This is a genomic window from Arcobacter sp. F2176 (assembly GCF_004116465.1).
Classification (GTDB): domain Bacteria; phylum Campylobacterota; class Campylobacteria; order Campylobacterales; family Arcobacteraceae; genus Arcobacter; species Arcobacter siniprincipis.
In genome coordinates this window covers 1-50,142 of sequence record NZ_PDJV01000017.1, presented here as the reverse complement: position 1 = coordinate 50,142, position 50,142 = coordinate 1, and the positions used below count along the sequence as shown (strand labels likewise).

Annotated in this window: 54 protein-coding genes; 42 read left to right on the top strand and 12 right to left on the bottom strand. The window is 27.8% G+C overall.

Annotated elements, in window-relative coordinates; all coding sequences use genetic code 11:
• From CRU95_RS13270 to CRU95_RS13255, 4 genes are all read left to right on the top strand, one after another.
• The coding region (locus tag CRU95_RS13270) for a PAS domain-containing sensor histidine kinase (protein WP_129101596.1) at positions 1 to 1,557 on the top strand (1,557 nt) is incomplete at its 5' end.
• A gap of 14 nt (positions 1,558 to 1,571) precedes the next feature.
• Positions 1,572 to 3,008 (top strand): sensor domain-containing diguanylate cyclase, encoded by a 1,437-nt coding sequence (locus CRU95_RS13265; protein ID WP_129101595.1) that lies wholly within the window; start codon positions 1,572 to 1,574, stop codon positions 3,006 to 3,008.
• Between the two features lie 8 nt (positions 3,009 to 3,016).
• Entirely contained in the window at positions 3,017 to 3,331 is a 315-nt protein-coding gene (locus tag CRU95_RS13260; protein ID WP_129101594.1) for a thiamine-binding protein, read from the top strand.
• Positions 3,328 to 3,573, top strand: a complete 246-nt coding sequence (locus CRU95_RS13255; protein ID WP_129101593.1) for a hypothetical protein — start codon at positions 3,328 to 3,330, stop codon at positions 3,571 to 3,573. The genes CRU95_RS13260 and CRU95_RS13255 overlap by 4 nt, the downstream gene beginning before the upstream one ends.
• On the opposite strand, the gene CRU95_RS13250 is transcribed toward CRU95_RS13255, so the two are convergent.
• Both CRU95_RS13250 and CRU95_RS13245 read right to left on the bottom strand, forming a co-directional pair.
• A complete protein-coding gene (locus CRU95_RS13250) occupies positions 3,570 to 4,322 on the bottom strand; it encodes a 2OG-Fe(II) oxygenase (RefSeq protein ID WP_129101592.1) in 753 nt (250 codons plus the stop codon). The two genes, CRU95_RS13255 and CRU95_RS13250, sit on opposite strands and share 4 nt — an antisense overlap.
• Positions 4,323 to 4,361: 39 nt before the next feature.
• The gene (locus tag CRU95_RS13245; RefSeq protein ID WP_129101591.1) at positions 4,362 to 4,898 is read right to left on the bottom strand and encodes a ribonuclease HII; all 537 of its coding nucleotides are present in this window, start codon (positions 4,896 to 4,898) and stop codon (positions 4,362 to 4,364) included.
• Positions 4,899 to 5,023: 125 nt separating this feature from the next.
• On the opposite strand from CRU95_RS13245, the gene CRU95_RS13240 reads away from it, so the two are divergent.
• From CRU95_RS13240 to CRU95_RS13200, 9 genes are all read left to right on the top strand, one after another.
• On the top strand, positions 5,024 to 7,597 hold the full coding sequence (locus CRU95_RS13240; RefSeq protein ID WP_129101590.1) for an ATP-dependent Clp protease ATP-binding subunit: 2,574 nt from the start codon (positions 5,024 to 5,026) through the stop codon (positions 7,595 to 7,597).
• Between the two features lie 94 nt (positions 7,598 to 7,691).
• Positions 7,692 to 7,826, top strand: a complete 135-nt coding sequence (gene rpmH / locus CRU95_RS13235) for a 50S ribosomal protein L34 (RefSeq protein WP_013136169.1) — start codon at positions 7,692 to 7,694, stop codon at positions 7,824 to 7,826.
• On the top strand, positions 7,814 to 8,149 hold the full coding sequence (gene rnpA / locus CRU95_RS16990) for a ribonuclease P protein component (RefSeq protein WP_129101598.1): 336 nt from the start codon (positions 7,814 to 7,816) through the stop codon (positions 8,147 to 8,149). The genes rpmH and rnpA overlap by 13 nt, the downstream gene beginning before the upstream one ends.
• Positions 8,146 to 8,478: a membrane protein insertion efficiency factor YidD gene (yidD, locus tag CRU95_RS13225; protein ID WP_129101589.1), complete on the top strand. Its 333-nt coding sequence runs from the start codon at positions 8,146 to 8,148 to the stop codon at positions 8,476 to 8,478. The genes rnpA and yidD overlap by 4 nt, the downstream gene beginning before the upstream one ends.
• Positions 8,471 to 10,117: a membrane protein insertase YidC gene (gene yidC, locus CRU95_RS13220; protein ID WP_129101588.1), complete on the top strand. Its 1,647-nt coding sequence runs from the start codon at positions 8,471 to 8,473 to the stop codon at positions 10,115 to 10,117. The genes yidD and yidC overlap by 8 nt, the downstream gene beginning before the upstream one ends.
• A gap of 9 nt (positions 10,118 to 10,126) precedes the next feature.
• The gene (locus CRU95_RS13215; protein WP_129101587.1) at positions 10,127 to 10,987 is read left to right on the top strand and encodes a Jag N-terminal domain-containing protein; all 861 of its coding nucleotides are present in this window, start codon (positions 10,127 to 10,129) and stop codon (positions 10,985 to 10,987) included.
• A 3-nt stretch (positions 10,988 to 10,990) separates the two neighbouring features.
• A complete protein-coding gene (mnmE, locus tag CRU95_RS13210) occupies positions 10,991 to 12,334 on the top strand; it encodes a tRNA uridine-5-carboxymethylaminomethyl(34) synthesis GTPase MnmE (protein WP_129101586.1) in 1,344 nt (447 codons plus the stop codon).
• A 193-nt stretch (positions 12,335 to 12,527) separates the two neighbouring features.
• Entirely contained in the window at positions 12,528 to 14,360 is a 1,833-nt protein-coding gene (locus CRU95_RS13205) for an AIPR family protein (RefSeq protein WP_129101585.1), read from the top strand.
• A gap of 98 nt (positions 14,361 to 14,458) precedes the next feature.
• Positions 14,459 to 15,697, top strand: coding sequence for an NAD(P)/FAD-dependent oxidoreductase (locus CRU95_RS13200; protein ID WP_129101584.1), 1,239 nt, complete (start codon positions 14,459 to 14,461; stop codon positions 15,695 to 15,697).
• A 4-nt stretch (positions 15,698 to 15,701) separates the two neighbouring features.
• Here CRU95_RS13200 and CRU95_RS13195 read toward each other — a convergent pair whose 3' ends face one another.
• Positions 15,702 to 16,178 (bottom strand): histidine phosphatase family protein, encoded by a 477-nt coding sequence (locus CRU95_RS13195; RefSeq protein ID WP_129101583.1) that lies wholly within the window; start codon positions 16,176 to 16,178, stop codon positions 15,702 to 15,704.
• Between the two features lie 139 nt (positions 16,179 to 16,317).
• On the opposite strand from CRU95_RS13195, the gene htpX reads away from it, so the two are divergent.
• Complete coding sequence (gene htpX, locus CRU95_RS13190) at positions 16,318 to 17,172, top strand: zinc metalloprotease HtpX (RefSeq protein ID WP_129101582.1); 855 nt, start codon at positions 16,318 to 16,320, stop codon at positions 17,170 to 17,172.
• Between the two features lie 2 nt (positions 17,173 to 17,174).
• Here the strand turns inward: htpX and CRU95_RS13185 are convergent, their stop codons facing one another.
• From CRU95_RS13185 to CRU95_RS13170, 4 genes are all read right to left on the bottom strand, one after another.
• Positions 17,175 to 17,765, bottom strand: coding sequence for a DUF134 domain-containing protein (locus CRU95_RS13185; protein WP_129101581.1), 591 nt, complete (start codon positions 17,763 to 17,765; stop codon positions 17,175 to 17,177).
• A 438-nt stretch (positions 17,766 to 18,203) separates the two neighbouring features.
• Positions 18,204 to 19,382, bottom strand: a complete 1,179-nt coding sequence (locus CRU95_RS13180) for an MFS transporter (protein ID WP_129101580.1) — start codon at positions 19,380 to 19,382, stop codon at positions 18,204 to 18,206.
• Positions 19,383 to 19,385: 3 nt separating this feature from the next.
• A complete protein-coding gene (locus CRU95_RS13175) occupies positions 19,386 to 20,381 on the bottom strand; it encodes a methyltransferase (RefSeq protein ID WP_129101579.1) in 996 nt (331 codons plus the stop codon).
• 9 nt (positions 20,382 to 20,390) lie between these two features.
• The gene (locus CRU95_RS13170; RefSeq protein WP_129101578.1) at positions 20,391 to 22,388 is read right to left on the bottom strand and encodes a TonB-dependent receptor; all 1,998 of its coding nucleotides are present in this window, start codon (positions 22,386 to 22,388) and stop codon (positions 20,391 to 20,393) included.
• Positions 22,389 to 22,501: 113 nt separating this feature from the next.
• Between CRU95_RS13170 and CRU95_RS13165 the strand changes: the two genes are divergently transcribed.
• The gene (locus CRU95_RS13165; RefSeq protein WP_129101577.1) at positions 22,502 to 23,440 is read left to right on the top strand and encodes an AraC family transcriptional regulator; all 939 of its coding nucleotides are present in this window, start codon (positions 22,502 to 22,504) and stop codon (positions 23,438 to 23,440) included.
• A gap of 13 nt (positions 23,441 to 23,453) precedes the next feature.
• On the opposite strand, the gene aroC is transcribed toward CRU95_RS13165, so the two are convergent.
• The 4 genes from aroC to CRU95_RS13145 are packed head-to-tail and all read right to left on the bottom strand — an operon-like array spanning position 23,454 to position 26,666.
• On the bottom strand, positions 23,454 to 24,527 hold the full coding sequence (gene aroC, locus CRU95_RS13160; RefSeq protein ID WP_129101576.1) for a chorismate synthase: 1,074 nt from the start codon (positions 24,525 to 24,527) through the stop codon (positions 23,454 to 23,456).
• Positions 24,528 to 24,534: 7 nt separating this feature from the next.
• On the bottom strand, positions 24,535 to 25,206 hold the full coding sequence (rnc, locus tag CRU95_RS13155) for a ribonuclease III (protein ID WP_129101575.1): 672 nt from the start codon (positions 25,204 to 25,206) through the stop codon (positions 24,535 to 24,537).
• The gene (gene rnhA, locus CRU95_RS13150; RefSeq protein ID WP_129101574.1) at positions 25,199 to 25,645 is read right to left on the bottom strand and encodes a ribonuclease HI; all 447 of its coding nucleotides are present in this window, start codon (positions 25,643 to 25,645) and stop codon (positions 25,199 to 25,201) included. Before rnhA ends, rnc begins: the two co-directional genes overlap by 8 nt.
• Positions 25,620 to 26,666 (bottom strand): lipopolysaccharide assembly protein LapB, encoded by a 1,047-nt coding sequence (locus CRU95_RS13145; protein ID WP_129101573.1) that lies wholly within the window; start codon positions 26,664 to 26,666, stop codon positions 25,620 to 25,622. Before CRU95_RS13145 ends, rnhA begins: the two co-directional genes overlap by 26 nt.
• Before the next feature lie 101 nt (positions 26,667 to 26,767).
• On the opposite strand from CRU95_RS13145, the gene dnaG reads away from it, so the two are divergent.
• The 8 genes from dnaG (at position 26,768) to CRU95_RS13105 (ending at position 33,914) form a co-directional block, all read left to right on the top strand.
• The gene (gene dnaG / locus CRU95_RS13140; RefSeq protein ID WP_129101572.1) at positions 26,768 to 28,405 is read left to right on the top strand and encodes a DNA primase; all 1,638 of its coding nucleotides are present in this window, start codon (positions 26,768 to 26,770) and stop codon (positions 28,403 to 28,405) included.
• 57 nt (positions 28,406 to 28,462) lie between these two features.
• Complete coding sequence (locus CRU95_RS13135) at positions 28,463 to 28,852, top strand: RidA family protein (protein ID WP_309109224.1); 390 nt, start codon at positions 28,463 to 28,465, stop codon at positions 28,850 to 28,852.
• Positions 28,853 to 28,951: 99 nt separating this feature from the next.
• On the top strand, positions 28,952 to 29,269 hold the full coding sequence (gene rplU / locus CRU95_RS13130; protein WP_013136153.1) for a 50S ribosomal protein L21: 318 nt from the start codon (positions 28,952 to 28,954) through the stop codon (positions 29,267 to 29,269).
• An 11-nt stretch (positions 29,270 to 29,280) separates the two neighbouring features.
• Positions 29,281 to 29,535, top strand: a complete 255-nt coding sequence (gene rpmA, locus CRU95_RS13125) for a 50S ribosomal protein L27 (protein WP_129101570.1) — start codon at positions 29,281 to 29,283, stop codon at positions 29,533 to 29,535.
• Positions 29,536 to 29,672: 137 nt separating this feature from the next.
• Complete coding sequence (obgE, locus tag CRU95_RS13120) at positions 29,673 to 30,764, top strand: GTPase ObgE (protein ID WP_129101569.1); 1,092 nt, start codon at positions 29,673 to 29,675, stop codon at positions 30,762 to 30,764.
• Positions 30,765 to 31,535, top strand: a complete 771-nt coding sequence (gene proB, locus CRU95_RS13115) for a glutamate 5-kinase (RefSeq protein WP_129101568.1) — start codon at positions 30,765 to 30,767, stop codon at positions 31,533 to 31,535.
• A gap of 30 nt (positions 31,536 to 31,565) precedes the next feature.
• On the top strand, positions 31,566 to 32,486 hold the full coding sequence (fmt, locus tag CRU95_RS13110) for a methionyl-tRNA formyltransferase (protein WP_129101567.1): 921 nt from the start codon (positions 31,566 to 31,568) through the stop codon (positions 32,484 to 32,486).
• A 42-nt stretch (positions 32,487 to 32,528) separates the two neighbouring features.
• Entirely contained in the window at positions 32,529 to 33,914 is a 1,386-nt protein-coding gene (locus CRU95_RS13105; RefSeq protein ID WP_129101566.1) for a GAF domain-containing sensor histidine kinase, read from the top strand.
• Here the strand turns inward: CRU95_RS13105 and CRU95_RS13100 are convergent.
• A complete protein-coding gene (locus tag CRU95_RS13100; RefSeq protein ID WP_129101565.1) occupies positions 33,899 to 34,792 on the bottom strand; it encodes an AEC family transporter in 894 nt (297 codons plus the stop codon). The genes CRU95_RS13105 and CRU95_RS13100 overlap by 16 nt on opposite strands.
• Positions 34,793 to 34,874: 82 nt before the next feature.
• Here CRU95_RS13100 and CRU95_RS13095 point away from each other — a divergent pair, with 82 nt between their 5' ends.
• The 19 genes from CRU95_RS13095 (at position 34,875) to CRU95_RS13005 (ending at position 49,926) form a co-directional block, all read left to right on the top strand.
• Positions 34,875 to 35,510: a biotin--[acetyl-CoA-carboxylase] ligase gene (locus CRU95_RS13095; protein ID WP_129101564.1), complete on the top strand. Its 636-nt coding sequence runs from the start codon at positions 34,875 to 34,877 to the stop codon at positions 35,508 to 35,510.
• The gene (locus CRU95_RS13090; protein WP_129101597.1) at positions 35,510 to 36,286 is read left to right on the top strand and encodes a ParA family protein; all 777 of its coding nucleotides are present in this window, start codon (positions 35,510 to 35,512) and stop codon (positions 36,284 to 36,286) included. The genes CRU95_RS13095 and CRU95_RS13090 overlap by 1 nt, the downstream gene beginning before the upstream one ends.
• A 3-nt stretch (positions 36,287 to 36,289) precedes the next feature.
• Positions 36,290 to 37,171 (top strand): ParB/RepB/Spo0J family partition protein, encoded by an 882-nt coding sequence (locus CRU95_RS13085; RefSeq protein ID WP_129101563.1) that lies wholly within the window; start codon positions 36,290 to 36,292, stop codon positions 37,169 to 37,171.
• Positions 37,172 to 37,274: 103 nt separating this feature from the next.
• Positions 37,275 to 37,697: a F0F1 ATP synthase subunit B' gene (locus CRU95_RS13080; protein ID WP_129101562.1), complete on the top strand. Its 423-nt coding sequence runs from the start codon at positions 37,275 to 37,277 to the stop codon at positions 37,695 to 37,697.
• Between the two features lie 10 nt (positions 37,698 to 37,707).
• Positions 37,708 to 38,220: a F0F1 ATP synthase subunit B gene (locus CRU95_RS13075; protein WP_129101561.1), complete on the top strand. Its 513-nt coding sequence runs from the start codon at positions 37,708 to 37,710 to the stop codon at positions 38,218 to 38,220.
• Entirely contained in the window at positions 38,220 to 38,750 is a 531-nt protein-coding gene (locus CRU95_RS13070; protein ID WP_129101560.1) for a F0F1 ATP synthase subunit delta, read from the top strand. The genes CRU95_RS13075 and CRU95_RS13070 overlap by 1 nt, the downstream gene beginning before the upstream one ends.
• Before the next feature lie 21 nt (positions 38,751 to 38,771).
• A complete protein-coding gene (gene atpA / locus CRU95_RS13065) occupies positions 38,772 to 40,289 on the top strand; it encodes a F0F1 ATP synthase subunit alpha (protein ID WP_129101559.1) in 1,518 nt (505 codons plus the stop codon).
• A 10-nt stretch (positions 40,290 to 40,299) separates the two neighbouring features.
• The gene (atpG, locus tag CRU95_RS13060; RefSeq protein ID WP_129101558.1) at positions 40,300 to 41,184 is read left to right on the top strand and encodes an ATP synthase F1 subunit gamma; all 885 of its coding nucleotides are present in this window, start codon (positions 40,300 to 40,302) and stop codon (positions 41,182 to 41,184) included.
• A gap of 18 nt (positions 41,185 to 41,202) precedes the next feature.
• Positions 41,203 to 42,597 carry a F0F1 ATP synthase subunit beta gene (gene atpD / locus CRU95_RS13055; RefSeq protein WP_129101557.1) on the top strand — a complete coding sequence of 465 codons (1,395 nt, stop codon included), beginning with the start codon at positions 41,203 to 41,205 and terminating at the stop codon, positions 42,595 to 42,597.
• 17 nt (positions 42,598 to 42,614) lie between these two features.
• A complete protein-coding gene (atpC, locus tag CRU95_RS13050; RefSeq protein WP_013136137.1) occupies positions 42,615 to 42,992 on the top strand; it encodes an ATP synthase F1 subunit epsilon in 378 nt (125 codons plus the stop codon).
• A gap of 5 nt (positions 42,993 to 42,997) precedes the next feature.
• Entirely contained in the window at positions 42,998 to 43,558 is a 561-nt protein-coding gene (locus tag CRU95_RS13045) for a MotA/TolQ/ExbB proton channel family protein (RefSeq protein ID WP_129101556.1), read from the top strand.
• A gap of 5 nt (positions 43,559 to 43,563) precedes the next feature.
• Positions 43,564 to 43,953 (top strand): biopolymer transporter ExbD, encoded by a 390-nt coding sequence (locus CRU95_RS13040; RefSeq protein WP_129101555.1) that lies wholly within the window; start codon positions 43,564 to 43,566, stop codon positions 43,951 to 43,953.
• Positions 43,954 to 43,955: 2 nt separating this feature from the next.
• Positions 43,956 to 44,696 carry a TonB C-terminal domain-containing protein gene (locus tag CRU95_RS13035; RefSeq protein WP_129101554.1) on the top strand — a complete coding sequence of 247 codons (741 nt, stop codon included), beginning with the start codon at positions 43,956 to 43,958 and terminating at the stop codon, positions 44,694 to 44,696.
• A gap of 5 nt (positions 44,697 to 44,701) precedes the next feature.
• Positions 44,702 to 45,970: a Tol-Pal system protein TolB gene (gene tolB / locus CRU95_RS13030; protein ID WP_129101553.1), complete on the top strand. Its 1,269-nt coding sequence runs from the start codon at positions 44,702 to 44,704 to the stop codon at positions 45,968 to 45,970.
• Positions 45,971 to 46,040: 70 nt separating this feature from the next.
• The gene (locus tag CRU95_RS13025; RefSeq protein ID WP_129101552.1) at positions 46,041 to 46,583 is read left to right on the top strand and encodes an OmpA family protein; all 543 of its coding nucleotides are present in this window, start codon (positions 46,041 to 46,043) and stop codon (positions 46,581 to 46,583) included.
• Positions 46,584 to 46,586: 3 nt separating this feature from the next.
• Positions 46,587 to 47,582, top strand: coding sequence for a tol-pal system YbgF family protein (locus CRU95_RS13020; RefSeq protein ID WP_129101551.1), 996 nt, complete (start codon positions 46,587 to 46,589; stop codon positions 47,580 to 47,582).
• A 14-nt stretch (positions 47,583 to 47,596) separates the two neighbouring features.
• Positions 47,597 to 48,172, top strand: coding sequence for a peptidylprolyl isomerase (locus tag CRU95_RS13015; RefSeq protein ID WP_129101550.1), 576 nt, complete (start codon positions 47,597 to 47,599; stop codon positions 48,170 to 48,172).
• 136 nt (positions 48,173 to 48,308) lie between these two features.
• Entirely contained in the window at positions 48,309 to 49,238 is a 930-nt protein-coding gene (fabD, locus tag CRU95_RS13010; RefSeq protein WP_129101549.1) for an ACP S-malonyltransferase, read from the top strand.
• Positions 49,231 to 49,926 carry a 5'-methylthioadenosine/adenosylhomocysteine nucleosidase gene (locus CRU95_RS13005; RefSeq protein WP_129101548.1) on the top strand — a complete coding sequence of 232 codons (696 nt, stop codon included), beginning with the start codon at positions 49,231 to 49,233 and terminating at the stop codon, positions 49,924 to 49,926. The genes fabD and CRU95_RS13005 overlap by 8 nt, the downstream gene beginning before the upstream one ends.
• Positions 49,927 to 50,142 lie beyond the last annotated feature (216 nt).

Here is a 50,142-nt window from a genome sequence, read left to right as displayed (position 1 = left end):
TCTGATATAAATGGTGGTAAAGATTTTGCTCAATTAATTGTAAGCAATAATAAAGAAGAAGTTTTAAAAAGAAAAATTGATGATAATGTTAAAGATAAAACAGGAAATTTTTATAGAAAAGAAGTATTGAAACTTTTAAAGGAAAAAGGGGAAGGTTATCATAAATATTGGTTTAAAAAACCAGGCTTTGATATTGAAAAAGAAAGATATGCATACTTTTATTGGAATAAACAGTGGAATTGGATTATAACATCTGGATTTTATTTTGAAGATTTAAATGAACAAATTGATAAACTAAAAAATGAGACAGATGTTTATTTAAAAGAATTAATAAAAAATTCGTTAATTTGGGGAATAATTTTTTCTTTAGTAATGATTTCTATATCAATTACTATTTTTTATAAAATTCGAAAAAGAATAAAGAATAATCAAGTAAGTCTTTTGAAAAGTCAAGAAAACTTGAAAAAAGCACAAAAAATATCAAAAATAGGATCATGGAGTTATTCATATGAAACAGAAGATTTAGTCCTTTCCGATGAGACATATGAGCTTTTTGGAATAGAAAAAGGTAAAAGAAGAATTTCTTCAAAATATCTTTTGTCTTTTGTACATAGTGATGATAAAAGAAGGGTAAATGTACTTCTTGATAGACTTGTTAAAGAAAAAAAACCTTATGAGATCATTCATAGACTTGTAATAAATAAAAAAATTAAATGGGTCAATAATCAATGTGAAGTTTTTATTGAAAATAATGCTGTGATAATAGTAGGAACACTTCAAGATATTACAGAAAAATATGAGAAAGATAAAAAAATCGAAGAACAATCTCAACTGTTGTTTAATCAGTCCAAAATGGCAGCAATGGGAGAAATGATTGAAAATATTGCTCATCAATGGAGACAACCACTCTCAGCTATTTCAATAAGTGCAAGTGGTCTTAAACTTGAAAGTGAATATAAGATTTTAAATAAAGAAAAAATTGAAGAGGGTTTGAGTAATATCATTGATAATACTAAATACTTATCAAATACAATTGAAGATTTTAGAAAATATTTTGCAAAAGATAAAAATATAGTAAGATGCAATATAAAAGAAGTTTATAAAAATACAATAAAACTTTTAAAACCAAAATTTGATACATTAAATATTGAAATAAAAGATGAATGCGAAGATTTATTTACTTATACATTAGAAAATGAACTAGTTCAATGTTTAATGAATATTTTTAATAATGCACATGATGCACTTATGAAAAATAAATCAGAAAAAAAATTTATAATTATAAAAATCTCTAAAAAATATGACAATATAATTATTGACATTAGAGATAATGCAGGTGGAATAGATGATAATATTATTCAAAAAATATTTGAACCTTATTTTACCACTAAACATAAAAGTCAAGGCACTGGAATAGGACTTTATATGACACAAGAAATAATTACTAAACATTTAAAGGGTTTTATAAAAGTTGAAAATGTAAAATATGAAATTGATAAAAAAATGTACAAAGGTGCTAGTTTTAAGATTTCGTTACCTCAAGAGTTGAAAAAATAAAATTAGGAAAAGAAATGAATATTAAAAATTATGTAGTAATTACAGTGACATTTCTGTTGCTTACTTTTACTATTGGTTCTTCTGTAATGAACTATGAAAAAGCATTAAAAGAAATGGAAATAAATCTTAAAGAAAGATCACTTCCTTTGTCTATTGATAATATTTACTCAGAAGTGCAAAAAAATATTATAGAGCCTACCTTAGTATCTTCAATGATGGCAAATGATACTTTTTTAAAAGATTGGATTCTTCATGAAGAAAATCAAACTGAAAAAATAAGTAGATATTTGGAGAGTATAAAAAATAGATACAATATGTTTAGTACTTTTTTGGTTTCTAATCAAACGGGTAATTATTATACTTCTAAAGGCCTAATAGATAAAGTTAAAAAATCCAATCCTGAAAATGCTTGGTATTTTAAATTTAAAGAAACCCCAGAAAATCATGAGATAAATTTAGACTTTAATAAAAAACTAGCTGATTCTTTAATCATGTTTATAAATTATAAAATTTTTGATGATAAGTTCCATTATTTAGGGGCTACAGGAATAGGAATAAAGATTTCATATATAAATGAAATGTTAAAACACTTTAGGCTCAAATATAATTTTAATGTATTCTTTACAGATAAAAATGGTGAAGTTGTTTTAAGTGAAAATGAATTTAATAATCCTGATAAACTAATAACAATAAAAGAATTAGATTTGGCAAATAAAGATTTAGAATTTGAAAGCCCACAGCTTTTTGAATATAAAAAAAATGACAAAACATATATCTTAAATGGTAAATTTGTAAAAGAGTTAAATCTATATTTATTTGTTGAAGCCAAGCTTGATACCTTTACGGGAGAAGTTAGGAAGACTTTTATTTTAAATCTTATTATTTCTTTATTTGTAACTATTCTTATCATAATTATAATTTTGTATACAATAAAGATATATAATAAAAAATTGGAAAGTTTAGCTGCTTATGATAGCTTAACAAACTTACATAATAGAAGAACCTTCAATGATTATTTTGAGAAGTCTTTAAAACAATTTAAAAGGGATAAAATACCTAAATCAATCATATTCTTAGACTTAGATGATTTTAAACTTGTAAATGATAACTATGGGCATTTAGTTGGAGATGATGTTTTAAAAAGAATTGCTGCTATTTTAAAATTACAAATTAGAGATAGTGATAGCATATCAAGGTGGGGTGGAGAAGAGTTCTTGATTCTTTTAAATAATTCAAATTTGGAACAAACTTTTGACATAGCCCAAAAGTTAAAGAATTGTTTTGAGAATGATATAGAATTAAATAATCTAGTAAAAGAGGGGATTACAGCAAGTTTTGGTGTAAGTACTTTTAAAGAGGATGATACAATAGAAAAAATCATCTCAAGGGCAGATGAAACCTTATATAAAGTAAAGAATAGTGGTAAAAATAGAGTAGAAAAAGAAGTTTAGGAGTTTAGATGAGTGTATTATTAGAAATGGCGATGTTTACAACTGATTATGGTGAAAGCAAGAGTGCACATGTGGCTAAGGTGATTGATACTATTAGAAAAAGTGGTTATTCTTATCAACTAACATCTATGTGTACTATTATTGAAACAGAAGAGATAGGGCAAGCTTTGAAGCTTATAGAGGATTGTTATAAAGTTTTAGAATCACTTGATTGTAATAGAGTTTATGCTACATTAACCTTTGACATTAGAAAAGGTCATAGCAATAGATTAAAAACGAAAGTTGAATCTATAGAAAAACAAATAGGAGAAGTATCAAAATGAAATATTTAATTGTATTAGCGCTATTAGTAAGTTCACTATTTGCTGAACAAAATTTGCAAGAGTGTGTTCAATCACCAGTTTCAAAAACATCAGTTATATTTACTTGTATACATGGGGAATATTATATTGAATATGAATCAACTTCAAAGAGAGATGTAAAAGGACTAAGAGTCCTTTACACAGAATCTGATAAATATAAGTTTTTGAAAAATCTAAAAAAACTTCCTAAAGATCTTAATTAGTGCACAATGGCGTTATGCCATTGTACAACAGAGACTCTCATTCCATCTTTTATTTTTTTCACGCTATGAGAAAAGTATGGATTACTTAAAAAGGCAACAAAATCTCCCTCTTTAGGTTTGATTGATATTTTTCTAAATTTATCATCATATAAAAAATCAAAAACCAATTCACCTCCACTAAACTCAAACTCATCTTTTGGATCTTTTACTTGTGTTGTGATAAATAAAACAGTTGTAATAATTCTAGCAGGAGCTACTGGCTTATATTCAATAATATTTTTATTTAAATCAACTATTTCACTACAGTTATCAGAGTGTCTTTTATAAAAACAGCCATTTTTATAAATAAGTATTTGAGGATCAATTGATTGCATAAGTGAAACATTAAAAAATTCTTCTATTTTACTTTTTTGTGATTCAAAAAATATATTGTACTCTTTTAGAAAAGTATCATTTGGAATGATATTGTAAGTATTTCGTATATCTATATTTTTTTTAGGAAGTACAACTCCATCATCAGTACTGATGATTCCTATTTTTTTAGATTCATCTTCATGATTTTTAATAAAGCTCTTCATATCTGAAAAATCAAAGTTGATATTCTCATATATAAAAGGGGCTTCATGATAAGGATTTGGAAGTATTTTCATACTCTCTGGAACTATAGTATCAAGCCATTGTTTTGGTGAGAAAATATTATTACCAAATTGTGTTAGTTCAAGTTGTTTTATATCAAAAGGTGCAGTCATATAACCTACTAAATTTTTTATGGAATTATAGCACTTTTTTTAATAATCAATACCTTTAGTTTTAAAACTATATCTGTGCTCTTCACTTCTTCCAAACTCTTTTATCATATCTATATGAACTTTTGTTCCATAACCTTTATGTTTTTCAAACATATAGTTTGGGTATTTATTTGAAATTTTTACCATATATCTATCTCGGCTAACTTTTGCTAGTATTGATGCCGCACTTACTTGCTCATAATTGGCATCTGCTTTTATTTCATGTTTTAGACCTTCTATTCCAAAAGAAGTATTTCCATCCATTAAATATTCATTTGCTTTAACATTTTGCATAATCTCTTCTATAGAGTTTTTTAAACACAAAGATAATCCAAGGCTATCTAAAGTCTTTGCATCAGTGAATACTATATGATAAAAAGAGTTAGCTATTATTTCATCAAAAAGTTTTTCTCTTTTTTTTTCACTTAGTTTTTTAGAATCATTTAATCCTTCTATTGAATTTTTTAAAACAACTCCAGCTACAACCATTGGCCCAGCTAATGGTCCTCTTCCAGCTTCATCTATACCACATAACATCTATTTCCTTTTTGTTTTGCTAATTATATTGTAAAAATTATGAAAGAAAACAAAATTATAACTTGACAAAAGTCCACTCAAGGTGCTATAATTTTTTTAGCAGTTAAATTAAAGGAGTGCTAATTATGAATAAAATTTTTGAAAAACTAACAAACCAAATGAATGAAAGCATAGATTCGTCTGTTGCTTTAGCATTACATAATAAAAACCAAGAAGTAGAAGTTATACATATGCTTTGGGCATTATTAACAAATACCAACTCAGTACTAAACCAATTATTAAATAAAATGAATATAGACAAAACAGCCTTAGTACTAGAAGCAAAATCTCATACATCATCTTTGCCAACTGTATCAACAGTTACAAAAGAGAATATAAAACTAAGTAGGGGCTTTATAGATTCTTTGCAAAAAGCAGAAGGTCAGATGGCAACACTTGGCGATAAATTTATAGCTATTGACTCATGGTTAATAGCAAACTTTGATAATAAAGTATTTAAAGATGTATTAGGCAAATATATAGATTTACGAGAAGCAAAAAAAGAGCTAGAAGCCATAAGAGGTGGAAGTGTTATTGACTCAGCTTCAGGAGATGAGAACTTAGAAGCTTTAGGAAAATATGGAATTGACCTAAACCAACAAGCAATTGAGGGAAAACTAGACCCAGTAATTGGAAGAGATGAACAAATTCAAAGAATGATGCAAATTCTTATAAGAAAAACAAAAAACAACCCTATACTTTTAGGAGAACCAGGAACTGGTAAAACAGCTATTGCAGAAGGACTAGCCCAAAGAATAGTGGCAAAGGATGTTCCACTATCTTTACAAAATAAAAGAGTGGTAACACTTGATATGAGTGCTTTAATTGCAGGTGCAAAATATAGAGGTGAATTTGAAGATAGATTAAAATCTGTAATTGATGAAGTTAAAAAAGCTGGAAATGTAATTTTATTTATTGATGAAATTCATACAATAATTGGAGCAGGGGCAAGTGAAGGAAGTATGGATGCTGCAAATATCTTAAAACCAGCTCTTGCAAGGGGTGAATTACATACAATAGGAGCAACAACACTTAAAGAGTATAGAAAGTATTTTGAAAAAGATACAGCTATGCAAAGAAGATTTCAACCAATTACGGTAGATGAGCCAAGTGTAAATGAAGCCTTGCAAATACTAAGAGGTATAAAAGAGAAACTAGAAACTTTCCATAGTGTAACTATCAATGATAGTGCCTTAGTAGCAGCTGCCAAATTAAGTGATAGATATATCTCTGATAGATTTTTACCAGATAAAGCTATTGACCTAATAGATGAAGCAGCAGCAGAGCTTAAAATGCAAATAGAGAGTGAACCAATTGTTTTATCAACTGTAAAAAGAGCAATTCAAACTTTGATGGTGGAAAAAGAAGCTTTAAAGATGGAAAAATCTAAAAAAAATAGTGAAAGAATTGAAGCTATAGAAAAAGAATTAGCCGATTTAAATGAAGAACAAAGAGCTTTGGAAACTAGATTTTTAAATGAAAAAGAGACATTTAATAAAGCATCTACTTTAAAAGTAAAAATTGATGAATTAAAAACAAAAGCACTAGCTGCTAAAAGAGAATCAAGATTTGAAGAAGCCGCATCTATAGAATATGGGGAAATACCAGAATTAGAAAAACAAGTAAAAGAAAATGAAGAAAAATGGGACAAAATGCAAGAAGCAGGAACATTATTAAGAAATAGTGTTGATGAAGATGCAATTGCAAGTATTGTTTCAAGATGGACTGGAATTCCTGTAAATAAGATGTTAAGTAGTGATAAACAAAAAATCTTAGAAATAGAAAGTGTTTTAAAAAATGATGTAAAAGGGCAAGATGAAGCACTAAAAGCAATAAGTCGTGCAATTAAAAGAAATAAAGCAGGGCTAAGTGATGATAGTAAACCAATAGGCTCTTTTATGTTCTTAGGACCAACAGGTGTTGGTAAAACAGAGAGTGCAAAAAGTTTAGCGAAGTTTTTATTTGATGATGAAAAATCACTTATAAGATTTGATATGAGTGAATATATGGAAAAACATGCAGTATCAAGATTAATTGGTGCTGCTCCTGGATATGTGGGTTATGAAGAAGGAGGGCAGTTAACTGAAGCTGTTAGAAGAAAACCTTATAGTGTGATTTTATTTGATGAAATTGAAAAAGCACATCCTGATGTATTTAATATCTTACTTCAAGTTCTTGATGATGGAAGATTGACAGATAATAAAGGTGTTACTATTGATTTTAAAAATACAATTATCATATTAACTTCAAATATTGGAAGTAGCAAGATTATAGAAATAGCTGATAAAGATAAAAGAAGAGAAGAAGTATTTTTAGAAATTAAAAACTATTTTAGACCAGAATTTTTAAATAGATTAGATGATATAATTATTTTTGAACAATTAGGATTAGACTCAATTACAAATATTGTTTCAATATTGTTTGAAGATATTAAGAAAAAAGTTGAAGATAAAGATATCCAAATTGAGTTGACTCAAAGTGCAAAAGAGTTTATTGCAAAAGTTGGATTTGACCCAGTATATGGTGCTAGACCACTAAAAAGAGCAATCTATGAAATAGTAGAAGATAAGCTTGCTGATTTGATTTTAGAAGACAAAATTGGTGCAGGAAGTAAGGTTGTTTTTGATGTGCAAAATGATGAGGTAATCGCAAAAATATAGTTTTTAGAAAGTTTTAACTTAGCTTAATATAAAGAAATTTTAAGTTAACTTTAACTATAATCCGCAACTTGAATTTTAAAAAGGGAATGACACTATGAAAAGAACATACCAACCGCATAACACGCCAAAAAAGAGAACTCACGGTTTTAGAGTAAGAATGTCTACAAAAAATGGTAGAAAAGTTATTGCAAGAAGAAGAGCAAAAGGTAGAAAAAGATTAGCTGTTTAAGCAAAGAATACAGACTAAATAGCTCAAGAGATTTTAGACAAATCTATCAAAGCGGCAAAAAATGGCACACGCCATCTTTTGTCGCTTTTTTTAGGTCTAGTGAAAAGTTAGAAATAGGTTTTGTTACTTCTAAAAAAGTAGGAAATGCTGTTTTTAGAAATAAAGCAAGAAGAAGATTACGAGCTATAGTTTTAGAAAATGAAAATAAAATTATTACTGGTAAATATGTTTTTGTAGCAAAAGATGAATTATTTAATAAATCACATACTGAGTTACAAAAAGATTTTAATTTTGCATTTAAACGACTAAATTTATACAAATGAACTTTGTATTTAAATATCTAATTAAGTTTTATCAAAAATTTATTTCTCGTTATACCTCTCCAAGTTGTAGATTTTATCCAACTTGTTCCGAATATGGAGTATGGCAAATGGAAAATAACTCTTTTTTTAAGGCTATTTATTTTACAATAACACGGATATTAAAATGTAACCAACTTTTTAGAGGTGGAATTGATTATCCAATAGTCAATAAAATCCCGAATAAAAGTATCATACATAAAAAAATCAAAGTAATATATTGGTTTGTACCAACTGAAGATAATAAATACTTTGTAGTAAAGAATTGGGAGAGAAATAAGAATAATGAATAATTTAAATAATAATCAGGGTATGCAAAAGCGAATGTTAATCATGACATTAATTGTTTTTGTATTTTTTGTTGCTTATGAGTTTTTGGTTTTAAAGCCTCAAAAAGAGGCACAAGCTGCTAAAATAGCACAAGAGAAAGTAGTAAACGCAAATAATGCTCCACAAGTGGCACAAGACAGCACAAATCCTGCATCTGCTCCAGTTTCCAACATGTCAACACCTTCAAATGTTGCTGATGCTATATCATCAAAAACAATTGCAACAAATGATATAGTTTCAACTATTACTACTGATAAAAATATCATTCAAATTGATAAATTAGGTAGAATCGCTCAAGTTACTCTTTTAGAGAGACAATATATAAATGAAGATAATTCTCATATAAAACTTTTTGAACCAAATCAATTAAGACCTTTAGAAGTAAGATTTGCAGATAAAAATATTAATAATGAAGCTTTTAATGTAGAAGTTACTGTTAACTCACCAGTTATTGATGCTACAAAACAAACACAAAAACTTATTATTACTCAAACATTAAAAGAGACAGTTTTAACTAAAATATTAACTATTTACACTGATGGTCATTATGATTTAGATGTAAAAGCTACTAATAACAAACAATTTTTTATTACTCCAGGTTATAGACCAAATGTATTAGCTGATATGTATGCTGATCATGGTGCAATTGTAAAGTTAGCTGACAATACTTTAGATGTAACAGTTGATGGTAAAAATGATAAAACTAAAACTTATCAAGCAGTTAAATTTCTAAGCTTCTTTGATAGATATTATACTACTGTTGTATATAATTTCAAAAAAACAATGCAAGTTTCTCTTATGCCAGACAAAGATTCAAATCCACAAGGTTTTGTTCACTCTGAAAATGCTTCTGTTGATTTTAGTGGATATATCGGGCCAAAAGAGCATAAAGCACTTAAAGCTTTAAATCCTCAATTAACAGGTGTTATTGAATATGGTTGGTTTACATTTATCGCAAACCCTATGTTTTTATTTTTACAATTTCTTCAAAGTTATGTGGGTAACTGGGGTTGGACAATTGTATTTGCAACAATTATAATTAAACTTATTCTTTTTCCTTTATCATACAAAGGTATGATGTCAATGCAGAAGCTAAAAGATTTAGCTCCAAAGATTAAAGAACTTCAAGAGAAATATAAGGGTGATAAGCAAAAACAATCAGCTCATATGATGGAATTATATAAAAAACATGGTGCAAATCCAATGGGTGGATGTTTACCTTTGATTTTACAAATTCCAGTGTTTTTTGCTCTTTATAGAGTTATTTTAAATGCAATTGAGTTAAAAGGTTCTCCATGGATTCTTTGGATTCACGATTTAGCTTTAATGGATCCATATTATGTGTTACCAATTTTAATGGGTATTTCAATGTTTATACAACAAAAACTTACTCCAAATACAATGCAAGATGAGACACAAAAGAAAATTTTCCAATTTTTACCAGTAGTATTTACATTCTTCTTCTTGTGGTTCCCAGCAGGGTTAACACTTTATTGGTTTATAAATAACTTATTTACAATTTGTCAACAATTCTTTATTAATAAAATGTTTGAAAAAAAGAAGTTAGTTGAAATAGAAGAGAAAAAAGCATCTAAAAAATAGGAAATAAATATGAAAAAATTTGAAGCAAAAACATTAGAAGAAGTATATGAAGTAGCATCAAATGAATTTAATTGTTCCATAATAGATTTAGAAATAGTAATAACCCAACAGCCAAGTAAAGGTTTTCTTGGCATTGGGAAAAAAACTGCAATTATAACAGCTCAGTTAAAAAGAAAACAAAAAAAAGACAATAGAAAATATAAAGAAACAAAATATAGAAAAAATAATATAAATATTGAAGATTTATCAGAAAAAATTGCTAATAGCAATACAAATGAAATAAAAACAGAAAGAATCCCAACTTCTAAAGTTCCTAATGTAGAAGGTAAAGAACAGATATTTAATAACTTTTATACAGAAGTTAATCAAAAAGATGAGATATCTAAAATAGTTATAAAAAAAGATAAAGAAGAAATTATCTTAGAAGTTAAAAAAGATGTGAATACTTTATTTCAAAATACTTGTTATGAAATAGATGAAATTGAAGTTGATTTTTATGATGAAGAAACATTATACATCGAATTTAATGGAAAAGATTCAGCTTTATTAATAGGTAAAGAAGGTTATAGATATAAAGCCTTGTCTTATATTTTATTTAATTGGATAAATGAAAAATATGGTTTAATGTTAAGACTTGAAGTTGCAGAATTTTTGAAGAATCAAGAAGAAGCAATTTATAATTATCTATCTCCCGTTATTGAAACTATAAAAGAAACTGGTACATATAAAACTAAACCATTAGATGGTATTTTAGTACATATTGCGCTTAAAAGATTAAGAGAAGAGTTCCCTAATAAATATGTTGCTGTTAAAACAAATGTAAGAGGCGACAAATATGTATTAGTAAATGAGTATAGAAGTAATCAATAAATAATGGACTCATTTGATACAATTGCAGCAATTGCAACAGCCAATGGAATTGGCTCAATCTCAATTATAAGATTAAGTGGTAAAGATTCGTTGCCACTTGCCTTAACTCTTTCAAAAAGAACTAATTTAAATCCAAGATTAGCAACCCTATCTAGTATATACAATAGTGAAGATGAAATTATAGATGAAGCACTTTTAATTTATTTTAAAAATCCAAACTCTTTTACAGGCGAAGATATTGTTGAGTTTCAATGTCATGGTGGAATCGCTATTTCAAACATAATTTTAAATGAACTTATAAAATTAGGTGCAAGATTAGCAAATCCAGGTGAATTTTCAAAAAGAGCTTTTTTAAATAATAAAATTGACCTTTCAAAAGCAGAAGCAATAGCAAAACTTATAGAAGCTAGAAGTGAAGATGCTGTTAAATTATTAGCACGACAACTAAAAGGTGAACTAACTAATTTCGTAAATGATATTAGAGAAGATCTACTTTTTATGTTAGCTTACACTGAAGTTAGTATTGATTATGCTGAAGATGATTTGCCAGCTGATATTTTTGAGCAAATAGAAAAGAAAATAGAAAAAATAGTAGTTAAATTATCAAATACATTAGAATCAAGTAAAAGAAGAGAAGGTCTAATCGAAGGTTTCAAAGTAGCAATTATAGGAAAACCAAATGTTGGAAAATCTTCGCTTTTAAATAAACTTTTAAATTTTGATAGAGCAATCATAAGTGACATAGCAGGAACAACCAGAGATACAATAGAAGAGTCTGTTAAGATTGGTACGCATATTATCAAGATAGTTGATACAGCAGGTATTAGAGAAGCTAGTGATACTATTGAGCGAATTGGAATTGAGAAGTCTTTAAGTGCTGTAAATGAAGCAGATATCATTATTTCATTATTTGATAATTCAAAAGTTTGTGATGATGAAGATAAAAAGATTTTAAATATTTTAGATGAGATAGAAAATAAAGAAAAAATAGTAGTATTAAATAAAATTGATTTAGAATCAAAATTTGATAAAACACAATTAAAAAATGAATACATAGAATTAAGTACAAAAAACAGTATTAGTACATTAATAAAAAAAATAGAAACAATTTTAGATAACAATTCCCATGATGATAATATGACTTTGATCTCAAAAAGACAAGTAGATGCAGTAGAGCAAACTTTATACCATGTACAAGAAGCAAAAACTCCCTTGATGACTGGTGAGTTAGAATTTTTTGCTCACAATATACATGAAGCTATTGAGAATATTTCATTGATAACAAGACCATATGAAAATGACCAGATGTTGGATGTGATGTTCGGAGCTTTCTGCTTAGGTAAGTGAGGTATAGCTTTTTGCACACTTCTGCGTTAGAGTAATTTTTTTACTCAATCACGTACTAGTTGTACGCTCAATCGTAAAAAAATTACTCTGCCTTGAATTGCACTAAAAATCTATACCTCTAGAGTTTTTAAATATGAGACTATATTAAATTTAAGATTTTTATATGTATAATTGATACTTATAAGGATATTTAATGAATAATCCAATTATTAGTTCATTTTTAAATAAGTTTAGTATTCAAAATAATTTAGACACATATGATATTACAGCAAAATTTGAACATCTTTGTAATTTTCTTGTAGTATATAATGAATATAATTCTATGTCGTTTGATTTTTCTGATGTACATACTGGAAAAGCCACACAAGGTATTGATGGAATTGGTATAATTGTTAATGGAAAGTTCTGCACATCGGTTCAAGAAATTAAAGATTTAATTGATACTACAGGTTACTTAGATGTTAAATTTATATTAATACAAACAAAAACTTCGGATAAGTTTAGTGGTGAAGAATTAGGTGCTTTTTTTACATGGAGCAAAAAATTCTTTATGGAAAAAGGTAATTTATTTTCAACTGATAGTATGAAAAATTTTGTTGAAATGAAAGAATTTATATATGCTAATGTAGATTCTATGAAAAGGCATACTCCTTATTGTAAGTTGTATTTCTTAAATACTGGAATTTGGAATGATGATGCAAATTTAACTAGTATTATTGAAGATGGTAAATCAGAATTACAAAACTTATCGATGTTTTGTGAGGATATTGTAGATTTTTATCCATGTGGTTCAAAAGAAGTTCAGCATTTATATAGAAAATCTAAAGAAATTGTAAAAACAAATATAATATTTGAAAAGAAAGTTTCATTACCTAAAATAGATAATGTTGAATCTGCATATTCAGGAGTATTACCATTTTCAGAATTTAGAAAAATTATTCTTGATGAAAATGGTAATATAAAGTCTGTTTTTGATGATAATATTCGTGATTATCTTGAAACTTCTAATAATATTGTAAATAAAGATATTGATGATACAATAAAAGAAAATAGGTTTGAATACTTTAGTATTCTAAATAATGGAATTACAATTGTTGCTGAAAAAGTAATCAGTGCTGGCGATTCTTTTACTCTAGAAAACTATCAAATAGTAAATGGTTGTCAGACAAGTCATGTTTTGTATGAAAATAAAGATGTAAAAGGTATAAATTCCTTACAAATACCAGTAAAGATAATTGAAACTAAAGATATTAATATAAAAAGTGATATTACTAGAGCTACAAATAATCAAACAGCAGTAACTAAGCAAGAATTAGAGGCATTAACTAATTTTCAAAGAACATTAGAAGAATTTTATATTGCATGTTATGATACTAATGGAATAGAATTATATTATGAGAGAAGAACAAATCAATATAAGCAAAATGATTATAGTTTGCATAAGATAATAAATATTGAGCACCAAGTAAAAGCATATTCTTCAATGTTTCTTAATTTACCTCATAATGCATCTGGACATCATGGGAAATTGTTACAAAACTTAGGAGACTCTATTTTTAACTTAAATCATGAATCATTCCCTTATTATTTAAGTGGTTTGGCATATTCAATTTTAGAAAGTTTATTTCTTACTCACAAAATTAATAGTAAATATAAAAAATATAGGTTTCATATTCTTATGATATCTAGGTATATAATAACAACATCAAAATTACCAGATTTTACAATTAAAAAGCAAACTGATAAATATTGTAAAAAAATATTAGATGTTTTATTGAATGAAAAAAAAGTGCTACAATTGTTTATTCAATCAATATCAATTTTAGAAAGTGATGAACTCAGTTTAGATTTAAAAAATAGAAAAACATCAGAATTAGCAAGGAATACTAATTTAATAATTGATTTCTTAAAACAAAAATTGTTTATAGATAAAATAGAAATAAATTTGGATATAGAAAAAGAGTTAGTTGTTGATAATGAAATTAAAGAAAGAAACAAACAAAGTACTTTACTTGATTTTATGTAAAATTATTGATAACGAAAGCTTTAAAATAATAACTTATAATACAAAAATAGATCTTGACCACTACAACTATTTTGGATAGTTAAGATAATAGGAAATTAATGAAAACTTATGATTTGATAGTAATAGGTTCTGGTGCCGCGGGAATGATTGCTGGTATAAAAGCTGCTAGAAATGGCAAGAGCGTATTATTACTTGAACAACAAGAAAAACTAGGTCCTAAACTAAAAGCTACAGGTGGTGGACGGTGTAACCTTACAAATACACTTGATAATTCTGATTTTATGAACTCTTTTGGTCGCAATGGTCGTTTTATGATGGAAGCTATTACTGCTTTTGATTATAAAGACTTGATGGGCTTTTTTAAAGAGATTGGTGTTGAGACTCATATTCCTGATGGGTTTAGGGTTTTTCCTATTACTCATAGTTCTTCTACTATTATAAAAGCTTTGGAAGATGAACTTATTCGGGTAGGAGTAGAAGTTAGATGTAATACAAAGGCTGAGACTTTATTATTCGAAGATGAAGCTATTGTTGGTGTTCAAACTTTAGATGAAAAATTCTTAAGTCCTAATGTTGTTGTAGCAACTGGAGGATTAGGTTATCCAATGCTAGGAGCAAATGGTGATGGCTTTATTTTTGCAAAAGAGTTAGGTCATAAGGTTACTGATTTGTATCCAGCTATGTTGCCACTTATTTCAAAAGAAAAATGGGTTGCTTCTTGTAAGGCTGATACTATTGCAAAAGCAGAACTTCGAATAGATTTGCCAAAGGCAAAAAAACTAAAAGCTGTGGGTGATTTAATTTTTACTTCAAAAGGTGTTCGAGGTCCTGTTGTTTTAGATTTTTCTCGGGAGATTACTCCTTATTTAGAAAAGTATGGAGAAGTTCCTATTTTAATAAATATGATTAGAGGGAAAAATGAAGAAGAGGTTAGGGCACATATAAATAGCGAGATTAAAGCTAATGATGATTCAACTATTTTAGAAAATATTTCTTCATTAGTTCCCGAGTCTGTTGCAAATGAACTTTGTATTTTATGTGATGTGGATACTAGTAAAAAATTTAAAGATATAAATGGACAAAACAGAGATAAACTTATCAAATATCTTGTCTCAACTCCTTTAACCATAACAGATCATGTGGGATTTAAACAAGCCATGATTACAAGAGGTGGAGTAAGTTTAAAAGAGATAAATCCAAAAACTATGCAAAGCAAGATTATAAAAGGTTTATATTTTTGTGGGGAAGTTGTAGATTTAGATGGACCTTGTGGAGGGTATAACCTCCAGTGGTCTTTTTCAAGTGGAAACTTAGCTGGTCAGCTTTTAGAGTTTTGATTTATTAAGGTTTTTCTATCCAGATAAACCTTGCATTTTCTTTAGAAATATCTAACCAAGAATTTGTATCAAATTCTACTTTTAAAACTTCTGCTGGTTTGAGTTTCTCCCTATAAACGCCTAAGGTTATCCCAAGTGCAGTAAGGGCTGGGTTATGACCTACTAATAGTAAATTATCAGCTGTATCATAAGTATATGATAACATCTCTACTAATTCATTTACAAAGGCATTGTAAATATTACCATTGTACATTATTGTTTTATCATATTCTAAAATTTCAGAAATTATTTCTGCTGTTTGTTTTGTACGCTCAGATGGGCTAGCTGTTATTAAATCTAGCTTTACACCCAATTGTTTTAGTTTTTCGCCAATTATTTGTGCTTCTTTTTCTCCATCTTTAGATAATTTAATATCATAATCATCTTCATTTTCTAAAGGCAAATCTTTATGTGCATGTCTCATTATATATAGTGTTTTCATTTCTTTTTCCAATTTTAATAAATAGATTATTTTAAGTAAATTTACCTAGAAAGAAAATAAAATGAATAATTTATTTTTTAAATTTTTTATTTGAAAAATTGTTATAGAATATACTTAATAATTTATCAAGGAGAAAAATATGGAACAAGTAAAGACAATCTTTTTTTTGACACTGTTAACTGTATTATTTGTTTTTATTGGTTTTTCATTTGGAGGTGCAAATGGTGCCTTAATAGCATTTCTAATAGCTGCTGGAATGAATTTTTATGCATACTATTACTCTGATAAACAAGTGTTAAATCATTATAATGCTGTTTTAATAGAAGATAGAAGAAATCATATTTATAAAATAGTTGAAAATCTTGCATATAAAGCAAATCTTCCTATGCCAAAAGTGTATTTGGTAGTGGATAATGTACCAAATGCTTTTGCAACGGGTAGAAACTATGAAAACTCAGCAGTGGCTGTTACACAAGGTTTAGTTGATTTGTTAAATGATGAAGAGATAGAGGGAGTTATTGCCCATGAATTATCTCATATAAGGCATTATGATATATTAATAGGTACTATTGCTGCAGTATTTGCAGGAGCTATTGCTATGATTGCAAATTTTATGCAGTTTTCATCTATCTTTGGTGGAAATAACAATAGACAAGGAGTTCATCCCATTGTTATGCTTTTAATGGCTATTATTTTACCAATAGCTGCATCTATTATACAAATGACAGTAAGTAGAAGTAGGGAATTTTTAGCAGATGAAGGATCTGCAAGACTTACAAATAATCCAGCTGGATTACAAAGTGCTTTATCAAAACTTGAGAATTATGCAAAAAGAGGACAGATGCGAGATGCCACGGAAGAGACAGCTCACATGTTTATAGTAAATCCATTTTCAACAAGAGATATAAAATTCGGCAATCTATTTAGAACTCATCCTACAACAGAGGATAGAATTGCAAGATTAGAAGAATTAAAATTTGAATTAAAAAAGTAGTTCTATTGAAAAATACCTATCATTGAATCTACGTCAACACAGTCTTGTAAAATAGGATAAACACCTTTTGCAATAAGTGAAATTTTTAAATCATAATCAATATCTTTAATTAAAAAGTAGTTTACTCCATAGTCATGTAAAAGGTCAGGGAGTAAATTACATGCTATCTCATCTTCATTGTTATAGACTGGATTTATTATGCAATTTTGAGATTTCAGTTTATAATCTTTTATAAAATATATCCAGATATATTGGGCGTTTTCATCTGCATAATCTATTTGCGTATTTGAATTAGAACAAACAGCTAAATGAAATTCATTATTTATTTCATGAACTTTAATATTACTTCCAGTTACTAGTGCTAGTGAGATTTTTTTTCTTGCACTTTTTACAATTCTTGCAAAGGTTGCTCTTGATACATTCATCTTCTTAGCAGCATCTTCTTGGTACATACAAAAAGAATCCATTAGATGGATAGCCTCTAATTCTTCGTGTAATAATACTATGTCTTCTTTTGCTTCAATATCTTTTGGACCAAAGTATTTGCATACTGGTACAAGTTCTAATTTCCGTTTTAATTTGTCTCTTGCCATTGATTACCTTAATTTATTTAACATTCTACCATAATATACTTGACATATGTTCAAAATGCTGTTATAATTCCTGTCATATGTTCATTAACGTTAGAAAGTAAAATTTATCTAAATATTTTTACAGTATTTAAAATCTTTTACTCCTTTGTTATCTATTTGAAATCTAACTTAAAACATACATTATTATTCTTGTTCCCTTCCCCCCCCCCTTCAAGGAATAAGTTTAATAAGCGCCCCTTCATTTTGTAAAAACCATTTTAATATATTTTAATTCTTTTTTCGGTTTTTACAAAATTTTTCAATTTAAAATCAATAAAAATAAATCAAAAAAAAAGCTGGAATAAACCAGCTTTCGATCTTTCAACTTAACCAAAGTAAAGATCAAGTAAATATTACATAATCTTTGCTTTAATATCTTTTAATTATAGACTTTTGATTCTATTCCTTATAAAATTTATATATAAATAAAGTCAGTATGAGCATACCAAATAATTCAAATATAAACATTCCTTGAAACCTAAAATTTGAGATTAGAATTCCTGCTATAATTGCTGAAATAATCCGAGTAAAAGAAAAAATACTTGACTGAATAGAATAATCAATGGCTCTTGATCCCTTTCTACTATAATCCATAATCATTGAAAATATAATTGCAGAAGATAGCGATATTGATAGGGCGATAAATGTGATACTAAATAATAAATAAGGATATGTTAGATTTGCTTGTTCTATATATATTAACACTATTGTACTAAAGATGTTAAAAATCATAAATGTAATTAGTAATGTTTTTTTTGAAAAAATATTACCTATTTTATTAGTTAATAGACCACCTAAAAATCCAATAATACTTCCATATATACCAACATAAATTGCTATGTCATCTGGCTTTATTCCTTTATTAATTAAGTATGGTTTGAAAAAAACCCAAATTGCACTTATAAATGCAAAATAAAAACATAAAATAATAACCCATATTCCAATATTTTTTTGTTTAAAGAAAGTGACTATATCTTTTAATGAGGCTTTTTTTTCTTTTATAATCTCATCATTTTCTTTAATAAAACTTAATGAAATTAATGAAAATAATAACATTGAAGCCATTATAATAAATGTTGTTTTCCAACCTAAATGATTAAAGAAGAGTAGGAACACCCCACTTCCTAGCATTGCAGCAATGCAAAATGCACTAACTTTATAACTTCCTGCACTAATCCTCTCTTCTTTTTTAAATAATTTTATTGCAAGGGCATTCAGAGGAATATCAATAAAAGTAGAAAACAAAGCAGTTATAAATATTGCTATGAAAACTAAATATATATTTTTTTCTAAGGATAAAAAACTAATTGAAAACAATAGCAAAGCATATATAACTCCACTATAAAAAGTCCACTTCTTATAATGTCTTTTTTTAAAAACAAATTTATCAATTGGTGTTGACATTAAAAATTTGAATACCATTGGTAAACCAATCAATTGAAAAATCCCAATAATTGTTGAATCATAGCCTTTCATTTGCAATATCATTGGAATACCCATTACAAAATATATCATGGGAGTTAATATCGCAGTAAACAAAGAAGCAAAGAGTAGATTGTTTTTAGTTAATTGATTCATATATTATTTCTTTAAAATATGTATTTGTATGGGAGTCATTGGAAAATCTTTATTTTCAAATGACTCTATATTTTTAAATCCGACTCTTTTAAAAGTACTTATTAAGTGGTCTTCTTTTAAATATTTTTTACCTTGTAAATTTAAAAATAAGAAATAAAAAAAACTATTTTCACAAATTATATTTTTGTCATTTTTTTCAATATGACAAGTAACTAAAACTCCATTTGGATTTAATGCATCATAGAGTTTCTTTATCAATTGATCTCTATCTTTTAAAAAATAGAAAACATTACTGCACCAAATTAAATCATACTTATTACCTATATCATCTTCCTCAATGTCACCACTAAGTACATTAACTTTATTTTCAAGTTTATATTCTTTTATATGGGTTTTAACTACATCTGTTACTTCTTTATAATCAAAACATACTGCATTTAATGAAGGGTAATTTTTCACAAATTCTAATGCAACGATTCCAGAGGAACAACCTAAATCTAACATTTTATTAAAGTTTTTGAATTCTTTTAACTCTTTTACAATATTTAGTGCAAAAGGAGCAATAAGATTCTTTTGTTCTTGCTTCAAATTTTCCTTTGCTGCTTCTGCCCATTTTTCAGGATGCGTTGAATCTTTAATTAAGTCATTGCCCTCTTTGATTAATAAACTTAACATTTTATTTGCTTTATTTAATAATTCTTTTCTATGTAAGAAAACATCTCCACAATAACTTTCCTTACCTATAATAAAGAACTTTCTTGTAATTTGTGTATTCACATATATTTCTTGAACTTTTGTAACAAGTTCTAAAAAGATTAATGAATCAAGTAAAATTTCTGTGTTTTCTTCATGAGTATTTATTTTTCTTGCTAAGCTAAGAGAAGTGTGTTTCTCTTCTTCTAATAGTTTAAAAATTTCTAAATCTAATGCTATTGACAGTAGTTCTACTTTTTGCTGAACTAAAAGCATATTAAGATATTTATTTATATTTTTTGACATTTCTTTTCCTTAAAATTTATATGTTAGTTGAATACCAAACTCTTTATCATCATAATATACAGATGTATTACCATTCATATATGCATTTGTAGCTATATGTTTTTTATCAAATATATTTTTTCCATATAGATAGATTTCATATTCTTTTGTTTTATACCCAATCTTAGTATTCACTAACTGATATGCTTTTTGAGAGTATTTATTTGCTGGATCAAAATATGTTTTCCCATATCCTGATAAATCAATTTTTCCTAAGTATCCATTTTCATTTTCATATTGAAGACCAAGGTTAAAATTGTATTTTGGAGAAAAAGGGTTCTTATTTCCACTATAATCTTCGCTATCGTTATATTCATCAAATGTAGTATGATTTAATGCTCCATTTGCAAATAAAACAAGATTATTTGTTAGAAATGCTTGTATTTCTACTTCTATTCCCTTTGAAGTTGCTTTTGCGGCATTTGCCATATATGGATTGGAAGTACTATCTCTTAATTGAACTTGCATATTATCAATATTCATATAATAAATTGAAGAGTTAAATAATATACTATTATTAAATAAATATGTCTTATAACCTAATTCATAGGATATTAACTCTTCGTTAGTGTATTTTTTACTATTTTCTAAAGATATAAATGGATTAAAACCTCCACTTCTATTTCCTTTAGCTACTGTAAAATACATCATAGTATCTTCATTAAAATTATATATTAAAGATAACTTTGGCAAGATATTTTCAAAGTTTTTTTCAAGATATATATTACTTGAGTTTACTTTTAAATTTTTCTTCTCATACTCATATCTTATTCCTGCATTTATCCTAAAATTTTCAGTTATTCCAGTATCAATATTTGTATAAAAACTATATGTTTTTGAGTTTAAGTTTTGTAATGAACTATTGCCTAATGGATTTAAGAACATTATTTGTTTAAAGGCTATATCGTCATCTTCTTTACTAAAAAAAATTCCTGTAGTTAATTTTGTATTCTTAAAATCATTTTCTAGTTTAAATTCTTGTGAAAAACTGTCAAACTCATAATCCCTATAAATGTGAGAAATTGTAAAAGGTGTTAAATCAATGTCTAGTGCAACATTTTCTTTATAATTTCTTTTTGCACTTGTTGATGTAAATTTTGTATTATCATCTATATCGTATTGTACATTTAAAGAATAAGAAGTCTCTTTTGGCTTAGAATATCCTATGAGATTTGATGAAACTTCTATATTGTTATTTTGTCCTGCTTTTGCCCAATCTAAAGAACCATCATCTCTTTTACTTTTTGTCGCAATTAGAGAAATGTCTAAATTATCAGTAGGTGTAAATCTTAGATTTATTTTTCCATAGTCACCTTCTTTATTATTTTCTTTTTTATTTTTATTTTTATTTTTTATAAAGCCATCTCTCTCATCATGTTTATATGCAAGTCCAATATAGAATTTATCTTTTATTATTGGTCCTGATACTATAGCTTTATATTCTCTTTTTCCTTCATTTGCAATTGTTGTAGAAAGTTTTCCTCTAAATATATTATTGGGCTTATTTGTTATTACATTTATTACTCCAACTTCAGAATTCTTTCCATATAAAGTTCCTTGTGGACCTTTCAGAACTTCTATTCTATCAACATCAAGTAAAGCACTTGTGTACCCGAAGCTGTTCATTATTGGAACACCATCTACATATAGACTAACAGGAGTAGAAAAAGAACTAATATCACCAGATATTCCTCTTATTGATGGAGTTACTAATCCTTCTTCCCCTGTATTAAATAGAAGTAAATTAGGAGTGTAAAGACCTATCTCATCTAATTTTGTAATAGAACTATCATTTAATCGTTCTTTATTTAATACAAAGACACTCATAGGTACTTTTTGAACATCTTCTTCACTCTTTTGTGCTGTAACAGTTATTTCTTCCAATTTTTGTGTATCATTTGCATATAAGTTTGTAAATAAAATACTACTTACAATTGTTAAAAATGTTTTATTCTTTAAATTTAACATTATTCCTTTTCCTTTAATTAAAAATTAATTGAAATTATTATAACTTTAATAAAAATGATATTCAATATCATTTTTATTGTGGAAGGTTTTATTTCTATTCATAAAGGAGCAATATGCATAAATTAAGTTTAAAAGACTTATTATTTAATAATCTTTGTTCAAATGATAAAATCTTAAAAAATACATTTCCCCGTGAAATAGGAAAAGACTATATGGAAAAACTATGTATTCAAGATGGTATTTTATTATTAAAAACTGATTTTGATTTTTTTAAACCAACTCAAATAGAAACAAAGCAAGATGAAAAAAAGTTTGTTATTACTTTTTCATTGAAAGGTAATTCAAGGTATAAAAGTTATGATAAAAAAGAAAAAATTCACTTTAATGAGGGATTTACTACTATCTCACTTTTTAATAAGACAGAAGGAGTTCGTGAATTTAATAATGAAAAAGTTGAACAAATAAGATTAATAATAAATGAAGATTTTTTAGAAAGAAATTTTGAAGAGACAATTTTGAAAAAATATAAAAATAATCAAAATCTAACTTTAATTGATTTTTCTCCTACACGAATAGAAACAAAATATATTTTAAGTGATATATATACACATTCTTATACTAATGAATTAAGTAGCTTATTTTTACAAAGTAAAATATTAGAATTACTTTATCTTGAAATAAATAAAATTTCTGAAAAAAAAGAAATAATAAGTCTTAATACTTATGATAAAAAGCAAATTTATAAAGCAAAAGAAATATTATTTGAAAATATTCAAAATCCTCCATCTATTGTTGAACTTGCAAAAAAAGTATGCTTAAATGAATTTAAACTAAAAAAAGGATTTAGACAAGTATTTAATGAAAGTCCACATAAACTTTTATCAAAATACAAATTAACAAAAGCAAAAAAGATGTTAGAATCAGGAGAATATAATATAAATGAAGTTGCATATTTAACTGGATATAAATATGCCAACAACTTCACTAATGCTTTTTTTAAAGAGTTTAATATAAAACCTAAAGATAGTATGAAAAACAGAAAGATTTATTAATATAACTTTTTAGTTAACTATAAACTTTTTTTATACTATTTATATTGCTACTCATGTTTAAAAGTAACATATCAGCAATAACTATTGCCATCATAGACTCAGCAACAATTGAACCTCTAACAGCAACACAAGGATCATGTCTTCCTTTTAACTCACATGAAACTTCATTATTATGAATATCAATACTCTCTTGTTTGATAAACACCGATGGTGTTGCTTTAAAGTATACTTTTACATTGATGTCATCACCATTTGATATTCCACCTAAGATTCCACCTGAGTGATTTGTCTTAAATCCATTTTTATCTATTTGGTCATTATTATCATAACCTTTTACTTTACTAGCTTCTATTCCATCACCAATTTCTACAGCTTTAACTGCATTGATTCCCATCATAGCAGCTGCTATTTGAGCATCTAGTCTATAATATAGTGGTTCACCTAAACCAATTGGTGCATTTTTTACATTTACTAAAGCCACTCCACCCACACTATTATGTGAGTTTTTAGCAGCTAAAATTGCTTCTTTTTGAAACTCTTCTTTATTTTTATCTAGTGAATATATTGCAGAAGTTTTTGCATAATCAAAATCAAAACTAGAACTTTCAATTCCATCAATTGCAAAGATTCCACTTCTTATCTCAATACCAACTTCTGCAATAAGAAGTTTAGCAATAGCTCCTGCTGCTACTCTTGCAGCTGTTTCTCTTGCACTACTTCTTCCTCCACCTCTATAATCTCTTAGTCCATATTTATGAAAATATGTAAAGTCTGCATGTCCTGGTCTAAAAAGGTCTTTTATATTTGTATAGTCTTTACTTTTTTGGTTTTCATTGAATATAACCATTGCAATAGGTGAACCAGTTGTTTTACCTTCAAATACTCCTGAAAGTATTTCTACTTTATCACCTTCTTTTCTTGCTGTGGCAAATTCATTTTTACCAGGTCTTCTTCTATCCATCTCTGCTTGTATAAATTTCTCATCGATTTTTATTCCTGCAGGAACTCCATCAACAATGCAACCTAGTGCATTTCCATGACTTTCTCCAAATGTTGAAAATCTAAACTTCTGCCCAAAACTATTCATTCTTTTATTAACCTTTTAATTTATCTAAAGCAATTTTAGCAACAGATTGTTGTGCTAATTTTTTACTTTTCCCTATAGCTTGTCCATAACATTGGTTATTTATCCAAATTGAGACTTCAAATTCTTTTTTATGATCAGGTCCATAAGAACCTTCAATTTTATATTCTGGAATTGAGCCAAATTCAGCTTGTGTTATCTCTTGAAGAGCTGTTTTGTAGTCACTAAATAGTACATCTAAATTTATTTTATCATATGATTTTTCTAATAAATTTAGAATTATAGGTTTTAAAACTTCTAATCCAGATTCTAAATAAATAGCACCCATTATTGATTCAAAGGCATCGGATAAAATAGAAGCTTTTGTTCTTCCTTTATTTCTCTCTTCTGCTATTGATAAATAGATATAATCACCAAGTTTTATCTCATTTGCTAATTTAGTAAAGCCAGTTTCATTTACTAAAGATGCTCTTATTTTTGATAAATCTCCCTCATTTGATTCGGGAAACTTTTTGTATAAATACTCACCAACTATTAAGTTTAAAACTGCATCACCTAAAAATTCTAGTCGTTCATTATTGTACGGTTTCTTAAAACTTTTGTGGGTAAGTGCTTCGACTATCAGATCTTTATTTTTAAACTGATAATCCAGGCACTTTTCTAAATTTGCATAATCACTCATTTTTTTCCTTTATATTTTGTGCAAAATCTTTTGCAAGTATATCACATCTTTCATTTTCTTCATGTCCTGCATGACCTTTTACCCATGAAGCTAAAATTTTGTGACTTTTTGATACTTCTACGTACTCTTTCCATAAATCATCATTTTTTACAGGTTTTTTTGTTGATGATTTCCAATCATTTTTAATCCATGAACTTAACCATTCATTTATTCCTTTTACTACATAAGTAGAATCAGAAGTAATATGTACATCACAAGGCTCTTTTAAAGCTTTTAATCCCTCAATAACACCTTTTAATTCCATTCTATTATTTGTAGTATTATCTTCACCACCACTTAGCTCTTTTTGTTTTCCATTAAACTCTAAAATTGTTCCATATCCACCCGGACCTGGATTGCCTAAAGATGAACCATCACTGTAAAGATTGATTTTTTTCACTTATTCCCTTGATTAAACTATGTTTTACTTTAAATGTTAAGGTATTGTGACAATGTGGACATCTTGTAGAATATATTGGAAGAGTTTTTTTACAAGTTGTACATAAAAAGTCAAAATTTAAATCAGCATTTATGTCAGCATTATTTCTTTTTATTAACATCAAAATTTGAAAACTAAAATCTTCACTTTTTTCTAAATTATTTAGATAACCTTTTGCATTATATAACTCTTTTAATACTTCATTACTATCAACTTTATCAAAATCTATATCATTAAAATCTAAGTACCAAAGCAAATCAATAATTTTTGTTAAATCAAACTTATCAATATTTTCCCAAAAGAATTCCTTATTGAATTGTAATAAATACTCTAAGAACATTCTTTCAATGATTTTATTTAATTTAAAAAAGCTATAAAGTTTTTCTGTTTTTTTGTCAAATGAAATAATTGGATCATTTAGTATTATTAGTGTTTCTATATAAATTCTATCTCTTACTGTATCTACATCTATTTCTTCTAATGAATTTAAAACATCAATAGCTTTGTCATACTCTTTTAGTCTTTCATTAATCAAGAGTAAATATTTTAGTGCTTCATTATTTCTTGGAGAAAATTTTAAAATCTTTAAAAATATCTCCCTTGACCTTTGTAAAAAACCACCTTTAAAGTAAGTAGATCCCAAAAGTTCAAGGAGTTCTTCTTTTTTTACTCTATCTTTTACATGCTCTAAAAGCGCTAAATAAACACTAATAGCTTTTGTATAATCACCTTTATGTAAAAAAGTAGATGCTAAAAGTAAAATAGAATCAAAAGGTAAATTATAAGTTTTATATAGGTGTACATAATCCTCTTCTTTTAGCTTTCCCAATTCAAAACGCTTAAGAAGTTTTCTGTACTCTTTTCTGGCAAGTTTTTCTTTATAAACACCAAAAGTATAAGTTAAAAATGAAATTACGAATATAAGTAATAGAAGTACTAAGATTCCAAAAAGTGGATCCCTATACTCAAATGCTGATTGCAATTATTAAACCTTGTTTTTATTTTGATATTAATATTATCATAATTGAACATATAAAAATCTAAATTGTTTAATTAAAGAGATTAAATTGTATAATCTTTTTTATGATAAACAAAGATTCTATAGAAAATTTAAAAAACAATATTGACATAGTTGATACAATCTCACAATTCTTACAATTAAAAAAATCAGGTGCTAATTTTAAAGCGTGTTGTCCTTTTCATGGAGAAAGTACTCCTTCTTTTGTCGTTAGTCCAGCTAAGCAGATATATCATTGTTTTGGGTGTGGAGCAGGTGGTGATTCCATTAAGTTTGTTATGGAGTATGAAAAACTTTCATATCCAGAAGCTATTGAAAAATTAGCTAGTATGAATAATTTTACTTTAGTTTATGATGACACAAATCAGAAAAAACAAGATACAAAAGCAATTGAAGAGATTAATAAATATTATAAGAAAAATTTTGTAACTAATGATACTGCAAAAGAGTATATAAAAAGCAGGGGGATTTACGAATCTTCAATAGAAAAGTTTGAAATAGGTTATGCTCCAAGTTCAGGTGAGACTATAAATTATTTAAAATCAAATTTTTTAAATCTTAATGATGCAAAAGAATTAGGGATTATTGATACAGGGGCAAATGGTTTATATGCAAGATTTATAGAAAGAATTACTTTTCCTATTTATTCATTAAATGGGGGCTTAGTTGGTTTTGGTGGTCGAACAATCACTGGACACAATGCAAAATATGTAAATTCGCCTCAAACTAAAATCTTCAATAAATCAAGACTTTTATATGGTTACAATCTTTCAAAAGAGAAAATCTATAAGAAAAAAGAGATAATAATCACAGAAGGTTATTTGGATGTAATAATGTTACATCAAGCAGGTTTTGACAATGCAGTTGCAACCTTGGGAACTGCACTAACAAAAGATCACTTACCCATATTAAAAAGAGGAGAACCGCGTGTAATTGTGGCCTATGATGGAGATAATGCAGGACTAAATGCTGCTTTTAAAGCTTCACTTCTAATGGCACACAATGACTTTGAAGGTGGAGTTATTATTTTTGAAAAAGGCTTTGACCCCGCAGATATGGTAAAAGATGGAAAAGTTGAAGAACTAAACAAAATATTTTCTAAACCAAAACCTTTTATACCTTTTGCCATTGATCATATTATCTCACAATTTGATTTAAGTGATCCACAAAATAAACAAAAAGCTTTGCAGGAAGTAAATGAGTTTTTAAATACTTTAAATGCAATATATCATGATGAATACTCAAGATATATTGCTCAAAAGTTAAATATCAGAGAGAATTTAATAAAAATAACTAAGAGTACAATAAATAGAAATAATAATGTACAACTATCAAAAGTGGATATAGGTGAACTTTGTATCATAAAAGCAATTTTAAATGATAAAAAAAGATTATCAAGTGTGTTAGATATAATAGATGCATCTATGTTTGATTATCATAAAAATGAGTTTGAAATATTATTAGCAAATATAGATGATGAAAGATTAAATTCAGTACTTCTAAATGAGAGATTAGAAGATTATGATGATGAAAGATTAAATGCAGAGTTATTGATTTTATTAGGAAAATTCTATACAAATAAATTAAATGAAGTTTTATATGATAAGAATTATACTTTTAATGAAAAAAGTTCTTTGATACGAAAAATAAGAGATAATATATCAATGTTAAAAAAAGGTAAATTAATAACTTATAATTTATAAATTTAATAGTCATAAAACTTTTTTTAAAGTAAAATTACAAAAAATCAAGGAAATATAATGGAAATAATTAAAACAGAAAGTGCACCAGCTGCAATAGGACCTTATTCTCAAGCAGTTAAATATAATGGATTAGTTTATACTTCTGGTCAAATTGCTCTTACTCCTGAAGGTGAGTTAGTTGAGAGAGATATAAAAAAGCAAACACATCAAGTTTTAACAAATCTGCAAAATGTATTGGCAGAAGCAAATAGTTCTTTAGAAAAAGTTTTAAAAGTTACAATTTATTTAGAAAACATGGAAGATTTTGGTATTGTAAATGTTATCTATGGTGAGTATTTTGGTGATCATAAGCCTGCACGAAGTACAGTTGCTGTAAAAACTTTACCAAAAAATGTTTTAGTTGAAATGGATACAATTGCCATTTGTGATGATGTAATAAACCTATAATGATTTTTCGCTTAAAGTTAATTTAAACTAACATTTGGTAACATTCCGTCCCGTTAAATAAGAAAGTTACTAAAGAATTGATAAGTTAGAGGAAAAGATATGTATGCAATTATAAAGTGTGGTGGTAAGCAGTATAAGGTTTCAGAAGGCGATATGATCGATATCGACTATACTGGAAAAGCTGCGAAAGAATCTTTAGAGATTACTGATGTATTAGCAGTAAACGATGGAGAATTAAAATGTGGTGATGCTATTTCTTCTGCAAAAGTAGAAGCTGTAGTGGTATTAGACGGTACTGGTGCAAATAGAGACAGAAAAGTTCTTATTTACAAAAAAAGAAGAAGAAAAGATTCTAAATTAAAAAAAGGTTTCAGAAGAAGCTTTACAAAAATTAGAATTACTAAAATAGCTGCATAAGGAGATAGACTATGGCTCATAAAAAGGGACAAGGTAGTACACAGAATAATAGAGACTCAGCTGGTAGAAGACTTGGAGTTAAAAAATATGGTGGGGAAGCTGTAAAAGCTGGAAATATCATCATCAGACAAAGAGGTACGAAAGTACATGTTGGTAACAATGTTGGTATTGGTAAAGACCACACAATTTTTGCTTTAATTGACGGAGTTGTAAAATTCGAAGTTAAAGATAAAGATAGAAAAAAAGTTTCAGTTTACGCTTCGTAAGTTAAACTTCTTTTTGTTTTAAAAGGGTGTAGTGCATTTGCCTACACCCTTTTTTTTAGTTTATAATTATTGTTAAATACAAGCAGTTGTACTTAATAATAGTTATAATTACATAATTAATATATTAAAGGTTTGTAATGTTTATAGATAGCGTAAAATTTAGTATCTCTTCTGGAAAAGGTGGACAAGGTTGTGCCGCATTTAGAAGAGAAAAATTCGTAGTAAAAGGTGGACCTGATGGTGGAGATGGAGGGAAAGGTGGAGATGTTTGCTTTACAGTAGATAATAACACTGATACTTTATCTTGGTACAAAGGTAAGCACAAATTAAAAGCTGATAATGGGAAACCAGGATTAGGTAGTAGATGTACTGGGAAAAGTGGAGAAACTTTAGTTTTAGTTGTTCCTCCTGGGACTCAAATAATTAATGATGATACAGATGAAGTTATCGCAGATTTATTAGAAGAGGGTGATAAAAAACTTTTGCTTGAAGGTGGAAAAGGTGGATTAGGTAATACTCACTTTAAAAATTCAAGAAATCAAAGACCAACATATTTTCAACCAGGACTTCCTGGTGAGACTATGAACATAAGATTAGAACTGAAATTAATAGCAGATGTTGGACTTGTAGGTTATCCAAATGTTGGAAAATCAACACTAATATCAACTACATCAAATGCAACTCCTGAAGTTGCAAATTATGAATTTACTACATTAACACCAAAACTAGGTGTTGTAGAAGTTGGTGATTTCAATTCTTTTGTTATGGCAGATATTCCTGGAATTATTGATGGTGCAAGTGAAGGTAAAGGATTAGGCTTGGAGTTTTTGAGACATATTGAGCGAACAAAAACTTTACTTTTTACTATTGATATTACTAATTATAGAAATACACTTGATCAATTCAATGTTTTAAAAGAAGAGTTAGAAAAATTTTCGAGTGATTTAAGTAAAAGAAATTTTGCAATAGCATTAACAAAAACTGATGCTTATTATGGTGAAGATTTAAGTGCTGATATAACTAAATTTATTAATGAATTAGGTTTAGAAGTTACAAAATCAAATGAATTTGGTTTTGATAAAAAATTACCTTATTATATTCAAGATACAGTTTATGAAAAATTTGATAAAAGTAAGCCTTTTTTCATTTTACCAATTTCATCTGTAACTCACCATAATATAGGTGCTTTAAAATTTGCTTTACATAATTTGATTACTCAAGGTAAATAAATGAAACGAATAGTTATTAAAGTTGGAAGTGCCGTTTTACGAGAGGGCAATGTTCTAGCAGTAGAACGACTAAATAATTTAGTTGACTTAATAGCAAAATTAAAATTAGAAAAAAAGTATGAGATTATTTTAGTCTCTTCTGGTGCAGTTGCTGCTGGAAATATAACTTTAGAATTAGATAGAACAAAGGTTTTAAATAGGCAAGCATTAGCAGCTATTGGTCAACCCTTATTGATGAAACATTACAAAAAAAGATTTAGAGAACATGGATTTACTTGTGCTCAAATGCTTCTTGTTGCTAATGATTTTGATTCTAGAAAAAGATCAAAAAATGCAAAAGGGGTAATGGAAATTTTATTAGAAAATAATATTATTCCTATTTTAAATGAAAATGATGTAATTGCAAATGAAGAACTTTTAATTGGTGACAATGACCAATTAGGTGCTCATGCTGCAATTTTCTTTGATGCTGATATATTAGTAATTCTTTCTGATATTGATGGACTATATGATTGTAATCCACATGAAAATCCAGAAGCAAAAATGAGAAAAATAGTTAGCTTTTTAAAAGAAGACGAATTGGAAATGAAACATAGTCCAAATTCGGAGTTTGCAACGGGTGGGATTGTAACAAAACTAAAAGCTGCAAACCTTTTATTAAAAAATGACAAAATGATGTATCTAACTTCGGGATTTGATTTGACAAATGCATATGATTTTTTATTGAATGAGAATCATAAAAGTGGAACACTATTTATTAAACAAAATTAGAATAATTTAGGATAGTTAAAAAGGATTAAGATGGGTAAAAAAGTACTATTTATGGGAACACCAGATTATGCTACAAAAATCTTTGAAGAGATTTTAAATAGTTCTTATGAAATAGTAGGGCTTTTTACCCAACCAGATAAACCTATTGGTAGAAAGCAAGTTATAACTGCTCCTCATATTAAACAATTTTGCATAGATAATAATTTAAATATTCCCATTTATCAACCTGAAAAATTAAGAAATAATCAAGATGCAAAACGACAAATAGAAGCCTTAAATCCAGATTTTATAATAGTTGCTGCTTATGGACAGATTTTACCAAAAGATATTTTAGATATTGCTCCATGTATTAATTTACATGCTTCATTATTACCAAAGTATAGAGGAGCAAGTCCTATACAAGAATCACTTTTAAATGGAGATACTTATACAGGTGTAACTTCTATGTTAATGGCAGAGGGACTTGATAGTGGTGATATCTTGGGATTGAAATATTTTAAAATCCCCAAAACTATGGAAGTAGCAGAACTATTTTCCAAACTCTCGCAATTAGCTTCTAAACTTACAATTGAGACTTTAGACAATTTTGAAAGAATAAGTCCAAAAGTTCAAAATGAGATAAATGTAAGTTATTGTAAAAAGATAAAAAAAGAGCATGGAGAAGTGAGTTTTGAAAATGCAGAAGCTCTTTATAAAAAATACAAAGCTTATTCTTACTGGCCTGGAGTTTATTTAAAATCAGGGCTTAAATTAAAGAAAATTTCTCTTGTAGAAAAAAAATCTTTAAATAATGCAGGTGAAATATTAGCTATTGAAGATGATGGTATAATCATTGCTTGTCAAAAAGGTAGTTTGAAAATTGCTGTATTACAGGCACCTTCAAAAAAAGAAGTTAAATCAATTGAGTATATTCGAGGTCAAAGAATTTCTATAGGGAGTCTTTTAACTTAATTTATTATATCATTACTTATATTTTTAATAGAAGTAATAATTATGAAAAAAAATAAAAATCATTACAATATTTACGACTTGAAACTTTTCAAAATAGATGATTTTGATATTTTATTACACAAAATATTAAAGCAAGTAAGAGAGATAATAAATGCAGAAGCAGGAACAATCTATACAGTAGATAATAATACTTTGTGTTTTAATGTTTTTCAAAATGATTCCATGACTTATGAAGAAATTTTTCTTCAATACAAAAAATTAAAAGATGTAAAACTTCCCCTTGATCCAAATTCTAAATATCTTGCCGTTGATTCTTTCTTAAGTGAGAAAATTATAATTGTAAATGATGTTTATAAAACAAAAAGATATGAGTTTTTGGGGGTTAAAGAATATGATAATCAAAATAATTACAAAACACACTCAATATTAACAGCACCCATTATTCATCCAATTGAAAATAAAAAATTAGGGGTGATCCAACTAATAAATAAACTTGAAAAAGATGATAATTTTGATTTTAATGAAAAAGATAAAGATACTTTAGCTATGGCAAGTTCTTTGATTGCTTTGTCAATTTGCCAAGCTCATGATGATTTTATTAGATTAAAAGAGTTAAACAACGAACTTAAAATTGCAAATGAAAAATTGACAAAAAAAGTTGAATATGAAATAAGTGAAAATGAGAAAAAATCAGCAATAATCTTCCATCAATCAAAATTAGCATCAATGGGGGAAATGATTGGTAATATTGCCCATCAATGGAGACAGCCCCTGAGTGGCATTAGTACTCTAGCTAGTGCACTTAGTTTTAATTTTGAATTGAATAATGCTGATAAAAATCAAACCATTGATACTTTGGATAAGATAGTAGATACGACTAGGTATCTCTCTGATACGATTGATGATTTTAGAAATTTTTATAAAATTGATAAGTATGAAAAGCCTTTTAATCTCGCAAAAAATTTGCAACAAAGTGTAGCTATAATTGATGCTACTTTATCAGAATATGAAATTGAAGTAGTGTTTAATTTAGATGAGAAAATTAATTATTTTGGATTAGAAAATGAATTAAAACAAGCTACTTTAAATATCTTACAAAATGCAAAAGATGCTTTTCATATTAATATAAATCAAAATAATAAAAATAGGTTTATTTTTATTACTTTGGAAAAAATTGATGATTTAATATCAATAAAAATAAAAGACAATGCAGGTGGAATAAAAGAAAATATTCTAGAAAAAATATTTAAAAAAGATTTTACAACAAAAGATGAACACAAAGGTACAGGTATAGGTTTGTACATGACAAAGGTTATTATTGAAAAAAGCTTTAGTGGTAAAATAAAAGCTGAAAATTCTACCTTTGAATATAAAGGTATTCAATGCAAAGGAGCTTTATTTAAAATAGACTTTCAAGCTAAGAAATAATAAAAACCTGTTACACTTAATAATGAAAGTAAAACACCTATTACTAATGCGTTTACAGCTAATCTTTCATCTAACCCACCTTGAATGGCTAAAATTACAGCCATAGTCATTGGTGGCATTGCAACTTCTAATATTGTAACCTTACCCCAAATGTCATCTAGATTATAAAATATTGAAAATCCTATCATCACAAGTATTGGCATTAAAAGCATTTTTATACCAAGTAGTAAACTAATAGTTTTAAATTTGTAGAAAATATTTTTTACTTCTAATTTCATCCCAATAGCAATCATGGCTACAGGTACAACTGTTGCACCTATTGCACTTGCTGTATTCATTACAAAAGTAGGAACAGTAAAAAATTTTAAAATAACAGTAACAAAAAACATAATTATAGGTGGAAAAAATAATACTTTTCTAGTCATGGCTTTAAATCTTATAAGTTCACCACTTCCCCAGTTTACAATAACTGATCCTAATGAAACAACTAATAAAAAAGAACCAAATAAATCATATATAAGTGCATATACAACATAATCTTGCCCATAAAAAGCATCAATATATGAAAATCCTACAAAAGAAGTATTTCCAAAAGTTCCAACAGCCATAAAAGTTGCTAAGGTTTTTTTCTCAAATTTTAGAAATTTACCAACAAAATATGTTAAAACTAGATTTACTAAAATTATTGTATTAAACATAAATATCATATTTAAAAATTTAAAATCTAAAGTAAGTGGATAGATTTTTATAAAAACCATTGCTGGAAGTGAAAAATATATGACAAAATCAACTAAAGCTTGTGAATTATCTTTTATAAAAATTTTAAAAAAATATCCTATCATTAAATATAAAGCAATTGGTAAAACTGGATCTAACATTATCTCTCCAAATTAAAAAGTAAATATTATATATATAAGTTCATTAATATGAACTTGTAGATTAATTTAGTACAATGCATTTATGGAAATTAGATATTTAGAAAGTGTTGATTCTACACACACATATTTAAAAGAATATATAAAGAATAATGGGTTTTCCAATAGTTTATGTTTTTATACCCAAGAACAAACTGCAGGAATAGGTAGTCGAGGTAATTCATGGGTAGGTACAAAAGGAAATTTATTTTTTTCTTTTGTACTTAAACAATATGATTTGCCAAATGATTTAGAAATACAAAGTGCATCAATTTATTTTTCCTTTGTTTTAAAAGATATATTAAAACAACTTGGTTCAGAAGTTTGGCTTAAATGGCCCAATGATTTTTACATTAATAATTATAAAATTGGAGGAACTATAACTTCAGTTTCTAATGGTTTAGTCTATTGTGGAATAGGACTAAATTTAAATAATGTTAATAGTGAGTTCTTAAAACTAGATATACAAATAAATATAAAAGAATTATTTAAATTATATTTCCAAAATATTGAAAAAAAGATTTTATGGGAGGATATTTTAAAAGAATATGTGGTAGAATTCGAAAGAAGTAAAAATTTACACGCAACAATTAACAATGAAAAAATACCCTTAATCAATGCACAGTTAAATAGTGATGGTTCGATAAATATTAATAATAAAAAGGTTTTTAGTCTAAGATGATGGCAGAAGTAATAACAATAGCAAATCAAAAAGGTGGAGTTGGTAAAACAACTACAGCTGTGAATTTAAGTGCAGCTTTGGCCTTACAAGGGAAGAAAGTATTATTAATAGATGCAGATCCACAAGCAAATGCAACTACAAGTTTAGGGTTTCACAGAGATACCTATGAATATAATATTTATCATGTTATGCTTGGAACAAAAGAATTAAATGAGATTATACTAGACTCAGAAATTGATAATTTAAAAGTAGCCCCTTCAAATATCGGTTTAGTTGGTATTGAAAGAGAATTCTATAAAAATACAAAAGATAGGGAATTGATTTTAAAAAGAAAAATTGATCCTATTAAAAAAGATTTTGATTATATTATTATTGATTCACCTCCAGCACTAGGACCAATTACAATTAATACACTAAGTGCCTCTAATTCTGTTTTAATACCAATTCAATGTGAGTTTTTTGCCCTTGAAGGTTTAGCACAATTACTTAATACAATAAAATTAGTAAAACAAACTATTAATAGACAATTACAAATAAGAGGATTCCTTCCTACTATGTATAGTGCACAAAATAACCTTGCAAAACAAGTATTTGCAGACCTTGCACAACATTTTGAAAGTAAATTATTTAAAATTGATGGTAGTTCATATGTAGTAATACCAAGAAATATTAAATTAGCAGAAAGCCCAAGTTTTGGAAAACCAATTATGCTTTATGATGCGGCAGCAATTGGAACAAAAGCTTATACAAATTTAGCAAAAGCAATAGCAGGATAAAAAATGGCAAAAGCAGCATTAGGTAGAGGTTTAGGTGAACTATTAGGTGAAGTAGAATCGGCTTATGAAAGTAATAACAATTCTTCTTCTAAAGAAAAAGGTATGGATATTTATTTAGATGTAAATAGTATCAAACCAAATCCCGCACAACCTAGAAAAATATTTGATGAAGATAAATTAAAAGAATTAAGTGATTCTATTAAGGAACATGGACTTATTCAAGCTATTAGTGTAATTGAATCATCTGAATATGGTGAATATATATTAATTGCTGGTGAGAGAAGATTAAGAGCTCATAAATTAGCTAATATTGATAAAATTAAAGCAAATATTTTAGATATTGATAGTGATAAACTAAGAGAAATAGCATTAATAGAAAATATTCAAAGAGATGACTTAAATGTAATTGAATTAGCATATTCATATGCGCAACTTATAAATGAACACTCTTTAACACATGAAGAATTGTCTGTAAAAGTTTTTAAAAGTAGGACATCTATAACAAATACATTAAGACTTTTACAATTATCTTCTTATGTTCAACAAATGCTAGCTAATGACAAAATAACAGCAGGTCATGCAAAAATAATGGTAGGACTTGATGAAGAGACACAAAGAAAAGTTACTGATAGTATCATTGGACAAAAATTGTCTGTAAGAGAAACAGAACTACTAATAAAAGATATTAAGAAACCTGAAACAACTTCAACTAAAAAAATTAAATCATCACCTAAAAATTATGATTTAAAACCGTTAAGTAGTGTAGTTGATGAACTGTCAAAAAATAATTTAAAAGTTAAGTTAGAAAAAAATTGCTTTAAGATAGAAATCAAATCTCAAGAGGATATTGAAAAGATATCTAATTACTTTCGTAACACTTTATAAAATTTATCTAACAATTTGACCCATTTAATAAAATTTTATATAATATTTCGCTAAAATTTATAAGTTTTAGTCAAACTAAACTGTAAAAAATATGGAGGAATGAATGTTAGACATAAGTCCTGTATTGTTGCTTAGCTCTGGTATTATTTTCTTATTAGTACTTGCCAGACTAAACAGTTGTCTATTTACGCCTCTACTAAAGCATATGGATGAAAGAGCAAAATCTATCAAATCTGATTTAGAGAATGCAAAGTCAAATACTGCTGATGTAGATGGAATGCTAGCTGAAGCGAATGATGTTATTGCAAAAGCTAAAAGAGAAGCTGCTGTAATTAGAGAAGAAGCTTTTAATGAAGCTAAAAAAGTTGCTGATTCTAAATTAGAACTTGCAAAATCTGATATTGAAACAAAATATTCTGATTTTAAAGATTCTTTAGATAAAGATTCAAAAGCTTTAAAAGATTCATTGATCGCTGCAATGCCTCAATTTAATGAGAGCTTAAAAGCTAAGTTAAGCTCAATATAAGGGAGAAGAAGTGAAAAAATTATTATTAACTTTATTAGCTTTAGCTCCTGTAGCGTTATTTGCTAATAGTGATGGTGCGGAAACTGATATTATTCAAAGAACCGTTAACTTTGTAATCTTTGCTGGAATTTTATGGTATTTATTAGCCGATAAAATTAAAGCTTTTTTTGCAAATAGAACTTTAGAAATTCAATCTGAATTAGATAAAGTACAAGATACATTAAAAGCTTCACAATCAAAAATTGATGAAGCAGCAGTAAAACTAGAAGAAGCTAAAAAATTAGCTGCAGAAACTGTTGAACTTGCAAAATCAGAAGTTGGTGCATTAAAACAAAAAGTTGCAGATGCTGTTGATCATGATATTGCTCAATTAAACAGAAATTTCGCAGAAAAAATCGAAGTTGAAACTAAAAAAGTGCAAAGACAAGTTGTTGAACAAATTTTAGAAGAGCTACTTAAATCTGAAAATATTGCATTGTCGCAAGATGAATTAGCAAGTATTATACTTAAGAAGGTGGCGTAATGAATGATTTAATTGCAAAAAGATATGTTAAAGCACTATTAGATGGTAAAGATGTAGCTACTGCAGCTTCAATTTGTAATGAATTAAGTGAAATTTCAAAAGCATTTGCTGATGATAAATTTATCTCTATCATATCTTCAATTGAAGTAAAAGAATCTCAAAAAACGGATTTAATAATCTCGTTGATTGATAATATTTCTGATACTACAAAGAATTTAATAAAATTGTTAGGTAGTAAAAAAAGATTGGAAATTATTCCATTTATACTAGCAGAATTAAAAGCTAATATTGCAGTAATGGAAAATTCATATGAAGGTGTTGTTTATACTAACAATGCGTTATCTGATCAATATATAAACTCTATTGCAGAGCAATTTAGTAAGAAATTTGATGTTAAATTATCTTTAACTCAAAATGTATGTGATTATGATGGTATTAAAGTTGATATTGATGGACTTGGCGTTGAGATTAGCTTCTCAAAAGATAGACTTAAATCACAAATGATAAATCATATTTTAAAAGCAGTTTAGAACTTATAAAGGAGAAATTGAATGGGTGCAAAAATTCAAGCTGATGAAATCAGTTCGATCATCAAAGAAAGAATTGATAACTTTGAATTAAATGTAGATGTAAATGAGACTGGTAAAATTATCTCTTATGCAGATGGTATTGCTCAAGTTTACGGTCTTAAGAACGTTATGGCTGGTGAGATTGTAGAATTTGAAAACGGCGAAAGAGGGTTAGCTTCTAACCTTGAAGAGTCTTCAGTAGGTGTTGTTGTTTTAGGTTCTGGGAATGGATTAAGAGAAGGTTCTTCTTGTAAAAGAGTTGGAAAATTATTAGAAACACCAGTTGGTGAAGCTATGGTTGGAAGAGTTGTTAATGCATTAGGTGAACCAATTGATGGGAAAGGTACTATTGAATCAACAGAAACAAGATTTGTTGAAGAAAAAGCTCCTGGAATCATGGCTAGAAAATCAGTTCATGAACCATTACAAACAGGTATTAAAGCAATTGATGCACTTGTTCCAATCGGAAGAGGGCAAAGAGAGCTTATTATTGGAGATAGACAAACTGGTAAATCAACTGTTGCTATTGATACAATTCTTAACCAAAAAGGTGAGAATGTAATTTGTATTTATGTTGCAATTGGTCAAAAATCATCTTCAGTAGCTTCTGTTGTTAGAACATTAGAAGAATCTGGTGCAATGGAATATACAATTGTTGTTAATGCTTCAGCTGCAGATTCAGCTACATTACAATTCTTAGCTCCATATACTGGTGTTACAATTGGTGAATACTTTAGAGATAATGGTAAACATGCATTAATAGTTTATGATGATTTATCAAAACATGCAGTTGCATATAGAGAAATGTCATTAATCTTAAGAAGACCTCCAGGTCGAGAAGCTTATCCAGGGGATGTATTTTATCTGCACTCAAGACTACTTGAGAGAGCTGCTAAAATGTCAGATGAAAGAGGAGCTGGTTCAATGACAGCTTTACCTATTATCGAAACACAAGCAGGAGATGTTGCAGCATATATTCCTACAAATGTTATTTCTATTACAGATGGACAAATCTTCCTAGAAACTAACCTTTTCAACTCAGGAATTAGACCTGCAATTAATGTGGGACTTTCTGTATCAAGAGTTGGTGGAGCAGCACAAATTAAAGCTACTAAGCAAGTTGCTGGTACTTTAAAATTATCACTTGCACAATATAGAGAACTTGAAGCATTTGCTCAATTCGCATCTGATCTTGATGAAAGTACAAGAAGAGAACTTGAACTTGGTCAAAGAATGGTAGAAGTATTAAAACAAGGTGTTAATAAACCTTTAGTTATTGAAAAACAAGTTGTTATTATTTATGCTGGAACTAAAGGGTATTTGAACGATATCGCAGTTTCTGACGTTGTTAGATTTGAAGATGAATTACATGCATTTATTGAGCAAAAATACTCAAATATTTTAGATGACATTAAATCTAAGAAAAAATTAGACGAAGATACTGAAGATAATTTAAAATCTGCGTTAGAAGAGTTTAAAACTGTTTTTAGTGCAAAATAAGGATTAGTCAATGGCTAACTTAAAAGAGATTAAATTAAAAATTGGTAGTGTTAAAAATACTCAGAAGACTACAAAAGCTATGAAGCTTGTATCTTCTGCAAAACTTACGCGTACTAGACAATTGTCTGATCAAGCTAAAAGTTATGCAGAAAAGATTAATCAAGTTCTTTCTGAGATTGCACACAGAGTTGGCAAAGTTCAAGATGATGGAATGCACAATAGAGCATTTGTTCAAAATGAAAGTCCAAAAACAGTAGATATTGTTTTTGTTACTGCTGACAAAGGTCTTTGTGGTGGATTCAACATGGCTACGATTAAAGCTGTAATGCACATGATGAATGAATACAGAGCAAAAGGTGTAACTGTAAGATTAAGAGTTGCTGGAAGAAAAGGTGTTGATTACTTTACTTTCCAAGGTGAAACATTGACTCAAAAAGTTAGCGATTTATCTTCTACACCAGATTATAATAGAGCTTCTGATTTTATTCAAGAAGTTGTAACTGATTTTCAAAATGGAGTTACTGATAAAGTAGTTTTAATATATAATGGATTCCTTAATATGTTAACTCAAGAGTTAAAAGTTAGAGAGATCTTACCAATTAGTTTTGAAAATGTTGAATTAAAAGAAGAGTCATCTATGCTTAATATTGAGCCAGATGATGATGAAGAAGTGTTAAATGAACTAACTGAGAAATACATTCAATTTAATATGTATTACTCTTTACTTGATTCTTTAGCTGCTGAACATAGTGCAAGAATGCAAGCTATGGAAGCTGCAACTAAGAATGCAAAAGAAAAAGTTGATAGTTTAACAGTTGAGTACAATAAAGCTAGACAAGCTGCGATTACAACAGAGCTGATAGAAATTATCAGTGGTGTTGAAGCATTAAAATAATTTAAAGGAGCTGCCCGTATGAAAGGTAAAATTGTTCAGGTAATGGGTCCGGTAGTTGACGTAGAGTTCGACGGATACTTACCAGAAATTAATGAAGCAATTCAAGTTACATTAGCTGACGCTAAGGCTGATAGATTAATACTAGAAGTTGCTGCACATATTGGTGATAGTAGAGTTAGAACTATTGCTATGGATATGACAGATGGATTAACAAGAGGACAAGAGTGTATTGCACAAGGTGGACCTATTCAAGTTCCAGTTGGTGAAGCAGTATTAGGAAGAATTTTCAATGTAATTGGTGATCCAGTTGATGAAGGTGAAGCAATTCCAGAAGAGACTCCAAGATGGTCTATTCATAGAGCTGCACCAACTTTTGAAGAACAATCTACAAAAACAGAAATGTTTGAAACAGGTATCAAAGTAGTTGACCTTTTAGCACCATATTCAAAAGGTGGTAAAGTTGGACTATTCGGTGGTGCTGGTGTTGGTAAAACAGTTATTATTATGGAATTAATCCATAATGTTGCATTTAAACATTCAGGATACTCAGTATTTGCTGGTGTTGGTGAAAGAACAAGAGAAGGGAATGACCTTTATCACGAGATGAAAGATTCTAATGTACTTGATAAAGTTGCTTTATGTTATGGTCAAATGTCTGAGCCTCCAGGTGCAAGAAATAGAATTGCCTTAACAGGTCTTACTATGGCTGAGTACTTTAGAGATGAAAAAGGTCTTGATGTACTTATGTTCGTAGATAATATCTTTAGATTTGCACAATCAGGTTCTGAAATGTCAGCACTTTTAGGAAGAATTCCATCTGCTGTTGGATATCAACCTACACTTGCATCTGAAATGGGTAAATTACAAGAAAGAATTACTTCTACTGCTAAAGGTTCAATTACTTCTGTTCAAGCAGTATATGTACCAGCAGATGACTTAACAGATCCAGCTCCAGCTTCTGTTTTTGCTCACTTAGATGCAACAACAGTACTTAATAGAAAAATTGCTGAAAAAGGTATTTACCCAGCAGTTGATCCATTGGATTCAAGTTCAAGAATTCTAAGTGCAGATATCTTAGGACAAGAACATTACAATACTGCTAGAGGTGTTCAATCAGTATTACAAAAATACAAAGATTTACAAGATATTATTGCAATTCTTGGTATGGATGAATTATCTGAAGAAGATAAACTAGTAGTTTCTAGAGCAAGAAAAATTGAGAGATTCTTATCTCAACCATTCTTCGTTGCAGAAGTATTTACAGGATCTCCTGGTAAATATGTAGAGTTAAAAGATACGATTGCTGGTTTCCAAGGTATCTTAGACGGTAAATATGATAGTATTCCAGAAATGGCATTCTATATGGTTGGTGGAATTGACGAAGTTCTTGCCAAAGCTGAGAAAATGAAATAAACCATTAAGGTAAATTTATGGATACACTAAAATTATCAATAGTTACACCAAATGGACCAATATTTAATGGTGACGTTAAAACTGTAACTCTTCCTGGAAAAGAGGGAGAGTTTGGAGTATTACCAGGTCACTCATCATTGGTATCTTCATTAACAGTTGGTGTGATTGTAATTGAAAAAGAGAATACAACTGAGGCAGTAGCAATTAACTGGGGTCATGTTAATGTTAGTGAGACTTCAGTTGATGTTTTAGCTGACGGTGCTGTAGCACTTACTCAGGGTGGAGACTCTGATATTGCTAAAGCTATTGATGCTGCTAAAGAACTTGTTAATTCAGTTTCTGATGCTAATGTATCAATTGCATCTGTTGAAGCAAAAATCAATTCATTTAGTTAAGCAAAATGATTGATATAATTTTAAATTATTTTACAAATAGTAGCGCTATTACACTTGTTGTATTAGCTCTACTATCTGTTTATTTTGTTTTGATTTTTTGGCTTTTTATATATAAAAATAGTCAACTCTCTGGACTAATTACTAATGAAAAAAAGTCTTTAGAAACACTTACTTCTAGAGATTCAATCTTAAGTCCACTGTCTGGTTTAAGTAGATGTGCTAAAACATCTAAATCAAAACCCTTATTACATGCTTGTGAAATTTCAATTATTAAAGATGCCAGTGAAGGTTTATCTTGGTTATCTATAGTATCTTCAACTTCCCCATTTATTGGTTTATTTGGTACTGTTGTTGGAATTTTAGAGTCATTTGCAAAATTTTCAACTCAATCAAAAGTTGGATTTTCAATTATTGCACCTGCTATTTCAGAAGCATTAGTTGCAACTGCGGGTGGAATTTTCGTAGCAATTTTTGCTTATACATTTCATCAAATATTGACTAGAAAAGTTTATGAATTAAATACCTATTTAAAGGCTCAATCTGAAATTTTGATTGCTAAGGCATAAAAAATATGTATGATTATAATCAAAAGCCTGATTTAAATATTACTCCTATGGTAGATATAATGTTAGTATTACTAGCAATTTTAATGATTACTGCTCCTGTTATAGAGTTTGAAGAACCAGTAAATCTACCCAACGGTAGTAAATCTAGACAACTACAAGATGTAAAAAAAATCTCTATTTTAATTACTAAAGATAGAGAAATTATTATTGGAAAAAATAAATATGAATTAAAGAATTTTGCAGATAGTTTTATTCTTTATTCAAATAATAAAAATAAAGATACACCTATTCATATTAGAGCAGATAAAAGTTTAATTTATGATGATGTTATTTTTGTGTTAAAAACAGTCAAAGAAGCTGGTTTTTTCAAAGTTTCTTTAATCACTGATGGATAATCATGTTTTTTTCAAATTCTATTTCAAAGCAAAATAGTCTTTTAATTGCTTTACTTACATACTTTATTATAATATTTCTGTTTTTTCTTTATTTAAAAACTTCTGATGTCAAAAAATTTGATGCTTTTAATAAAACAACTACAATTGAACTTAGTATTTTACTAGATAAAGATAGTAAGATTATAAATAAAGAGTCTCATAAAGAAAAGAGTAAAACAATTGATAAAGTTGTTGAAAAGTCAAAATCAATAAGTGCCAAACAACAAAATAGTGTAAAATCTCTTTTTGCAAATGTAAAAGATACAAGTGATAATGTTATTGATGATAGTGTTAATAATGTTGTTAAATCTGAAGTAGCAAGTAGATTTAAAGCAAAATTTGAGAAAGAAAGAAAAAGTGAAAAGCTATCAGTATCTACTTTATTAAATAATGTTAAATCAAAAGCCTCAGTAATGCCAAGTAATGAATCAAAAAATTCTATTGATCCTTACTACTCTAAAATTTATGAATTATTAGCTAAAAGATGGAATCCAAGTTTAATTGGAGATGACTTATTTGCAAAAGTACTAGTAATTATTACAAATGATGGTAAATTTGATTTTAGATTTTTAAAATATTCTGGAAATGAGTTTTTTGATAAATCTTTAACCTCTTTTTTAAATGAACAAGTTAATATTACATACCCAGAACATGATAAAGGTTCTGAAGTAAAAATCGAAGTAATATTTAAATCAGAAAGGTAATAATTATGAAAAAAGCATTTTTTTTATTAACATTAATATGTATTAATTTATTTGCAGTTGATGCATCTATGGAGATTATTAAAAAATCTGATAATTTGCCAAAAATAGAAATATCAATAGCAAGTGATACTGTTAATGTTGAATATATAAATAAAATAAAAAAATTATTGATTCAAGATTTATTAGTTAGTGGTCATTTTGAAGCAATGTCTAGTAATGAAAAAATAAGTTTTTCATCTAACCCAAATATGTTAGGTCTTAAGAATAGAGGGGTTGATTTATTTTTGAATCTATCAATTAGAGAGAGTAGTTTTGGTGGATTAAATTTAAACATTAAACTTTTTGATAATAATCTAATGCAATTAATTTTAGAAAAAACTATCTCTTCTTCTCAATTGGAAAGATTCCCTTTTGTAGCACATAGAGCAGCTATTGTTATTAATAAACATTTAAATGCACCATCAATTGATTGGATGGATAAGTTTGTTATTTTTTCTGTATATAAAGATGCAAAAGAAGCTAACATTGTAATTGGTGATTATACTTTGACTTTTCAAAAAACGATTATAAAAGGTGGATTAAATATTTTCCCTAAGTGGGCTAATGATAAACAAGATAGTTTTTATTATACTACTTATAGAGGATCTTCACCACAACTTATAAAATACAATTTATACAATAGAAAAGTTGATTATATAATGAAATCAGAGGGTATGATAGTTTGTTCAGATGTAAATAAAGATGGTTCAAAACTTTTAATCACAGCCTCTCCTGAAGGTCAACCTGATATATATTTGTATGACACAAAAAACAAAAGAAAAGAAAGATTGACAACTTATAAGGGTATTGATGTAGGAGCTCACTTTGCAGAAAATGACTCAAAAATAGTTTTTGTATCTGATAGATTAAATCATCCCAATATATTTGCAAAGAAAATTAATGGCAGAGGAGTTGAGCGATTAGTATACCATGGTAGAAATAACTCTTCAGCTACAACTTTTGATAATTATGTAGTTTATAGTAGTAGAGAAACACAAAGTGAGTTTACTGATAATACATTCAATTTATATTTGATTTCATTGAAAAGTGATTTTATTCGAAGATTAACAACTAATGGTATAAATCAATTTCCAAAATTTTCAAATGATGGTGAATCTGTTTTATTTATAAAAAATTACCAAAATAAAAGTAATGTTGGTATTATTAGATTAAATTACAATAAATCATTTTTATTTCCGTTAACTAGTGGTAAATTACAATCAATAGATTGGTAAAATGTCATTATATAATAATGAGTTAAGTTTGGTTTGAGTAGAATTTAACAATTCACAATAAGGATAATTAATGAAAAAATATGGTTTATTAGCTTTTATAGCAGCTACATTACTATTTACAGGGTGTAGTCAGAAAACAGTTGAAATGGAAAATACAACTCCAACTCCAACAAATTCAGAGTCTAGTTTAAATACAGTTGAAACTACTGATAACAGTGGCATGACTGCTGATAATATGACTACTGATGGTAAAGGTAACTATTTTGTAGTTAATGGGAAAAAAGTATTTGTTGAATCAATATACTTTGGATTTGATAAATTTAAATTAACTGAAGATCAAAGAAAAGTTGCTTCAGAAAATGCTTCAAAACTAAAAGGTTTAGAAGGAAGTGTTAAAGTTGAAGGTAACTGTGATGAATGGGGAACAGATGAGTATAATTATGCTTTAGGTTTAAAAAGAGCAAAAGTTGTAAAAGATGCATTAGTTTCTGATGGAATTGCTTCAAATTCTATTTCAATTGTAAGTTTTGGAGAAAGTAACCCTGTTTGTTCAGAAAAAAACAAAGAGTGCTGGTCTAAAAATAGAAGAGCAGAATATAAGCCACTTCCATAATATATGAACAAATTTTTTATAATTATTTTATTAACTAGCACATTAACATATGCCGAAGAGGTATCTGTTTTTGGTGCTGGTAATTTGGATTCTGCAAATCCATATGGACTAACAAAAACAGAAAAGCGTATTTTAAAGAATAAAAATGAGTTAGGTTCAATCGATACAAAAGTAAAAACAGTGAATACAACTGTTAATACATTAAGTGAGAGAATTGATGGCTTAGAATCAATTTATGAAGGTGATTCACAAAAATTAAATAACGTTGTTTTAACATTAAATAAACTTTTAAATGATTTTGAAACAAATCAAAATCTTACAGATAAAAATACTGAAGATATAAAAGAATTAAAAAAATCTATAGATCAATTAAATATTTTACAAAAAAATATTTCTGACGAAAATACAAAAAATTTAAAGAATTTAAAACAAGCTGTTGAAAAATTAACTGATAAAATAAATAAAATTGATTCTAATTATTTATCTGAAAAAGATTATAAAAAAAATATGGATCAGTTTGTAACTATAAAAGCATTTGAAGCATTGAAAAAAAGCTTAAATATTAAAAGTACTAAAAAAACTCAATCCAATGTAAGTGTAAAAAGTAATAATTCGGAAAAGATAAGCTCTACGGAAGATAATGCTTCTATTTTAGATGAAGCAAAGAGACTTTTTAAAATTGACTATTTTACAAATGCAATTCCAATGTTTGAAGGATTGATTGCTGCCAATTATAAGCCAGCTGAATCGAACTATTATTTGGGAGAGATTTGGTATTATAGAAAAGATTACGATAAAGCAATATCGTATTTTAAGAAGTCTGCTTTGTTATATGATAAGGCTGATTGGATGCCTTCATTATTACTTCATAGTGCAATATCATTTGAAAAGACTGGTGATTTTAAAAATGCTGCTTCTTTTTATGAGACTTTGATGACAAATTATCCAGAGTCAAAAGAAGCAAAAAGTGCAGATAAAAATCTATCAAAATTAAATTAAAAAAAAGGAAAAACATGTCAAAAGTTATAGGTATAGAATATACATTAAAAGATGCTAATACAGGAGATCATTTAGATTCAAATGTTGGTGCAGCACCATTAGAATTTGTATCAGGGAAAGGTCAAATAATCCCAGGATTAGAGTCAAAATTAATTGAAATGAATGTAAGTGAAGAAGCTGATGTTTTAGTTGAACCAAAAGATGCTTATGGTGAATTAAACCCTGAAGCTGTTCAAACATTGCCAAAAGAGCAATTCGCAGGAATTGAGTTAAAAGAAGGTATGAGTCTTTATGGTACTGGTGAGCAAGGTGAAACTGTTCAAGTTACAGTTACAGGTTTTAATGATAATGAAGTAACAATTGATTATAACCATCCAATGGCTGGAAAAACATTAATGTTTTCAGTAGCTATTTTAAGCTCAAGAGCTGCAACTGAAGAAGAGATCCAAACAGGTGTTGTTGGTGGAATGGCTGCTATGGGTGGCGGTTGTTGTGGTGGAGGAAGCCATGATCATGGTTCATCTGAAGGTGGTTGTTGTTCAAGTGAACCTAAACAAGAATCTCATGGTGGTTGTGGTTGTAGTCACTAATACTAATTATATTCTACAAAATTTTCTAAAATGCCCGAAAGCACATCTGCTTTTGGGCATTTTATTTTTATGACAAATATTAAATAGTATAATGTTATTTTTAAAAACCAAGTAAAAGATATAAGGATTAAAATATATGAAAAAAGTCGCTTTTATATTCCCTGGACAAGGAAGTCAAAAAATTGGTATGGGAAAAGATTTTTTTGAAAATAGTGATATTGCAAAAGATATGATTAGAAAAGCTAGTGATAGATTAGGAATAAATTTTGAAGAGCTTTTATTTGAAGAAAATGAAAATCTAGGAAAAACTGAATACACACAACCAGCTATACTTTTAGTATCTGCAATTGCATATGAGATTTTCAAAGATAAATGTGATATTAAACCAGAGTTTTTATTAGGACACTCACTTGGTGAATTTTCAGCTTTAGTAGCAGCTGGGGCAATTGATTATTTAGATGCAATTGAATTAGTTCATAAAAGAGGACTTTTTATGAATGAAGCTTGTTTTGGTGGAAATGCTGGAATGATGGCATTAGTTGGATTAGAAGATTCTAAAGTTGAATTTATATGTACTGAACAAAGAGAAAATGGTAAAAAAGTTTGGCCAGCAAATTATAATATGGACGGACAATTAGTTCTTGCAGGTATCAAATCTGATTTAGAATCATTAGTAGAGACTTTTACAACTGCTGGGGCAAAAAGAGCAATAGTACTTGATATGAGTGTTGCTAGTCATTGTGAGTTGCTTACAAGTGCGGTTGAAAATTTAAGACCATATTTAGAAGAGTATATTAAAGATGAATTCTTACCCGTTGTTTCAAATGTATCAACAGAGATATATACTACAAAAGAAGAAGCAATAGAATTATTAGCCTCTCAACTTACAAGCCCAGTAAAATATAAACAATCAATAGAAAAATTTGCTTCTAAAATAGACTTGTTTATTGAATTTGGAAATGGTGTTGTATTAAAAGGTTTAAATAGAAAAATAGTTAAAGTGCCTACATCTAATATATCAGATATGAGTTCACTAGAAAAAGTAATTGGAGAAATAAATGAATAAATTAGCAATAATGGGAGCTATGGAAGAGGAAATTGAACCTCTTTTAGCTCATTTTGATAGTGTAAATGTAGTAGAGTTTGCAAAAAATAAATATTATGAGGTATCTTATAAAGGTTTAGATATTGTAATTGCATATTCTAAGATAGGAAAAGTATTTGCAAGTTTAACAGCAACAACTATGATAGAAAAGTTTGGATGTGATACTTTACTTTTTTCAGGAGTTGCAGGTGGAATTAATCCTGAACTTAATATTGGTGATTTAATTATTGCAAATAAACTTTGTCAGCATGATTTAGATATTACTGCCTTTGGACATCCTCATGGATATGTTCCGGGTGGTGGTGTATTTGTTGAAACAACAAAAGAGATAAATGATATTGCAAAAAAAGTAGCTTCAATTAATGGAATGAAAGTTATTGAAGGAACTATTGCTACAGGTGATCAGTTTGTTCATTCATCTGAAAGAAAAGACTTTATACAAAGCACATTTAATGCAGATGCTTTAGAAATGGAAGGTGCAAGTGTTGCAGTTGTATGTGATGCTTTAAATATTCCTTTCTTTATTCTTAGATCTATATCTGATACAGCAGATATGGATGCAGGCTTTGATTTTGATGAATTTCTAAAATCAAGTGCAAAAAACTCAGCTGACTATTTAATAAAAATAGTAGATGAATTGTTAAAATAAGAGGTTTACTCTTATTTTAACTACTATACTCAATAAAAACTATTAAAAAACTCTATATAATATTACTAAAATTTACAAAGACAAATTTTTTTCAAAATTTAAGCTAAATTTAATTCCCAGCACTTGACAAAGGCAAAAAAACCTATTATAATTCCCGTCCAATTTGAGTGACAAACGTCGCAAAGGGTTGATGTTCTTTAACAAACTACGGTTTTA

Excerpts from the sequence above, each read along its gene's own strand:
- CRU95_RS13265 (WP_129101595.1), top strand. The coding sequence starts at position 1,572 with ATGAATATTAAAAATTATGTAGTAATTACAGTGACATTTCTGTTGCTT.
- CRU95_RS13260 (WP_129101594.1), top strand. The coding sequence starts at position 3,017 with ATGAGTGTATTATTAGAAATGGCGATGTTTACAACTGATTATGGTGAA.
- CRU95_RS13255 (WP_129101593.1), top strand. The coding sequence starts at position 3,328 with ATGAAATATTTAATTGTATTAGCGCTATTAGTAAGTTCACTATTTGCT.
- CRU95_RS13250 (WP_129101592.1), bottom strand. The coding sequence starts at position 4,322 with ATGACTGCACCTTTTGATATAAAACAACTTGAACTAACACAATTTGGT.
- CRU95_RS13245 (WP_129101591.1), bottom strand. The coding sequence starts at position 4,898 with ATGTTATGTGGTATAGATGAAGCTGGAAGAGGACCATTAGCTGGGCCA.
- CRU95_RS13240 (WP_129101590.1), top strand. The coding sequence starts at position 5,024 with ATGAATAAAATTTTTGAAAAACTAACAAACCAAATGAATGAAAGCATA.
- rpmH (WP_013136169.1), top strand. The coding sequence starts at position 7,692 with ATGAAAAGAACATACCAACCGCATAACACGCCAAAAAAGAGAACTCAC.
- yidD (WP_129101589.1), top strand. The coding sequence starts at position 8,146 with ATGAACTTTGTATTTAAATATCTAATTAAGTTTTATCAAAAATTTATT.
- yidC (WP_129101588.1), top strand. The coding sequence starts at position 8,471 with ATGAATAATTTAAATAATAATCAGGGTATGCAAAAGCGAATGTTAATC.
- CRU95_RS13215 (WP_129101587.1), top strand. The coding sequence starts at position 10,127 with ATGAAAAAATTTGAAGCAAAAACATTAGAAGAAGTATATGAAGTAGCA.
- mnmE (WP_129101586.1), top strand. The coding sequence starts at position 10,991 with ATGGACTCATTTGATACAATTGCAGCAATTGCAACAGCCAATGGAATT.
- CRU95_RS13205 (WP_129101585.1), top strand. The coding sequence starts at position 12,528 with ATGAATAATCCAATTATTAGTTCATTTTTAAATAAGTTTAGTATTCAA.
- CRU95_RS13200 (WP_129101584.1), top strand. The coding sequence starts at position 14,459 with ATGAAAACTTATGATTTGATAGTAATAGGTTCTGGTGCCGCGGGAATG.
- CRU95_RS13195 (WP_129101583.1), bottom strand. The coding sequence starts at position 16,178 with ATGAAAACACTATATATAATGAGACATGCACATAAAGATTTGCCTTTA.
- htpX (WP_129101582.1), top strand. The coding sequence starts at position 16,318 with ATGGAACAAGTAAAGACAATCTTTTTTTTGACACTGTTAACTGTATTA.
- CRU95_RS13185 (WP_129101581.1), bottom strand. The coding sequence starts at position 17,765 with ATGGCAAGAGACAAATTAAAACGGAAATTAGAACTTGTACCAGTATGC.
- CRU95_RS13180 (WP_129101580.1), bottom strand. The coding sequence starts at position 19,382 with ATGAATCAATTAACTAAAAACAATCTACTCTTTGCTTCTTTGTTTACT.
- CRU95_RS13175 (WP_129101579.1), bottom strand. The coding sequence starts at position 20,381 with ATGTCAAAAAATATAAATAAATATCTTAATATGCTTTTAGTTCAGCAA.
- CRU95_RS13170 (WP_129101578.1), bottom strand. The coding sequence starts at position 22,388 with ATGTTAAATTTAAAGAATAAAACATTTTTAACAATTGTAAGTAGTATT.
- CRU95_RS13165 (WP_129101577.1), top strand. The coding sequence starts at position 22,502 with ATGCATAAATTAAGTTTAAAAGACTTATTATTTAATAATCTTTGTTCA.
- aroC (WP_129101576.1), bottom strand. The coding sequence starts at position 24,527 with ATGAATAGTTTTGGGCAGAAGTTTAGATTTTCAACATTTGGAGAAAGT.
- rnc (WP_129101575.1), bottom strand. The coding sequence starts at position 25,206 with ATGAGTGATTATGCAAATTTAGAAAAGTGCCTGGATTATCAGTTTAAA.
- dnaG (WP_129101572.1), top strand. The coding sequence starts at position 26,768 with ATGATAAACAAAGATTCTATAGAAAATTTAAAAAACAATATTGACATA.
- CRU95_RS13135 (WP_309109224.1), top strand. The coding sequence starts at position 28,463 with ATGGAAATAATTAAAACAGAAAGTGCACCAGCTGCAATAGGACCTTAT.
- rplU (WP_013136153.1), top strand. The coding sequence starts at position 28,952 with ATGTATGCAATTATAAAGTGTGGTGGTAAGCAGTATAAGGTTTCAGAA.
- rpmA (WP_129101570.1), top strand. The coding sequence starts at position 29,281 with ATGGCTCATAAAAAGGGACAAGGTAGTACACAGAATAATAGAGACTCA.
- obgE (WP_129101569.1), top strand. The coding sequence starts at position 29,673 with ATGTTTATAGATAGCGTAAAATTTAGTATCTCTTCTGGAAAAGGTGGA.
- proB (WP_129101568.1), top strand. The coding sequence starts at position 30,765 with ATGAAACGAATAGTTATTAAAGTTGGAAGTGCCGTTTTACGAGAGGGC.
- fmt (WP_129101567.1), top strand. The coding sequence starts at position 31,566 with ATGGGTAAAAAAGTACTATTTATGGGAACACCAGATTATGCTACAAAA.
- CRU95_RS13105 (WP_129101566.1), top strand. The coding sequence starts at position 32,529 with ATGAAAAAAAATAAAAATCATTACAATATTTACGACTTGAAACTTTTC.
- CRU95_RS13100 (WP_129101565.1), bottom strand. The coding sequence starts at position 34,792 with ATGTTAGATCCAGTTTTACCAATTGCTTTATATTTAATGATAGGATAT.
- CRU95_RS13095 (WP_129101564.1), top strand. The coding sequence starts at position 34,875 with ATGGAAATTAGATATTTAGAAAGTGTTGATTCTACACACACATATTTA.
- CRU95_RS13090 (WP_129101597.1), top strand. The coding sequence starts at position 35,510 with ATGGCAGAAGTAATAACAATAGCAAATCAAAAAGGTGGAGTTGGTAAA.
- CRU95_RS13085 (WP_129101563.1), top strand. The coding sequence starts at position 36,290 with ATGGCAAAAGCAGCATTAGGTAGAGGTTTAGGTGAACTATTAGGTGAA.
- CRU95_RS13080 (WP_129101562.1), top strand. The coding sequence starts at position 37,275 with ATGTTAGACATAAGTCCTGTATTGTTGCTTAGCTCTGGTATTATTTTC.
- CRU95_RS13070 (WP_129101560.1), top strand. The coding sequence starts at position 38,220 with ATGAATGATTTAATTGCAAAAAGATATGTTAAAGCACTATTAGATGGT.
- atpA (WP_129101559.1), top strand. The coding sequence starts at position 38,772 with ATGGGTGCAAAAATTCAAGCTGATGAAATCAGTTCGATCATCAAAGAA.
- atpG (WP_129101558.1), top strand. The coding sequence starts at position 40,300 with ATGGCTAACTTAAAAGAGATTAAATTAAAAATTGGTAGTGTTAAAAAT.
- atpD (WP_129101557.1), top strand. The coding sequence starts at position 41,203 with ATGAAAGGTAAAATTGTTCAGGTAATGGGTCCGGTAGTTGACGTAGAG.
- atpC (WP_013136137.1), top strand. The coding sequence starts at position 42,615 with ATGGATACACTAAAATTATCAATAGTTACACCAAATGGACCAATATTT.
- CRU95_RS13045 (WP_129101556.1), top strand. The coding sequence starts at position 42,998 with ATGATTGATATAATTTTAAATTATTTTACAAATAGTAGCGCTATTACA.
- CRU95_RS13040 (WP_129101555.1), top strand. The coding sequence starts at position 43,564 with ATGTATGATTATAATCAAAAGCCTGATTTAAATATTACTCCTATGGTA.
- CRU95_RS13035 (WP_129101554.1), top strand. The coding sequence starts at position 43,956 with ATGTTTTTTTCAAATTCTATTTCAAAGCAAAATAGTCTTTTAATTGCT.
- tolB (WP_129101553.1), top strand. The coding sequence starts at position 44,702 with ATGAAAAAAGCATTTTTTTTATTAACATTAATATGTATTAATTTATTT.
- CRU95_RS13025 (WP_129101552.1), top strand. The coding sequence starts at position 46,041 with ATGAAAAAATATGGTTTATTAGCTTTTATAGCAGCTACATTACTATTT.
- CRU95_RS13020 (WP_129101551.1), top strand. The coding sequence starts at position 46,587 with ATGAACAAATTTTTTATAATTATTTTATTAACTAGCACATTAACATAT.
- CRU95_RS13015 (WP_129101550.1), top strand. The coding sequence starts at position 47,597 with ATGTCAAAAGTTATAGGTATAGAATATACATTAAAAGATGCTAATACA.
- fabD (WP_129101549.1), top strand. The coding sequence starts at position 48,309 with ATGAAAAAAGTCGCTTTTATATTCCCTGGACAAGGAAGTCAAAAAATT.
- CRU95_RS13005 (WP_129101548.1), top strand. The coding sequence starts at position 49,231 with ATGAATAAATTAGCAATAATGGGAGCTATGGAAGAGGAAATTGAACCT.